Below are 50,687 nucleotides of genomic sequence, written 5' to 3'. Positions count from 1 at the left end.
CCCCCCCCCCCCCCCCGCCCCCCCCCGCCCCCCCCCCCCCCCCCCCAACCCCCCACCCCCCCCCGGCCCCCCCCCCCCGGCCGACCCGCCGTCAGCCCCGCTCGTCCGCCGCGGCCGACCCGGGCCACTCCTCCGAGGTCAGCGCGAACCGCTCGTGGTCCCGCCAGGCCCCCTGGAGGAACAGCATCCGCGGTGTGAACCCCTCGTGCCGGAAGCCCAGCCGCTTGGCGAGCGCGATCGACCGCCCGTTGTCCGGCTGGACGTTGATCTCCAGCCGGTGCAGCCCCAGCCCGCCCTCCGGGTGCCCGGCGAAGCAGGTGTCCAGCACCAGCCGCAGCCCCTCGGTCATCCGCCCGGTGCCGGCGAACGGCAGGAACGAGTCGTAGCCCAGCGAGCCGTTGCAGAAGCGGCCCATCACGATGTTGGCCACATTGACCTTGCCGACCAGTCCGCCGGTCTCCAGGTCGACGATCAGGAAGGTCCGCAGGCCCGGCCCCTGGCGCTCCAGCAGGTCCGGCAGCGCGTCCGGCTCGACCGGGTTCCACCGGCCGATGTGCTCGGCGGACCGCCGGACCGCCTCGGCGTACGCCACCTCGTCCCCGGCCCGCGGGGCCCTGATCGTTACTCGCATCGGACCATCATCTCGGATGACCATCAGGCATGCGAACGGCCCACCGCCCGGGATACCGGGGCGGCGGGCCGTTCGTCCCGGGACCCGCAGCAGCGGGGACCGGGCAGGACCGGGGCAGGACTACAGCAGGTCCTTGAACTCCTTGGGCAGCTCGAAGTCGGCCGGGCCCTTGCCCGCGCCGAGGCCGAAGGCGCCGCCCTGGGCGGGGGCCTGGTCGGCACCGGGGCCGAGTGCGCGGCGCTCGGCGGCCGCGGCCTCCTCCTGCGCCCGCTTCAGCGGGTTGCCGCTCTTGCGCTTGCCCTTGGCGGCCGGAGCCTTCTTGGTGCTCTTCTTGCCGCCGCCACCCATGCCCGGGATACCCGGCATGCCCGGCATGCCCTTGCCGGAGGCCATCGCCGACATCATCTTGCGGGCCTCGAAGAACCGCTCGACCAGGTTCTTCACCTCGCCGACCTGGACGCCCGAACCCTTGGCGATGCGGGCCCGGCGCGAGCCGTTGATCAGCTCCGGCTCGGCCCGCTCGGTCGGGGTCATCGACTTGATGATGGCGCCGACGCGGTTGACGTCCTTGTCGTCGATGTTGTTGATCTGGTCGCGGATCTGGCCCATCCCGGGCAGCATGCCCAGCAGCTTGGAGATCGAGCCCATCTTCTGGACCTGCTCCAGCTGCGACAGGAAGTCGTCCAGCGTGAAGGCCTTCGGGCCGCCGCGCAGCTTGGCGGCGATCTTCTCGGCCTCGGCCTGCGAGAAGGTCTGCTCGGCCTTCTCGATCAGCGAGAGGACGTCACCCATGCCCAGGATGCGCGAGGCCATCCGGTCCGGGTGGAACGCGTCGAAGTCGTCGACCTTCTCGCCGTTGGAGGCGAACATGATCTGGCGGCCGGTGACGTGCGCGACCGAGAGCGCGGCACCGCCGCGGGCGTCGCCGTCGAGCTTGGAGAGCACCACGCCGGTGAAGTCGACACCGTCGAGGAAGGCCTGCGCGGTGGTGACCGCGTCCTGGCCGATCATGGCGTCGACGACGAACAGGACCTCGTCCGGGTTCACCGCGGCCCGGATGTCGGCGGCCTGCTGCATCAGCTCGGCATCGATGCCGAGGCGGCCGGCGGTGTCGACGATGACGACGTCGTACTGCTTCTGCTTGGCGTACTCGATCGAGTCCCGGGCCACCTGGACCGGGTCACCGACGCCGTTGCCCGGCTGCGGCCCGTAGAACGCGACGCCCGCGCGGTCGGCGACGACCTGCAGCTGGTTGACGGCGTTGGGGCGCTGGAGGTCGCAGGCGACCAGCAGCGGGGTGTGCTTCTGCTGCTTCAGCCAGTGGCCGAGCTTGCCCGCGAGGGTGGTCTTACCGGCACCCTGGAGGCCCGCGAGCATGATCACCGTCGGGCCGCTCTTGGCGAAGCGCACCCGGCGGGTCTCGCCGCCGAGAATGGCGACGAGCTCCTCGTTGACGATCTTGATGATCTGCTGGGCCGGGTTCAGCGCACCGGAGACCTCGGAGCCGAGCGCGCGCTCCTTCACCCGCTTGATGAAGGCCCGGACGACCGGCAGCGCGACATCCGCCTCCAGCAGCGCGATGCGGATCTCGCGGGTGGTGGCGTCGATGTCCGCCTCGCTCAGGCGGCCCTTGCCCCGGAGGTTCTTGAACGTCGCTGCGAGGCGATCGGAAAGGGTGTCGAACACGTCGTCGCGGGTCCTCTACGGCATCGGTCTGAGTACGGTCGTCGCCCCCAAGGGTATCCGGCCGGTCCACGGACGGTCTCCACCCGGGTTCGGAGGAACTCCGGCAGCCCCGGAGGAGCCGCTCAGCCCAGGGCCGCGCGCACCGCCGCCGCCACCTCCGCGGCCCGCCCGGCGGACAGCGGACGGCCCGCCGGGTCGGTCAGGTAGAAGGCGTCGACGACGTCCGCGCCCAGGGTGGAGACGTGCGCCGTCCGCACCCGCACCCCCGCGCCGTCCAGGGCCCGGCCGATCCGGTGCAGCAGCCCGGGGGCGTCGTGGGCGCGCACCTCCAGCACCGTGGCGGTCGCCGAGGCGACCGGGGGCGCCACCGCGACCACCGGCGGCGGGGTCGGGATCCCCCGCCGGCGCGGGGCCGCCGCGTCCCGCTCGGCCAGCCGGCGCGCGACGTCCAGCGAGCCGTCCAGGGCCCGGCGCAGGTCGGCCCGCAGCCGCGCCGCCTCCGGCAGCTCCCCGAACTCCGCCGCCACCGTCCAGGACAGCAGCAGCACCGGCCCCGCGCCGATCGGGTCCAGCTCCCGCAGCCCCGCCGAGCGGACCGCCAGCCGGTGCAGGGCCAGCACCCCGGCGACGGTGCCGAGCAGCCCCGGCCGGTCCGGGACGGCCAGCAGCAGCCGCACACCCATCGGCTCGGTACCGGCCGGGTCAGCCTCGGCCTGGGCCAGCAGGGAGAGCGCCGGTTCGCCGGTCCTGGCCGCCTCCACCGCGAGCCGCTCCTGCTCGGCGGTCGGCGCGGCGGCCGGCTCCGGGCCCGCGGCGGCGTCCCCGGCCAGCCGGGCGGCGGCCCGCGCGGCCAGGCCGTCCACCAGCGAGGCCCGCCAGCCGCTCCACGCGGCCGGGCCGGTGGCCAGCGCGTCCGCCTCGGTCAGCGCCCGCAGCAGCTCCAGCCGGGGCAGCGTGGTGACCACCTTGGTGACGGCCTCCACGGTGGCCGGGTCGTCCGGATCGCGCCGGGTCGCGGTGTCCACCAGGGTCAGGTGGTGGCGGACCAGCACGGCCAGGGTCTCCACCGACTCCGGGTCGAAGCCCATCCGGGCGGCCACGTCGCGGACGATCACCTCACCCGCCTCGCTGTGGTCACCGGGCCAGCCCTTGCCGAGGTCGTGCAGCAGCGCGGCGACCAGCAGCAGGTCCGGCCGGGCCACCCGGCGGGTCATCGCGGCGGCCCGCACCGCGGTCTCCACCAGGTGCCGGTCCACCGTCCAGCGGTGCACCGCGTTGCGCTGCGGCCGGCAGCGGACCCGCTCCCAGTCGGGCAGCAGCCGGGTGATCAGCCCCTCCGCCTCCAGCGCCTCCCAGACCGGCAGACAGGCCTCGCCCGCGCCGAGCAGGGTGACCAGCTGCTCGCGCGCCTCGTCCGGCCAGGGCACCGGCAGCGGACGGCACTCGGCGGCCAGCCGGCGCACCGTCGCGTGGGAGACGGTGAGCCCGTTCTGGGCGGCCGCCGCGGCGGCGCGCAGCGGCAGCACCGGGTCCGCGGCCGGGCGCGCGCCCTGGGCGAGCACCGCCTCGCCGTCCTGCTCGACGACGCCCTCGGCGAGCGGCCGACGCTCCACCGCACCCCGGGCCACCGCGCCCGCGCCGCGCCTGGCGGCACCGGACGTGCCGCCGAACGGACCGGTGAACGGGAACCCGCGCCGGTGCGGACGCCGGCCCCGGCCCGAGCGGGCGACCAGCACCCGGTCCACCGCCCGCCAGGTGACGTCCGCGGCGTAGGCGACGGTCCTGGCCGCCTCGTAGACCTGCCGCAGCAGGGTGTCCGCGTCCAGCACGCCGAGCCGCTCGGCGACCTGGTCCTGGTCCTGCAGGGCGAGCCGTTCGGTGGCCCGGCCGGTGACCAGGTGGAGCGCGTCGCGGACGTCGGCCAGCCGGAGCGCGGCCGCGTCCAGGCCCTCCCGGGGCGCGTCGGCCAGCCAGCTGGCGGCGATCGCGTCCAGCGCGACCACGTCCCGCAGACCGCCCTTGGCCTCCTTGAGGTCGGGCTCCAGCAGGAAGGACAGTTCGCCGTGCCGCTCGGCCCGCTCCCGGCCCAGCTCGCGCAGCTCCGGCAGCCGCCGCGCCGCGCCCGCCCGCCAGTCGGCGAGCACGGTGGAGCGCAGCGCGGCGGTGAGCGCCGGGTCGCCCGCCACGTGCCGGGCGTCCAGCAGGCCGAGCTGGGCCTTGAGGTCGGCGGCCGCCACCGCCCGGGCCTCGGCCGGGGTGCGGACGGCGTGGTCCAGGGCGGCACCGGAGTCCCAGACCGGGTACCAGAGCCGCTCGGGCAGGGCCGGGTCCAACCGGCCCTCGTGCAGCAGCAGCACATCGAGGTCGCTGCGCGGAGAGAGCTCGCCGCGCCCGTAGCCGCCGACCGCGACCACGGCGGTCCCGGCGGGGGCGCCGGCCGAGGCGAACAGGGCGGCCAGCCAGTCGTCGGTGCGTGCGGACAGTTCGGCGCGGCGGGCCCGGCCGCCGGGCCCGGGGGCGGTGAGCAGCCGGGCCCGGGCCGCGGCGGGGTCGGCCGGACCGGCCGGGCCCGGGTGGGTGTCGTCGGTGTGGGAAGCCATGTGAAGTCCCCGTCCGTGGTCGTGCGGGTCGGTCGAACGGGCGCCGGAACGCCGTCGGCGGACCTGCGACCGTGGGGGGGTCGCAGGCCCGCGGGGAGGGGCTGCTGGTCAGGGCGCCGGAAGGGGGCCCTACAGGGCGTCGGGGCCGCGTTCGCCGGTACGGACCCGGACGGCGGTGTCGACCGGGATGGTCCACACCTTGCCGTCGCCGATCTTCCCGGTCCTGGCCGCCTCGACCAGGACGTCGATCAGCTGCTCGGCGTCCTCGTCCTCGGCCAGGACCTCGACTCTGACCTTGGGCACCAGGTCCACGGTGTACTCCGCGCCCCGGTAGACCTCGGTGTGGCCGCGCTGGCGGCCGTAGCCGCTCGCCTCGGAGACGGTCAGGCCGTGCACGCCGAAGGACTGCAGGGCGGCCTTCACCTCGTCCAGACGGTGGGGCTTGATGACGGCGGTGATGAGCTTCATCGGGCGTCCACCTCGGTCTTCTCGGTGCTCTTCGCCACGGCGGTGACGGCAGTGGCGGCGGGTGCGGCGGTCGCGGGCGTCGGCGCCGGGGCGGCCGAGGACCGGCCCAGGCCCGAGCCGAGGGCGCTGAAGTCGTACGCGGACTCGGCGTGCTCGGCCTGGTCGATACCGGCCACCTCGACCTCCTCGGAGACCCGGAACCCGATCGTCCTGTCGATCGCCTTGGCCAGCAGCCAGGAGAGCACGAAGGAGTAGACGGCGACGACCGCCACGCCCATCGCCTGCTTGCCCAACTGCTCGAACCCGCCGCCGTAGAAGAGCCCCTTGGCGGTCTGGCCGACCGTCCCGGTGGCGAACAGGCCGACCAGCAGCGAGCCGATCGCCCCGCCGACCGCGTGCACGCCGACCACGTCGAGCGAGTCGTCGAAGCCGAAGCGGTACTTGAGGCTGATCGCGGCCGCGCAGGCGGCTCCGGCGACCAGGCCGATCGCCACCGCGCCGAGCGGGGAGACCGAGCCGCAGGCCGGGGTGACGGCCACCAGGCCGGCCACCGCGCCGGAGGCGGCGCCCAGGGTGGTGAAGGCGCCGTGCCGCAGCTTCTCGTAGATCAGCCAGCCGATCAGCGCGGCACCGGTGGCGACCTGGGTGTTGATCAGGGCCATCGCCGCGACGCCGTTGGCGGCCAGCGCCGAGCCGGCGTTGAAGCCGAACCAGCCGAACCAGAGCAGCCCGGAGCCGAGCATCACCAGCGGCAGCGAGTGCGGGCGCATCGGGTCCTTGCGGAAGCCGATCCGTCGGCCGAGCACCAGGCACAGCGCCAGGCCCGCGACACCGGCGTTGATGTGGACGGCCGTCCCGCCGGCGAAGTCGATCACGCCGTTGCGGTCGCCGAGCCAGCCGCCGTTGCCGCCGTCGAAGAAGAACACCCAGTGCGCGACCGGGAAGTAGACCACGGTGACCCAGAGCGCCACGAACAGGCCCCAGGCGGTGAACTTGGCGCGGTCCGCGATCGCCCCGCTGATCAGGGCCGGGGTGATGATGGCGAACATCAGCTGGAAGGCGGAGAAGGCCGTCACCGGGATCGTCCCGGCGAGGTCGTTGAGGCCGATTCCGTTCATCCCCAGGAAGTCCAGGTTTCCGATCAGACCGGCGCCCGCGTCGGGCCCGAAGCTGAGCGAGTACCCGTAGAGGACCCACAGCACGCTGACGATGCCCAGCGAGAGGAAGCTCATCGCCAGCATGTTCAGTGTGCTCTTGGCCCGGACCATCCCCCCGTAGAAGAAGGCCAGCCCCGGGGTCATCACCATGACCAGGGCCGCACTGACGAGTACGAAGGCGGTGTCACCCGCGCTGAAGCCGTCCGGCATCGGCGTACCTCCTGACTGGAAGCCGATCCGCACCCGGGTTCCTGTCCCGTGCACCGGGGCGTCGGCGATGAGGAGGAGCGTGCCGAAGGCCGGTTTCGGCCGATGTTGCCGGTTGTTTCGCCGCCGTGACGAGGGCGACGGCGGGGTTACACCCGCGTGAACCCCGGCCGTGTCACGGGGCCGGAGGGGTTACCGTACGGCCGCCCCGCACGGGGTGTGCCCGGAGCGGCACGGAACGGGACGGCAGGGAACAGCACCGGACGGCACGGAACGGCACCGAACGACACCGACCGTGCCGTCGGCGGACGGCACGGTCGGCGGGTCGGCGCCGGATCGAGGCCGGACCGGGGGCGAGGGCGGGGCCGGATCGGGGCGGCTCAGACCACCGAGACGTACTCCGGGATGTCCTGCACCACCCGCTCCTTGAGCCGGCTGACCGCGTCCACGCCCCGGTAGCGGGACGAGGCGGCCTCGGTGGTCTTGCGCACCCGGGAGTTGAGCCGCTCGGAACGGACCTTGGTGGCGATGTCCACCGCCTGCTCGGCGAAGACCGCCGCCTGCTCCGGCTCGTTCTGGAGCAGGTGCACGCTGGCCATGCCGACCAGGTTGAAGGCGTACGAGCGGACGTGGTCGCCGTCCTGCCGGAACAGGTCGACCGCGCGCTCCATCACCGGCGCGGACATCGAGGCGTAGAGCGCACCGTTGTCGGAGTGGTAGGCGAGGTCGCGGAAGGAGTGCGCGTTCTCGGCGTTCAGCTCGGCCGGCGAGAAGAACTTCAGCCAGTCCGGGTCGGCGTCGCCCTCGCGGATGTCGGTGAAGGTGTCCTCGGCCAGCCGGACCGCCCGGGCGCACCGGTTCACCTCGCCGATGGTGGCGTAGGCGCGCGCCTCCATCGCGTACAGCAGGGACTGCTGGCGCGGGGTGGCGGTGTCCCGGCTGCCGTACTGGGCGAGGTGGATCAGCTCCAGCGCGTCCTCGCCCCGGTTGAGGTGGATCATCTGCCGGCTCATGTCGGTGAGGATCAGGGCGCCGAACGGGCGGTCCCCGGCCTCCTTGGCGGCGTGCAGCGCCAGCACGTAGTACTTCTGCGCGCTCGGGTGCATGCCGACGTCGTAGGACATCCAGCCCGCCAGGTGGGCGAGCTCGGCGGTGAGCCGGAACAGCCGCCGGGTGGTCTGCTCCGGGTAGGTCTCCTGGAGCAGGTCGGTGACCTCGTGCAACTGGCCGACCACGGCCTTGCGGCGCAGGCCGCCGCCGTTCTGCGCGTCCCACTGGCGGAACATGACCGTGGTCTGCTCCAGCAGTTCCAGCTCGGGCTCGGAGAGCCGGCCGGTGAACGGCTCGCCGCCGTTGGCCGCGGCCAGGATCGGCGTGGGGGCGCCGTTCGGGCCGGGGGCCAGCCAGCGCTGCATCGGCTCGATCAGGGCGGCGCCGGCGGTCAGCGCGAGCGAGGTGCCCAGGAAGCCGCGCCGGTTGAGCATGAGGTCGCTGCGGGAGTAGTCACTGATCAACTGGACGGTCTGCGGGGCGCTCCACGGCAGGTCGACGCCGCCGCCCACGGTGGAGACCGGAACGGCGGCGCGCAGGCCGAGGTCCTCGATCGAGACCACCGAGCCGAACCGCTCGGAGAACAGCTCCGACATGATCTTGGGGATGGGTTCCCTGGGCTGCTCGCCGTCCAGCCAGCGGCGCACCCGCGAGGTGTCGGTGGAGACGTGGTGGGCACCGATCTGCCTGGCCCGGCGGTTGACCTGGCGGGCCAACTCCCCCTTGGACCAGCCGCTGCGGGCGAACCACGTGGTCAGCTTCTCGTTGGGTTGCTTCTCTGCCATGGGTCCCCATCCCGCCCGGCCCCCGCGGGGCCCCGATCGTGACCGCCCGACGGTTGCGGGCTCTTGCCAGCCGTGCCGTTGCCGAACTGCGGCGCTGCCGTCGCAGACGAACCGTCAGTTCCCCAACTCCCGGCTCCCCAGGGCCCGGAGCGGCCTCCTGACGAGGTCCGTGTGCTGAACGTAACGCCCCGCGTACTGCGCCGGGGAGCGGCCCTGGCGAAACGCCACCTTTCGCCACCCCCAGGAGTGAACCGAAGGCTGTCGACAGACGGTTCACTAGGAAGTCCCGACGGTCCGGCATATGCGGGCCGCCAAGTCCCCACGGATATCCGGCCCTTCGGGCGAACCGCCACCGCCACAGGGGATTTCGCCACCCGCACCGATCACCGGCCGCCCCGCGCACAAGACGATCCGGCATCCGTACCGCCCGCCACAAGGCGGCGCCCGAGGCACATCACCGCAACTGGCGCACACCGGGCGCTGCGCGCCGTCACCGCACAACGCACCACGCAACGGACAATCAACACAAAGTCACCGTCCCGTAACCATCGGCAACCAGAACCTGTTGGGGGAGGCATGGACAACCTGTTCGGCGAACTTCGACTGGGGAGCCTGCGGCTGGCACCGCTGGGCGCGCGCCGTCGCACCCGCGTCACCACGAGCCAGGCGGCCGCGGAGTACACCGGCCGGTGGGGCTGGGCCGTCGTCGTCGGCGAGTCGGCCCGCGCCGCCGGCACCCCGGAGCGCTGCCACTGCGGCACCCCGCGCTGCGCCGCCCCCGGTCTGCACCCCGTCCCCGGAACCGGCCCGGCCGCCGGCCCCGGACCGGACGCCTCGGTACTGTTCCCCACCGGCCGCGCCTTCGACGTCCTGGACGTCCCCGAGCAGGCCGGCCTCCAGGCGCTGGTCCGGCTGGAGCGGATGGGCACCCAGGTCGGACCGGTGCTCGCCGCACCCACCGGGCGGCTGCAGTTCCTGGTCGCGGCCGGTACTGCGCGACGGCTGCCGGACCTGCTCTACCGGATGGGCTGGGACGACGCCGCGCTCGACCTCGCCTGCCACGGCGAGGGCAGCTTCGTCGCCGCGCCGCCCACCGTGCTGGCCGGCCTCGGCCCGGTCCGCTGGCTGCGCCGGCCGACCCGGGACAACGCGGGCTGCCCGCCCGAGGCCCGGCTGCTGCTGGGCACCCTCGCCTACGCCTGCCACCGCGGCCGGGAGCGCACCCCCGAACCGGCCTGGATCGCCTGAGCTGCGTTTTCGCCCGCTCGCCTCCGGGGCGAAGGGGCGGCAGGCCCTCGGCCCCGCCGCCCCGGTCCGGGAACGCCGAAGGGCCCGCCCCCACGGGAGCGGACCCTTCATCGGTGGACCGGCGGTCCTCAGTCCCCGATCAGCGCGTCCACGAACGCACCCGGCTCGAACGGCGCCAGGTCGTCGGCGCCCTCGCCCAGACCGATCAGCTTGACCGGCACGCCCAGCTCCCGCTGGACCGCGATCACGATGCCGCCCTTGGCGGTGCCGTCCAGCTTGGTCAGCACGATGCCGGTGATGTCGACCACCTCGGCGAAGACCCGGGCCTGGACCAGCCCGTTCTGACCGGTGGTGGCGTCCAGCACCAGCAGCACCTCGTCCACCGGGCCGTGCTTCTCGACGACCCGCTTGACCTTGCCCAGCTCGTCCATCAGGCCGGTCTTGGTGTGCAGTCGCCCGGCGGTGTCCACCAGCACGGTGTCCACACCCTCGGCGATGCCCTCCTTGACCGCGTCGAAGGCGACCGAGGCCGGGTCGCCGCCCTCGGGGCCGCGCACCGTGCGGGCGCCGACGCGCTCGCCCCAGGTCTGCAGCTGGTCGGCGGCGGCGGCACGGAAGGTGTCGGCCGCGCCGAGCACCACGCTGCGGCCGTCGGCGACCAGCACCCGGGCCAGCTTGCCGGTGGTGGTGGTCTTGCCGACGCCGTTGACGCCGACCACGAGGACGACCGCGGGGCCCTCCTCGTGCTTGGTGGAGCGGACGGTCCGGTCGGCGTCCTTGCCGATCAGCTCGACCAGTTCCTCGCGCAGCAGGGCGCGCAGCTCGTCCGGGGTGCGGGTGCCGAGCACCTTGACCCGGGTGCGCAGCCGCTCGACCAGCTCCTGGGTGGGGGCCACGCCGACGTCGGCGGTCAGCAGGGTGTCCTCGATCTCCTCCCAGGTGTCCTCGTCGAGGTGCTCGCGGGAGAGCAGCGAGAGCAGCCCCTTGCCCAGCGAGTTCTGCGAGCGGGAGAGCCGCGAGCGCAGCCGGACCAGGCGGCCGGCGGTGGGCTCGGGGACCTCGAGGGAGGGGGCCGCCGGTTCGGCGGGCGCCGCCGCCTCCTCCTCGGGGGCGGCCGGGAGCTCCACCTCCTCGACGGTGCGGCGCGGTTCCTCGGTGGGCGGCGCGGCCTCCTCGCCGACGGCGGGCTCGCGCGGGGTCGGGGGCGCCGTGATGACCGGCGCCTGCGACTTCGGGGGCAGCTGCTGGCGTCGTCTGCCGGAAACGACGAGTCCGGCGATCGCGCCGATGGCGACCACCGCGATGACTACGGCAAGAATCACGTATTCCATAACCCCCCCAGTATCCGTGACGCCGGTCCGCGCGGACCGCAGGCGGCGGACCGGATCAGGAACGGATCGGGAACGGACCGCCGCCGGACCGCCGCCCGATCACCGCCCGATCACCGCCGGCTCAGGACGGGACCGCCGCCGACTCCGCCGCCGGAGCGGGCACGGGCCGGGTCCGCCGCTCCTTCCGGTCGTCCCGCAGCCGCTGGCTGATCACCTGCGAGATGCCGTCGCCCTTCATGGTCACCCCGTACAGCGCGTCGGCGGACTCCATGGTCAGCTTCTGGTGGGTGATCACGATGAGCTGCGAACTCTCCCGCAGCTCCTCCATGATCCCGATCAGCCGGCGCAGGTTGGTCTCGTCCAGCGCCGCCTCGACCTCGTCCATCACGTAGAACGGGCTGGGCCTGGCCTTGAAGATCGAGACCAGCAGCGCCACCGCGGTGAGCGAGCGCTCCCCGCCGGAGAGCAGGGAGAGCCGCTTGACCTTCTTGCCGGGCGGGCGGGCCTCCACCTCGACCCCGGTGGTGAGCATGGAGTCCGGGTCGGTCAGCACCAGCCGTCCCTCGCCGCCCGGGAACAGCCGCGAGAACACACCCTCGAACTGCGCGGCAGTGTCGTGGTACGCGGAGGTGAACAGCTGCTCGACCCGCTGGTCGACGTCCTTGACGATGTCGAGCAGGTCGCGCCGCCCGCGCTTGAGGTCGTCCAGCTGCTCGCCGAGGAACCGGTGGCGCTCCTCCAGGGCGGAGAACTCCTCCAGCGCCAGCGGGTTGACCTTGCCCAGCTGCTGGTACGCCCGCTCGGCCGCGCGCAGCCGCTTCTCCTGCTCGGCCCGGACGTACGGACGGGGCTCCCCCGGCTCCTGCCCCTCCTCCGGGGTCGAGGGCGGGACCGGCCGGTCGGGGCCGTAGGAGTCCAGCAGTTCGCCGCCCTCGATGCCGAACTCCTCCAGCGCGCGGCCCTCCAACTGCTCGATCCGCAGCCGCTTCTCCGCCCGCAGCACCTCGTCGCGGTGCCCGGCGTCGACCAACTTGTCCAGCTCGTCCTTGAGTTCGCGGCCGTGCTCGCGGTGCTCCCACAGCTCCGCCTCGCGGGCCGCCCTGGCCTGCTCGATCGCGGCCCGTTCGGCGTCCGCGCGGGCCAGCGACACCTCCAGGCAGGCGAGCAACTGCCGGGCGCCCTCGGCGACCGCGACGGCGACGGCGGCGTCCTGCTCGGCCCGCCGGCGGCGTTCGGCGGCCCGGGCCCGTGCCTCGCGCTCGGCGCGGGCGGCCCGGTCCAACTGGTCGGCCCGCCCGGCCAGGGCGCGGACCCGCTCCTCGTGGGTGCGCACCGCGAGCCGGGCCTCCAGTTCGGTCGCCCGGGCCGAGGTGGCGGCCCCGGCCAGCCGCTGCTGCTCGGCGGCGTCCGGCTCGTCCTCGCCGTCGGCGGCCGTCTCCTCCGCCACCGCCAGCCGTTCGGCCAGCTCCTCGGCGGTGGTGAGCAGCCGGTCCAGACCCTCCTCGGCGCGGCCGGCGGCGGCGGTCAGCCGTTCGGCCTCGCCGGCGGCGGCCCTGGACTGTCCGCCGAGCCGGCCGAGGGTGCCGGCCACCTCGGCCCGCTCGCGTTCCAGCTGCCGCCGCCGGACGGCGAGTTGCTCCACGGCGGCGGCCGACTCTCGGCGCTGCTCGGTGAGTTCGGCCAGCCGTTCGGCCGACTCGGCGCAGCGGACGTCGAGTTCGGCGATCGTCCGGGCGGCCTCGTCCACCGCCGCCCGGGTCTCCAGCAGACTCGGCGCGGCGCCGGAGCCACCGTGGGCGAAGGCGGCGCCGAGCCGGTCGCCCTCGGCGGTGACGGCGCTCAGCCCGGGGTCCGCGGCGACCAGCCGGAGCGCCCGGTCGAGCGTGTCCACCACGGCGATCCCGGCCAGCAGCCGGCCGACGGCGGGCAGCAGCGCGGGCGGCCCGTCGACCAGTTCCACGGCCCAGCGGGCGCCCGGCGGCAACTCCCCCGCCGGGGCCTCGGGGCGGGGGGCACCGGCGACCAGCAGTGCGGCCCGGCCGGCGTCCTGCTCGCGCAGCAGCCGCAGCGCCTCGGCGGCGGCGCCGGGCGAGTCGACGGCCACCGCGTCGGCGGCGGCGCCGAGGGCGGCCGCGACGGCGGTCTCGTGGCCCGGGGTGATCCTCAGCAGTCCGGCGGCCGACCCGAGCAGTCCGGTGAGCCGGTCCCCGGCGGCGAGCAGCGCGCCGCTGCCGTCCTTGCGGCGCAGGCCGAGCGCGAGCGCGTCGTGCCGGGCGGTCAGCGCGGCCCGCTCGCGCTCGGCGACGGCCGCCGCCTCGCGGGCCGCGGTGAGCTCCCGTTCGACGGCGGCGAGCAGTGCCCTGGCGTCCTCGTGCGCGGTGTCGGCCCGTTCGCCGTCCTCGGCCTCGGCGTCCACCCTGGCCTTCAGTTCCTCGTACTCCTCCCGGGCCGCCCCGGCGCGTTGCAGCGCCTCGTCCCGGGCCTCGGCGAGCCGGCCGATCTCGGCCTCGGCGGCGGCGGCCTTGGAGCGGGCGGCGGCGGCCTGCCCCTGGAGCCGGGCCAGCCCCTCGCGGCGGTCGGCGATGGCCCGGGCGGCGTCCTTGAGCCGGCGTTCCTCGGCGGCGAGGGCGCGCTCCAGTCCGGCCTTCGTGTCGATCGCCTCGTCCAGCGCCTCCTGGGCCTGTTCCAGGGCCTCGGCCAGCGCGGCCTCCTCCTCCCTGACCCGCTCGGCCTCGCGCTCCAGCTCCTCCGGGTCCCGGCCGCGCCGCTCCTCGGACTGCCCGTCGGCGGCCGCGTGCCGGGCCTTGGCCCCGGCCAGTCCGACGGTGCCGCGGGTGCGTTCGGCGAGGGCGGAGAGCCGGTACCAGGTCTGCCGGGCCGCCTCCAGGCCGGGGCCGAGCTGCTGGACCTGCGCCTCCAGCACGGCCTCGCGCTGGATCGCCCGGCCGAGTTCCTGCTCGACGGTGGAACGGCGCAGCCGCAGGGCCAGTTCGTCGGCGATCTCCGCCTCGACGGCCCGGCGCAGGGCGAGCAGGTCGTCGGCGAGCAGCCGCAGCCTGGCGTCCCGCAGGTCGGCCTGGATCCCGGCGGCCCGGCGGGCGATCCGGGCCTGTCGGCCGAGCGGGCCGAGCTGGCGCCGGAGTTCGGCCACCAGGTCCTGGACCCGGTTGAGGTTGACCTGCATCGCGTCGAGCTTCCGCAGCGCCTTCTCCTTGCGCTTGCGGTGCTTGAGGACGCCGGCCGCCTCCTCGATGAAGGCGCGCCGGCCCATCGGGTCGGCCTGCAGGACGGAGTCGAGCCGGCCCTGCCCGACGATGACGTGCATCTCGCGGCCGATGCCGGAGTCGGAGAGCAGTTCCTGGATGTCCAGCAGCCGGCAGGTGTCGCCGTTGAGCGCGTACTCGCTGCCGCCGTTGCGGAACATCGTCCGGGTGATGGTCACTTCGGCGTACTCGATCGGCAGGGCGCCGTCGGTGTTGTCGATGGTGAGGCTGACCTCGGCCCGGCCGAGCGGGGCGCGCCCGCTGGTACCGGCGAAGATGACGTCCTCCATCTTGCCGCCGCGCAGCGACTTGGCGCCCTGCTCGCCCATCACCCAGGAGAGCGCGTCGACGACGTTGGACTTGCCGGAGCCGTTCGGCCCGACCACGCAGGTGATGCCGAGCTCGAAGCGCAGGGTGGTGGCGGAGGCGAAGGACTTGAACCCGCGCAGCGTCAGACTCTTCAGGTGCACGCGCCGCTCTCCTCGCCCCTCGCTCGCCGGGCCCTGGCCGGGGCCCTGCGGCGACTGTATCCGCCCGCCCCGCCGGGACCTGCGGCGATCGCGGCCGGACACGACGAAGGGACGCCACACGGGGCGTCCCTCGCAAGCTGCGTCCCTTTCGGGGCGGCTCAGTGCACAGCGGCGTCGATCGGGGATCGGGCGGAACTCAGGTGAGAGCCGGCTCCCGCTGATCCAGATCGATGCTGTTGAGCAACGAGTGCTCGTCGGCGACAGCGGTGAGTGCGTCGTTCACAGCCTGCATCCTGATGAGCTCGGCTTCGAGATCCTGGACGCGCTGCTGCAGCCGTCGCATCTCGGAGAGCATTCGCGGGTCGGGGCCGCCGACGTACCCGAGAAGCGCCTTTGCCATGATGAATGGTCCTCCACGCTGAGTGACCGAACCGGAACGGTAACGGTCTAGGGGGAAGGGGGACGCACGCGCGGCGTGCACCGGCAGTGCTGGCTGGGCACTACGGCACAACCACCGTGAGCTGGGCTCACGGGGGCATGCACCTACCGGAATAACGCGGTCGTGTGCGCGGGTTTCCAGCGTCTCACCAAAGACGGTACGGGTCAACACGATCACCGCACGCTACCGCGCCCCTGTCACCTGCCTGGCGGTGTCGTCACGCCCGGCGGCTACGAAGGGGGGTCCACCACATGCTCGTGGATCATCGTTCGATGCGGAGTCAACCACGAGTCTGCCCGGATGGCAACCGTACGACACCGCCGGTTGACGATCGTTTTCGATCGACCGGCCCGGGCCCTCGCCGACGGGGGTTCTCAGCGGATCTCGAAGGTCCCGTACCCGGGCCCGACGGCGGTCCAGATCTCGGTCACCCCGCTGACCCGGCCGGGCGTGTCCGGGCCCCTGAGCAGCGTGAGCAGCTGCTCGCACTCCGGGGCGAGCCCCTCGGCCACCACTTGCACCCGGCCGTCGCCGAGGTTGCTCGCGTAGCCGGTCAGTCCGATCTCCAGCGCCCGCGCCCTGGTCCACCAGCGGAAGCCGACCTGCTGCACCTTGCCGCGTACCCAGGCGGTGACGCGGACCGGCTCGTCACTGTGGGCGTCGCGACCGTGCATGCCCCGACCCTATCCGCCGCGACGGCGGCCCGCGTCACGGAGCAGCCGGTACGACGACGCCGCCCCGGCCGGTCGTGGGACCGGCCGGGGCGGCGGGATCGGGCAGGGCGGGGCGGCCGGGTCAGAAGCCCCCGCCGAAGTCCCCGCCGCCACCGAAGTCCCCGCCACCGCCGCCGTCGAAGCCACCGCCGAAGTCGGAGGAGTCGAAGTCGGCACCGGACTGGTCCCCGCCCTCGTAACCGGCGCCGGCGTCCGCCGGGCCGTACGCGTACGCCGGGGTGGCCATCATCGAGCCGAGCATGGTGCCGACCAGCAGGCCCGGCAGCAGACCGCCGCCGCCGAAGCCGCCGAAGTAGCCGCCGGCCCAGGGGCCGTACGCCGGGCCCGCGTTCCAGTACGGCTGCGGGCCGTGCTCGGTCGGCACGGTCCGGATGTCCGGGTCCTGCCCGGCCGCCAGCCGGTCCGCGTCGGCCCGGCAGACCGGGACGGCGCGGGCGGCGCCGCCCGCCGGGGCCCAGTCGGCGTCCTTCACCGACGGGCCGTGCCGGGGGTCGAAGAAGCAGGGGGGACGCCGCTCGGGCAGCGGGTGCCCGTCCCGCCGGGCGGCCAGGGTGGCCAGCGCGAACCGGCCGTCCTCCAGCGCCTCGGCGACCGGCTTGACGTCCTCCGGCCCCTTGGCCTCGTCCATCAGCCGCTTGGCCCGCTCGTAGGAGTCCAGGGCGTGGGTGTAGTCGCCGCGCTGCACATCGTCGGCGTCCGGCGCGGAGGGGACGAAGTCCAGCCGGTCCAGCTCCTCGCCGTAGGCGGTGATGTCCTCGTCCACCACCCGGCGGACCTGGGCCAGTTCGGCCCGGCGCTGATCCTCCTTGCGCCGCTTGGACCGGCGGAACAGCAGGAACACCCCGGTGCCGGCCAGCGCCAGCAGGGCCAGCGGGACGGCGATCGCGGCCGCCGATGCTCCACCCGCCGTGCTGTTCACACCGTGCCCCTTGACCTGCGGGGCGGCGGTGTCCACGAAGTCGTTGAGGGTGGCGTCGATGTCACCGGGGTGTGCGCGGAAGGACGCGCCGGCGATCCGCTGGGCGCTCGCGCTGGGCAGCGCACCCTTGTCCGAGCGGGCCTGGAACTGGTCGCCGCGCCAGATCGCGTAGGTACCGGTGATGCCGACCTTGGTGCGCAGATCGTCGAAGACGGTCGAGGCTCCGTAGGGGTCGGCCGCCGGAACCACCGCCACGAAGATCGGCTTGTCCGCCTTGCGGATCTTCTCGGTCAGCGCGTCGGCCTGGCCCTGGCTGAACCGGCCCGCCATCGCCGGGTCGACGTACACCCGGCCCTGCTTGAGCGCGGCGGCCGCGTCGTCGAGCCCGCCCGCCGCCGAGGCGGTCGGCGCCAGCAGGAGCAGCAGCCCGAGCAGCGCCGCCACCAGGGCCAGCGGCCCGGCGCCCCGGGAACGTCGTCGAGCAAGGGTTCTCATGCCACCGACGCTACCGCGACCGGTCCCCCGACCGGGCATACCGGCCGGGTACGGGGCGGACCGGCACCCCCACCGTCCGCCGGGGTGGGTCCCCTTCCACGGGATGATCTTTACTCCGGCCGCCCCGGACCGTGATCCGAGCGGGAACCCGGCCACCGGCCCGGTCGTACCACCGGCGTGTCCCGGCGGGCGCGGAGCCCGTCCCGGGGCGTCCCGACCGTGCCGCGCGACCAGGCATAGTGGTGGCCGAACGGTCACCCCACAGCCACCTCCCGACCGTCCTGCCCCATCCCTCCTGATCGGAGCACGTGTGATCATCGGCCTCGTCACCGCTGTGGCGGCCTCCGCCTGCTACGGCACCGGTTCGGTCCTCCAGGCCGTGGGATCCCGGCGCTCCGCCCGCGAGGAGGCCGCCAAGGGCGGCGACTCCACCGGCACCACCGCGCACGGCGGGCCGAGCCTCTCCTCCACCGCCAAGGCCGCCGTGACCTGGGAGTTCATCCTCGGCACGGTGCTGGACTTCATCGGCTTCGGACTCGGCGCGCTGGCCGCCCGGCTGCTGCCGCTGTTCCTCTCCCAGACCATCATCAGCGCCAACCTGGTGATCACCGCGGTGCTGTCGATCAAGCTGCTCGGAATCCGGCTCAAGCAGTTGGAGTGGGCCTCGATCGGCGTGCTCTGCTCGGCGCTCGTCCTGCTCGCCGTCTCGGCCGGACCGGAGGGCGGGCACCACGCCGAGATGTCCTTCCACTGGTGGCTGCTGGTGATCACCACCGTGCTGCTGGTGGGCGGCGGCCTGCTGGTGCGCCGGATGGGAGCCAACGGCGCGATCGTCGCCGGTCTGCTCTCCGGCCTCGGCTTCGGTGCACTCGGCGTCGGCGTGCGGATCCTGAACGGCGTCGAGCCCTTCGACCTCGGCAGCCTGCTCTCCGACCCGGCGCTGTACGCGATCCTGGTCGGCGGCATCGGCGGCATGTACGTGCACACCGTGGCCCTGCAGATCGGCTCGGTGAACGGCGCCACGGCCGCCCTGGTGGTCGGTGAGACGGTGCTGCCGGGCGCGGTCGGCGTGCTGTGGCTCGGCGACTCCTCCAAGGCCGGGCTGGGCTGGCTCGGCGTGGCCGGCTTCGCGCTGGCGGTGGTCGCGGCGGTCGGTGTCGCCTACTTCGGCCAGGACACCCACGGCGGCCTCCCCGACGGCGAACCGGTCCGGCCCGAACTCGCCGAGCGCTGACACCGGGGGCGGCGGCGCCATCGCCCCGCCGCCCCTTCAGCCCCCTTCGCGCACCCGCGGAACGCGCTGGCAGCGGGGGCAGAAGTAGCTGGACCGGTTCATCCAGGCGGCCCGCCGGATCGCGGTGCCGCAGCGGCGGCAGGGCTCGTCCTCCCGGCCGTAGGCGTCCAGGTCCCGGGAGAAGTAGCCGCTCTCGCCGTTCACATTGACGTACAGGCTGTCGAAGCTGGTGCCGCCGACCGCCAGCGCCGCCGTCATGACCTCGCGGGCGTTCGCCAGCAGCAGCGCCGCCTGCGGCCGGGTGAGCGTCGCGGACGGCCGGTCGTAGTGCAGCCGGGAGCGCCACAGCGCCTCGTCGGCGTAGATGTTGCCGACCCCGCTGATCAGCGTCTGGTCCAGCAGCGCCCGCTTGACCGTGGTGCGCCGGGCGCGCAGCGCCGCGACGAAGACGGCGTCGTCGAACCGGGCGTCGAGCGGGTCGCGGGCGATGTGCGCGATGGAGACCGGGGTGCCCTCGGGGTCGCCGTCCTCGGCCTCCTCGACCGCCAGCCCGCCGAAGGTCCGCTGGTCGACGAAGCGCAGCTCGCGCCCGCCGTCGGTGAACCGCAGCCGGACCCGCAGGTGCTTCTCGTCCGGCACGGTCGGGTCCTGGACGAGCAGTTGGCCGCTCATACCGAGGTGGCCGATCATCGAGAAGCCTCCCCCGGCCTCCGGCCTCCCCGGGCCGGCCAGCGGCACCCAGAGGTACTTGCCGCGGCGCTGCGCGGCGCCCAACGTGGCGCCGGTGAGCCGGGCCGCGAAGTCCGCCGCACCGGCCGGCTGACGGCGGACCGCGCGCGGGTGCAGGACGTCGACACCGGCTACCGTCCGCCCGGCGACCCAGTTCGCCAGACCTCGGCGGACGACCTCGACCTCGGGAAGTTCGGGCACGGGAACACGCCTCCTGCGGAACGGACTCGGCTCTGCAGGAGGAAGGCTACTGCGTGCTCAGGCGCCGCTCGGCAGCCGGTCCGCGTGCTTCTCCTTGATCGCGCGCCAGGCGCTCTCGGCGGCCTTCTGCTCGGCTTCCTTCTTCGAGCGGCCGACACCGCTGCCGAAGTCCTCGCCGGCCACCCGGGCCGCCGCGGTGAAAGTCTTCTCGTGGTCCGGACCGGACTCCTCGACCACGTACTCGGGCACTCCGATGCCCACCGAGGCGGTGAGCTCCTGGAGGCTGGTCTTCCAGTCCAGGCCCGCGCCCAGCTGAGAGGACTCCTCGATCAGCGGGTCGAACAGGCGGTGGACGAACTCGGTGGCGGCGTCCAGGCCCTGGTCCAGGTAGACCGCGCCGATGACCGCCTCGACCGTGTCGGCGAGGATCGACGACTTGTCGCGGCCGCCGGTGCCCTCCTCGCCCTTGCCGAGCCGGATGAACACACCGAGGTCCAGACCCCGGCCGACATCGGCGAGCGCGCGCGAATTGACCACCGCGGCGCGAAGCTTGGCGAGCGTGCCCTCGGGGACGTCCGGGTGGACGCGGTAGAGGGTGTCGGTCACCACCAGGCCCAGCACCGAGTCGCCGAGGAACTCCAGGCGCTCGTTGGTGGGCAGGCCACCGTTCTCGTACGCGTACGAGCGGTGGGTCAGGGCACGCACCAGAAGGGCGCGCTCGAGCGTGTACCCGAGGCGCCCTTCCAGGACGTCGTATTCGGTCGAAGCCGGCCCGCCGGCCCTACCACCGCCCGAAGGGGTCTTCGGTGCGCTGGTCGCCTTGCGGGAAGAGTTACCGTCCGACATCGATCCGTACACCCCGCCGATCAGACCGAGAGGACCTGGCGACGGTTGTACGTGCCGCAGCTGGGGCACGCGATGTGGCCCAGCTTCGGCTCGTGGCAGCGGTCGCACGCCACGAGGGCCGGGACAACGGCCTTCCAGTTGGAACGGCGGTGGCGCGTGTTGCTGCGCGACATCTTCCGCTTCGGAACAGCCACGGCTACTTCTCCTGGTTCTCGGCGAGACCCTCACGGGTACCGCTGTTCTTGGTTCCGTCACCCTCGTCGCCGGGGGCGGCGGAGAGTCCCTGCAGAGCCGCCCACCGGGGGTCGGCGGCATCGTGGTGGTGCGCCGGGTCGTCGCTCAGGCGCGCCCCGCATTCGGAGCACAGGCCCAGGCAGTCTTCCTGGCACACCGGCTGCAGCGGCAGTGCGAGCACCACCGCGTCACGCAGCACCGGCTGGAGGTCGAAGAAATCGCCCTCCAGGCGGTAAGTCTCGTCTTCCGAGTCCTCGTCGAGGTCCTCGGCCCCGGAGGTCCGGGCGCGGTGGCGCTCGTCGGACTCCGGGTAGTAGTACAGCTCCTGGAAGTCCACGTCGAGGTCGAACTCGACGGGCTCCAGGCACCGGACGCACTCGCCCTCGACCACGGTCCCGGCGGTGCCGGTGACCAGCACGCCCTCGACCACGGACTCCAGGCGGAGCTCCAGCTCGATCTCGCTCTTCTCCGGAACGCCGATCACATCGATGATCCCCAGGCCCTCGGGGGCCTCCAGGGTGCGGGACACCTTGCGCAGCGCACCCGGACGACGGCCCAGCTCGTGCGTGTCGAACACGAGGGGGTCGCGGTGGTCGAGGCGGTTCAAGATGTCCTGACTTCCTGAGGGGGATCCGATTGCGCGGCGCTGCTCGTCGGGCGGTTCGCGGGCAGACCTGCGGCCCGACACGGAGAGGCCGGAGTGGTCAGACTACCCGAGTCTCCCGTCAGGCCCAACTTCGCTCCCGGCCGCGGGGCCGGGAGCGAGGAGCGCAGCCGTGCTACCGGCCGCCGAGCTCCCGCAGCCGGGTCATGTCGATCATGCTGGTGTCGAAGAAGCTGGTCTCGTCCAGTCCGGCCTGGTTCTGCTGCGGCACCGGCGCCGGCGGGTTGGCCGGCTGCTGCGGGTAGTCGTAGCCGCCCCCGCCGTACTGCTGCTGCTCGTAGCCCTGCTGCTGGGCCGGGTAGCCGTAGCCGGCCTGCTGGCCGTCGGGGTAGCCCTGGTGCTGCTGCTGGTACCCGCCGGCCTCCTGGCCCTGGTGGCCCCACTGGCCGCCGTACGGGTCCGTGCCCTGGCCGGTGGCCGGGTCGAAGCCGCCGCCGTACACCTCGGCGTACTGGGCGCCGCCCTGCTGGGCCACCGCGTACTGGTCCGCGCCGGGCGCCTGCCAGCCGGCCGCGGCCGGGGTCTGCTCCGGCCAGGTCTGCTGCTGCGGCACCTCCTCGCGGTACCAGGCCAGCTCGTTGCCCTCCGAGTCCCCGGCGAAGCCGGCCGCGACCGCCTCGGCGCGCTCCTTGGCCTGCTGCGCCTCGTCGGCGGCGGCCAGGTAGGCGCCCAGCTCGTCGATCGGCCGCTTGCCGAGCAGCTTGTCGCGGCCCTTGCCGACCGCCTCCAGGGTCGCGCTGAGCACGTTCTCCAGAGTGGCGAGCTTCACGTCGACGTACTCGTCGACCTCGGGGCTCGGGCTGATCCGCTGCGGCCGGAACTCCTCGCCGTCGGTCTCGGCCTCGTACTCGACCTCGAAGACGCTGCCGTCGCCGCGCAGCTTGGTGCGGCCGCGGCCGACCGCGCCGAGTGTCTTGGTGAGCACGACCTCGAAGTTGGCCAGCTTGCTGTCCACGTAGTCGTCGGCCTCGGTGCGCTTGGTGTCGACCTCGGCGCGGGCCTCGGCGAGGATCCGGTCGGCCTCGGCCTGGGCGCGCCGGACCACCTCGGTGTCGGAGATCAGCGAACCGCGCTCGGCGTGCGCGCCCTGGATGATCCGATCGGCCTCGGCGTGGGCGCCGGCGACCATCGAGTCGTGGTCGGCCACCACCGACCGGGCCTGGGCCAGCTCCGCCGGCAGGGCCGACCTGAGGTCCTGGAGCAGGCTGATCAGCTCGGCACGGTTCACCACGCAGGAGGCCGACATGGGCATCGAGCGGGCGTTCTCGACGGCCGCCACGATCTCGTCGACCTTGTTCTGCACGTCCACGGGGATTCGTCTTTCCGTGTGCCGCCGAGGTCCGGCGGAGGCAGCGCCCGGCGCGGTGGACGTCACCGCAGGGCAGGAATACAGACTGTACGGCCAGCGCCGGGCGAGCTCACAACGCCCGGACCGGGCCGCCCCACCACCTGCTGGGCATACCGTGACGAACCGGCAGAAACGGACGGGCGGTCACCGTCGTCCGGTCACCGCCCGTCCTCTCCGGACCGCTCCCTACTGCTGGGCGCGCCGCTCGGCGATCCGCTCGACCAGCCGGCGGTGCGCGGTCTCCGGCAGCAGGTGCGAGACGTCGCCGCCGTAGGAGGCGACCTCCTTCACCAGGGTCGAGGAGAGGAAGCTGTACGTCGGCGAGGTCGGCACGAAGAGCGTCTCGACGCCGGTCAGGCCGTGGTTCATCTGGGCCATCTGCAGCTCGTAGTCGAAGTCGCTGACCGCGCGCAGGCCCTTGATGATGGCCGGGATGTCCCGCTCCCGGCAGAAGTCCACCAGCAGGCCGAGGTGCGACTCGACCACCACGTTCCCGTACTGGGCGGTGGTCTCCTCGATCAGCGCGATCCGCTCCTCGACGCTGAACATGCCCTGCTTGCTGCGGTTGATCATCACCGCGACGTGCACCACGTCGTACAGCTTCGAGGCCCGCTCGATGATGTCGAGGTGACCGTTGGTGATCGGGTCGAAGGACCCGGGGCAGACGGCGCGGCGCATGGCGTGTGTGCTCCCTCGTGGGGTGACGTGAATGCTGCGGGCCCCGGGCCCGCTAGGGGTGGTCGCGGGTCTCGTCGGCGGCGCGACCGTACCAGAGCGTGCCCTCGCCGTAGCGACGGGAGCGCAGCTCCTCGAAACCCTCCGGCCAGCCGAACGCACCACCGCGGGTGCTGCGCTCCACGGTGACGAGTACGTCCTCCGCGAGCCAGCCCCCGGCCGACAGTGTGATCAGCATCTCCCGGACCTCGTCGTCGGTCACCACGTAGGGCGGATCGAGGAAGACCAGGTCGTACGGCTCCTCCGGGGCGGGCCCGGCGACGACCTTCTCGGCCCTGGCCGCCTGCACCAGCGCGCCCGGCAGGCCGACCGTCCGGACGTTCTCCCGGATCACCCGGGCCGCCTGGGCGTCCGCCTCGACCAGCAGCACGTGCGCCGCCCCGCGCGAGAGCGCCTCCAGGCCGACCGCGCCCGATCCGCCGAACAGGTCCAGCATCCGGGCACCGTGCAGGGTGCCGCGCAGCGCCTCCAGGGTGGAGAACATCGCCTCGCGGGCCTTGTCGGAGGTCGGTCGGGTGCCCCGGCCGGGCGGTACGGCCAGTCGGCGGCCGCCGGCCGCCCCGGCGATCACGCGGGTCATGGTGGTGGAGGGTCCTTTCGTCGCTGCCCGACCACGCTATCCCGATCACCGCCCTCCGCTCACGCCGAAGGGGCGCCCGCACGGGACGCCCCTCCGGTACTCCCCCCGGTCGGGTCAGCTCGCCTCGGAGCCGGCCGCCCGGTCCGGGGCGGCCGCGCCGAGCAGCGACGGCGAGGCGTAACGGGACCAGGACAGGCAGCCGTCGGGCGGGCAGTACTCGGGACGGCGCGGGTCGTGGCCGAGCTCGCGGAGCTTGGTGCGGACGGAGTCGGGCGTGCGGCCGAAGCGGGCGGCGATCCGGGCGACGGTCTCGTTCTCGTGGAAGCGCCGGACCAGCTCCTCCTCGTGCTGCGGCACCCAGGGGGCGCCGTGGCCGGGGTAGAGCTCGCGCAGCACGTCGCGGTCGGGGATGGGCTCGGAGACGTCGGCGACGATCGCCAGGGCCCGGAGCGCGCGGTTGAGCGCGATCCGCAGCGAGGCGACGTCCTCGACCGGGAGCCGCAGCTTGCCGGAGGCGAGCGGGGTGGCGGCGGCCCCCTCGCGCCAGCCGGCCAGGGTGAGGGTGACCTCGCGGTCGTCGTCGCTGGCGAGTTCGATCCGGAAGACCTTGTCGCCCAGCGGGAGCTCGTTGAGATGACGGAATGCCATTGGCTAAACCCCCAAGTGTCGTGTCGGGAACGCACCTTGGGGGTGCGCCCCGAACACCTTCATTCTCTCCCGGGGGTCTGACAATCGGGCCCGGCCGAAGGCCCGGCGGGCGGGCCGGTCAGCCCTTCCCCGAGCCGGTCAGCCCTTCTCCATGTAGGCCGCGCGGTCCTCGTCCAGCAGGCTGGCCAGGGCCGTGCGCAGGTCCGGATGGGCGGTGAGGTCCGGGTCCTCGGCGACCAGCCGGGTGGCCTCGGCCCGGGCGGTCACGATGACCTCCTCGTCCTCCAGCACCGAGAGCACCTTGAGCGAGGACTTCACCCCGGACTGCGCCTGGCCCAGCACATCGCCCTCGCGACGCTGTTCGAGGTCGATCCGGGACAGCCGGAAGCCGTCCAGGGTGTCCGCCACCGCGTCCAGCCGGGCCCGGGCGGGACTGGCCGCCGGCATGTCGGTGACCAGCAGGCAGAGCCCGGGGGCGGAGCCGCGGCCGACCCGGCCGCGCAGCTGGTGCAGCTGGGAGACGCCGAACCGGTCCGCGTCCATGATCACCATCGCGGTGGAGTTCGGCACGTTCACCCCGACCTCGATCACCGTCGTGGCGACCAGGACGTCCACCTCGCCGGCGGCGAACCGGCGCATCACCTCGTCCTTGGCCTCCGGCGCCAGGCGGCCGTGCAGGATCTCCACCCGCAGCCCGGCCAGCGGGCCCGCCACCAGCTTCGCGGTGGTCTCCACCACGGACAGCGGGGGCCGCCGGTCGCCGTCGGCCGCCGCGCCCTCGTCCGGCGCGTCGTCGAGCAGCTCCTCGAGGTCCTCCGCCGGCCGCCGCTTGCGCTTCGCGCCCTTCGCCGGCTCCGGCTCCTCGTCGCCGATCCGGGGGCAGACCACGTACGCCTGGTGGCCCTTGGCCACCTCCTCGCGGACCCGCTCCCAGGCCCGGGTCAGGAAGTTCGGCTTCTCCACGGCCGGCACCACATGGGTGGAGATGGGCGAGCGCCCGGCCGGCAGCTGGTCCAGGACCGAGGTCTCCAAGTCCCCGAAGACGGTCATCGCGACCGTGCGCGGGATCGGGGTGGCCGTCATCACCAGCAGGTGCGGCGGCTGCTCGCCCTTGGCCCGCAGCGCGTCCCGCTGCTCGACGCCGAACCGGTGCTGCTCGTCGACCACGACCAGGCCGAGGTCCTGGAACTGCACCTTGTCCTCGATCAGGGCATGGGTGCCGATCGCGATGCCGGCGTCCCCGCAGGCCATGTCGAGCAGCACCTGCCGCCGGGCCGGCACGCCCATCGACCCGGTGAGCAGCGCCACCCGGGTGCCCAGGTCGGAGCCGCCGAGCAGGCCGCCCTCGGCGAGGTCGCCCATCATCTCGACGATCGACCGGTGGTGCTGCTGGGCCAGCACCTCGGTGGGCGCGAGCAGCACCGCCTGCCCGCCCGCGTCGACCACGGCCAGCATGGCCCGCAGCGCCACCAGGGTCTTCCCGGAACCGACCTCGCCCTGGAGCAGCCGGTGCATGGGGTGCTCGCTCGCCAGGTCGGCGGCGATCTCGGCGGAGACCTTCTGCTGGCCCTCGGTGAGGGTGAACGGCAGCCGGGCGTCGAAGGCGTCCAGCAGGCCGCCGGGGCGGGCCGCGCGCGGCTTGGCGGGCAGGGCGGAGTCGGCGGCCCGGCGCCGGGCGAGGGCGACCTGGAGGACGAAGGCCTCGTCCCAGCGGAGCCGGTCCTGGGCGCGCTCGCGGTCGGCCTGGCTCCGCGGGCGGTGGATCAGTTCGAGCGCCTCGGGCAGCGCGATCAGGCCGTGCCGGTCGCGGAGTTCGGCGGGCAGCGGCTCGCCGACGTCGGACACGTGCTTGGTGAGCGCCGTCTCCACGCAGAGCGCGAGCTTCCAGCTGGGCATCTGGGCGCTGGCCGGGTAGACCGGGATCAGCCGGCCGGCGAACCGGGCGGCGGCGCCGTCGCCGTCCGTGTCGTCGAGCAGCTGGTAGTCGGGGGAGGCCAGCTGGCGGGCCCGGTTGAACACCCCGACCTTGCCCGCGAACAGGCCCTGGGTGCCCGGTCGCAGCTCCTTCTGCCGCCAGCCCTGGTTGAAGAAGACCAGCGTGAGGCGGCTGCGGCCGTCGGTGACCACCACCTCCAGCCGGTCGCCCTTGCGGCCGCGGAACGGGATCAGGGTGACCTTGTCGATCCGGGCCAGCACGGTGACGTGCTCGTCGACCTCCAGCTCGTCCAGACTGGTGAGCTGGCCCCGCTCGACGTAGCGGCGCGGATAGTGGTGCAGCAGGTCCCCGACCGTGCGCAGCTTGAGACTGTCGGCGAGCACCTTGGCGGTCCGGTCGCCGACGAGCTTGGTCAGTGGTTCATCGAGAGCGCCCATCAGGCCCCTGTCTACACCACCGGACCGACAGTGCGGCCCGTCCCCGGCCCGGTCACCCGACCCTCGTGGCTCACCCGACCCGCGCGGCTCACCCGACTCACTCGACGCCGATGAGCAGCGGCGCCGACTCCTGGCCGCCGTGGAAGACCACCGCGTCCACCTCCGGGCGGCTGTGCCGGGCGTGGGCGGCCAGTTGTTCGGCGAGGCCCTCGGGGGCGCCCTCGCCGAGGATCAGGGTGACCAGTTCGCCGCCGCCGCCGAGCATCCGGTCCAGCACGCTCGCGCCGACCTCGGCCAGCCCGGCGCCGATCACCGCGACGTCCCCGTCGATCAGCCCCAGCACGTCGCCGGCCTGGCAGACCCCGGCCATGGTCCAGGACTCGCCCTCGGCGACGGCCAGTTCGGCGTACCGGGTGGCACCGGCCGCCGAGGTCATCGCGACCACGTCCTCGTCGAAGCGCCGGCCCCCCTCGTGCACCGCGAGCGCGGCCAGCCCCTGGACCGGCGAGCGGGTGGGCAGCACCGCGATCCGCACCCCCTCCTCGCGCAGCTGGTCGGCGGCGGCCCCGGCGGCGGCCCGCAGCTCGGGGTCGTTGAGCAGCAGCACCACCTCGCGGGCGGCGGCCCGGCGCACGGCGGCGGTGAGTTCGGCGCTGGCCGGCGGACGGCCGGGCTCGGCGTGCAGCACGACCGCGCCGGCCTGTTCGCAGAGTTCGGCGAGGCCCGCGCCGGAGACCACCGAGAGCACCGCGCGGGCCCGCCGCTCGGGCTCGTCCCGGCCGGCGGCGGCGCCGGAGCGGGCGGCGGCCTCGGCGAAATGGGTGATCCGGATCTGGTGCGGGCGCCCGGCCCCGACCCCGGCCTCGACGGCGGCGCCCGCGTCGTCCACGTGGACGTGCACGTTCCACAGGCCGTCGCCGCCGCCGACCACCAGCGAGTCCCCGAGCCCGGCGAGCCGTTCGCGCAGCGCGGGCAGCGCCTCGTCGGGCGCGTCCAGCAGGTAGATCACCTCGAAGGCGGGGTGGCCGGGCCCGGGCGGGCGCACATGGAGCCGGCAGCTCTCCACCGGCCGCAGGTCGTCGCGCAGCGCGACCGGGCCCATCGGCTGGTGACCGGCGACCGCGTCGGCGAGCGCCCCGAGGACGGCGACCAGACCCCGGCCGCCGGCGTCCACCACGCCGTTCTCGGCCAGCACGGGAAGCTGCTCGGGGGTGTGCCGCAGGGCCTCCCTGGCGGCCCGGTGGGCGGCCTCGGCGACCTGGCCGAGACCGTCGCCGGCCCGGGCGGCCTCCCCGGCGGCGATCCGGGCGACGGTCAGCAGGGTGCCCTCGACCGGTTCGGCGACCGCCTGGTAGGCGGAGTCGGCGGCCCGCTGGAGGGCGGCCCGCAACTGGTCGGCGCCGCCGCCCCCGGCGAGGGTCTCGGCGGTGCCGCGCAGCCACTGGGCGAGGATCACCCCGGAGTTGCCGCGGGCGCCGACGAGCGCGCCGCGGGCCATCGCCCGGACGGTCTCGGCCAGGCCGGGCACCGGACCGGCGCCCGGGTCGGCGAAGCGGCTCTCGACGGCGGCGGCGGCCGACTCCACGGTCAGGTACAGATTGGTGCCGGTGTCGCCGTCCGGGACGGGGTAGACGTTGAGTGCGTCGATCTCCTCGCGGGCCTGGCCGAGCGCCCGCAGCGCCAGTTGGCACCAGCTGCGCACGGCCGGGGCGTCGAGCGTGTGCAGCACCAGGTCTCCTCCGGAGTGGGACGCCGTGATGGCCTGAGGGTGAACGGCGAGGGGTGGTACGGGCAGGTTATCGGGGCCCGGACGGCGGCGGCGGACACGGCGGCCGGAGCGATCACCCTGCCGGTCATGGTAGTTTCGTCGAACGGAAGCAAGCGTTGTATGCTCTTCCGGTTGCCTGGAACAATTCCGGGCTCTCCCCTTGGTCCGGTTCGGTTCACGTGAGTGCTCCGCTGGTCCGGCGGGTTGTCTCACGTAAATGATCTGAAGTCTTGGAGTGACTCCTGTGGCTGCCAACTGCGACGTCTGCGGCAAGGGGCCGGGCTTCGGCAACAGCATCTCCCACTCGCACCGCCGTACCCCCCGTCGCTGGAACCCCAACATCCAGACGGTGCGCGCTGTGGTTGGGCGGACGCCGAAGCGGCTCAACGTCTGCACCTCGTGCATCAAGGCCGGTAAGGTCTCGCGCTGACGCGCAGACCGGTATGCCGGTCCTCCAGTGAGTCGGTTCATCCCCGGATGAACCGGCTTTCTGTTGTTCCGGTATCCGACCGACCTGTTGTGGGCGGGCCCTCGGGCCCGCCCACAGACATGTCCGGGGGCAGTGTCTAGCGCCACCGCCAGGCGTGGTCCACCGGGCCGATGCCGGCGCCGAGCGCGAAGCCGCCGGCGATCGCGCCGGTGATGTACTCCTTGGCCGAGGCCACCGCCGCCGGCAGCTCCTCGCCCTTGGCCAGGCCCGAGGCGATCGCGCTGGCCAGGGTGCAGCCGGTGCCGTGGGTGTGCCGGTTGTCGTAGCGCGGAGCCCGGTACCAGTACTCCTCCCCCGCGCCCCCGTACAGCAGGTCGGCCGCTTCTCCGGCCAGGTGCCCGCCCTTGACCAGCACCCAGCGCGGCCCGAGGTCGAGCAGCGCCTTGGCGGCGTCCAGCATCTCGCCCTCGGCCTCGACCGTCCGGCCGGTGAGCTGCGTCACCTCGTGCAGGTTGGGTGTGGCGAGGGTGGCGACCGGCAGCAGCCGCTCCCGGACGGTGGCGACGGCCTCGGCGGCGAGCAGCGCGTCGCCGTGCTTGGAGACGCCCACCGGGTCCACCACGACCGGGGCGCCGACGCCGGTCAGCAGTTCGGAGACGGTCTCGACCAGCTCGATCGAGGCGAGCATGCCGGTCTTCACGGCCTGGACGCCGATGTCGTCGACCACACTGCGGAACTGGGCCCGGACGGCCTCGGCCGGGAGCTCCCAGTAGCCCTGGACGCCGAGCGAGTTCTGCGCGGTGACGGCGGTGACGACGCTCATGCCGTGGACGCCGAGGGCGAGCATCGCCTTGAGGTCGGCCTGGATGCCGGCGCCGCCGCCGGAGTCGGAGCCGGCGACGGTGAGCACGCGAGGGGGTGCGGTGGAGGACATGGCCCCCAACCTACGCGGTCAGAGCACGGCCTCCGACTCCGCCTACGCGGTCAGAGCACGGCCTCCGACTCCGCCCAGCGGTCCTCGGGAACGGTCTTGAGCCGGGTCACCGCGTCGGCGATCGGCACCAGCCGGATGTCGCTCCGGCGCAGCGCGGTGAAGTGGCCGAAGGCGCCCTGGTGGACGGCCTCCACGGCGTGCCAGCCGAAGCGGGTGGCGAGGACGCGGTCGCGGGCGGTCGGGGTGCCGCCGCGCTGGACGTGGCCGAGGATGACCGGGCGGGCCTCCTTGCCGAGCAGGTTCTCCAGCTCGTGGGCGAGGCGGTTGCCGATCCCGCCGAAGGTGCGGTGCCCGAACCGGTCGACCTCGCCGTGGTCGAAGCGCATGGTGCCGGGCATCGGGGAGGCCCCCTCGGCGACCGCGATGATGGCGAACTTCTTGCCCCGGCCGAAGCGGTCCTCGACCATCCGGGCCACGCCTTCGATGTCGAACGGCTTCTCGGGGATCAGGATTCCGTGCGCACCGCCCGCCATGCCGGCGGTGAGGGTGATCCAGCCGGTGTGGCGTCCCATCAGCTCGACGACCATCACCCGCTGGTGCGATTCGGCGGTGGTCTTGAGCCGGTCGATCGCCTCGGTCGCGACGTGCACGGCGGTGTCGAAGCCGAAGGTGACGTCGGTGGCGTCGATGTCGTTGTCGATGGTCTTCGGGACGCCGACCACCGGCAGTCCGGCCTCGCTGAACAGCCGGGCGGCGGTGAGGGTGCCCTCGCCGCCGATCGCGATCAGCGCGTCGATGCCGATGTCCCGGGCGAGGGTCTTGGCGTTCTCCACCGCCCAGGCGATCCGCTCGCGCTGCACCCGGGCCGAGCCGAGGACGGTGCCGCCGAGGGTGAGCAGGCCGGTGACGTCGTCGTGCGAGACCGGGCGGGCGCGGCCCTCGATCAGTCCGAGGAAGCCGTCCTCGATGCCGATGATCTCGTCGCCGTGCACATCGGTGCCGCGGTGCACCACGGAGCGGATCACCGCGTTCAGGCCGGGGCAGTCGCCGCCGCTGGTCAGGACTCCGATGCGCATGCCGACGCCTCCCCGCTCCAAGTGGTTCAGACCACAGTGGTCCAGACCACTCATCGAGGACGGGTGGCCGGGCTGTGGCTCAAGCCTACGCACACACCCCGCCGGGGACCGGTTCGCGCGAGCGCCCGGGAGCGTCGCGCGCCCCCTCGTACGCCCTCGCCCGACCCCCGTCGTACGCCCTGACCCGGCCCCCGCGGCACCCCGGCCGGGCGCCAACCGCCGGCCCCCGCCTCCCCGTTGCCGCTCCCCCGGCGTCGGGCCGGTCACTCCGAGAAGTGGTCCCAGCCGCCGACCCGGTCCCAGGCCTCGCCGTCCACCGTCACCCGGCCGCCCCTGGCCGCCCGCGAGCGGCCGACGACCTCGCCCACCACCCGCCACCGGGCGGGCAGTTGGACCCCGCGCGGGAAGGTCGCCACGATCGCGTGGTCCTCTCCCCCGGACAGCACCCACACCATCGGGTCGACCCCGACCGCCTGGCCGATGTCCGCCATCTGCGCGGGCACGTCGAAGTCGGCCGCCCGCAGGTCGATGTCCACCCCGCTCGCCAGCGCCACGTGCCCGAGGTCGGCCACCAGCCCGTCGCTCACGTCGATCATCGCGGTGGCGCCGAGCTCCGCGCCGGACGGCCCCGCGTGGTACGGCGGCTCGGGACGGCGGTGGGCCTCGACGAAGGCCCGCGGCGAGCGGAAGCCGCGCTGCAGCACCGTCAGGCCCGCCGCCGACCAGCCGAGCCAGCCGGTGACCGCGACCACGTCGCCCACCTGGGCACCAGCGCGCGTCACCGGCGCGCGCCCCTGAAGGTCCCCGAGCGCCGTGATGGCCAGCGTGATGGTGTCCCCGCGCACCACGTCACCGCCGACCACCGTCGCGCCGGCCACCTGGCACTCGTCGCGCAGCCCGTCCATCAGCTCGGTGGCCCAGGTGGTCGGCAGGTCCGCCGGCGCGACCAGGCCGAGCAGGATCGCGGTCGGCACCGCGCCCATCGCGGCCACGTCGGCGAGGTTCTGCGCGGCCGCCTTGCGGCCCACGTCGTACGCGGTGGACCAGTCCCGGCGGAAGTGCCGGTTCTCGATGAGCACATCGGTGGTCGCCACCACCCGGCCGTCCGGGGCCTTCACCACGGCGGCGTCGTCGCCCGGGCCGAGGTCGACCGCGTCGGTGAGCGGCACCCGGGCGGTCAGCTCCCTGATGAGTCCGAACTCGCCGAGCTCGCCCACGGTCCCCTGCATCTGCCGTCCTCCCGGTCGCGCCCGGCCGGGCGCCTACGTCCTGCGGCCACGCCGCCTCGCGCGCAGCGTACGCCCTCCGACGGTGCCGAGGTCTCCCCTCCCCGGCCCACCGGGGGGTAGCGTGGTGATCAGTCTGCCGTGAACCCGTTCGCCACCCGACATCCGACCGGGCGAGCACGGCCGTGATCCCCGTACCCAGCCGCCCGGAGGTCCCCGTGGTACAGGCCTACATCCTGATTCAGACCGAGGTCGGCAAGGCCAGCGCCGTCGCCGAGTCCATCGCCAAGATCCCCGGCGTCCTCCAGGCCGAGGACGTCACCGGACCGTACGACGTGATCGTCCGGGCCGAGGCCGACACCGTGGACGACCTCGGCCGTCTGGTCGTCGCCAAGGTCCAGCAGGTCGAGGGCATCACCCGCACCCTGACCTGTCCCGTGGTCCACCTGTAGGACCCGCATACCATCGGCGGGTGACCCGAGAACTCCGCGCCCCCCGCTTCCTGGCGGCACTGCCGGCCCCCGTCCGGTGGCTGGCGGTGCCGACCGCGCTCACCTGCACCGTCGTGGTGCTGGTCGGCAGCTGGAGCACGCCCGAGAAGATCGAGACGCCGAACCCGGCCCCCAAGGCCGCCGGCTACTGCCGGGCCCTCGCCGAGGCGCTCCCCCAGGAGCTGTTCGGCCGTCCGCGCAAGGACCCCACCCCCGCCTCGCCGTTCGTGGCCGCCTGGGCCAGCTCGCCGAAGGTGGTGCTGCGCTGCGGCGTGGACCGGCCGGAGGCCCTGAACGGACCGGCCGCCGCGGACACCTCGCCGATGATCGACGACGTGACCTGGTGGCCGCAGGAGCTGGGGGACGGCGGCTACCGCTACACCACCACGATGCGCAAGGCCTACGTGGAGCTCACCGTGCCCAAGGGCTCGTTCGCCAACCCGATGGACGTGGTCGCCGTGCTCTCCCCCGTGGTCGCCGCCAACATCCCCTGACCGGACAGGACCGGACCGGCACGCACAGGGGCGGCCCCGGAACCCCGGGACCGCCCCGTCACACCGTCGGCGCGGGTCAGCGCAGGCCGGTCGAGCGGCGCAGCGCCGCCTGCAGCAGCCGGTCCACCAGCTCCGGGTACGACATCCCGCTGGCCTCCCACATCTTCGGGTAGGCCGAGATCGGGGTGAAGCCGGGCATGGTGTTGACCTCGTTGACCATCCAGCTGCCGTCGTCCAGCAGGAAGAAGTCCACCCGGGCCAGGCCCTCGCAGCCGAGCGCCTCGAAGGCCTCGATCGCCTGGCGGCGGATCTCGGCGGTCTCCCCGGCGGTGAGCTCGGCCGGGATCCGGACCTCGGAGGAGTCGATGTACTTGGCCTCGAAGTCGTAGAACTCGTAGCCGCCGCCGACCAGGACCTCGGCCGGGACGCTCGCCCGCGGGCCGTCCTCGAACTCCAGCACCGCGCACTCCAGCTCGCGGCCGGAGACACCCGCCTCGATGATCAGCTTGGGGTCGTGGCGGCGCGCCTCCTCGATCGCGGCATCGAGGTCGGAGAGGTCCTTGACCTTGCTGATGCCGATGCTGGAGCCGGCCCGGCAGGGCTTCACGAACAGCGGCAGGCCGAGGCCGGCGACGCGCTCGCGGACCGCGGCCCGGCCCTCCTCGGTCTCCCACTCGCGCGGCCGGACCACGGTGTACCGCCCGACGCCGAGGCCGTGCGAGGCCAGCAGGCGCTTGGTGAACTCCTTGTCCATGCCCGCCGCGCTGGCCAGCACGCCGTTGCCGACGTACGGCACACCGGAGAGCTCCAGCAGGCCCTGCAGCGTGCCGTCCTCGCCCCACGGGCCGTGCAGCAGCGGGAAGACCACGTCCACCTCGCCGAGCGCCTTGGGGGCGGCACCGGGCTCGCTCCAGACCACCTCTCGGGTGCCGGGGTCGACCGGCAGCGCGACCCGGCCCTCGGTGGACTCGGCGACGTGCTCGACGTCCGGCAGCCGGCCGTCGGTGATCGCCATCCGGGCCGGCTCGTCGCTGGCCAGCGCCCAGCGGCCCTCGTGGGTGATGCCGATCGGCAGCACCTCGTACTTGTCGCGGTCGATCGCCCTCAGCACGCTGCCCGCGGTGGAGACCGAGATGGCGTGCTCGGAGCTGCGGCCGCCGAACACGACGGCGACCCGCGGCTTCGCGGACGGGTTCTGGGAGGTCTGTTCGATGCTCATATCGCGACAGAGGGTACCCCGAGGCGGGTTTCGGGACAGTGACCGACCCGACCGGCCCGACCGGCCCGGACCGCCGCCGGTGCCCGGCCGGGCCGTCAGCGCCGTTCGGGCTTGGCCGAGCGGGACATCAGCGCCCGCAGCGCCTCCTGGGTGGGCCGCCCGTTGTGCACGACGTCCACCACCGCCTCGACGATCGGCATGTCGACGCCGTTGCGCCGGGCCAGGTCGAGCACCGATTCGCAGGACTTGACGCCCTCCGCGGTCTGCCGGGTGGCCGCGATGGTCTCGGCCAGCGACATGCCCCGGCCCAGGTTGGTGCCGAAGGTGTGGTTGCGCGAGAGCGGCGAGGAGCAGGTGGCCACCAGGTCGCCCATGCCGGCCAGGCCCGCGAAGGTGTACGGGTCGGCGCCGAGCGCCAGCCCGAGCCGGGTGGTCTCGGCGAGCCCCCGGGTGATCAGGGTCGCCTTGGTGTTGTCGCCGAGCCCCATGCCGTCGGCCATGCCGACCGCCAGGCCGATCACGTTCTTGACCGCCCCGCCCAGCTCGCAGCCGATCACGTCGGTGTTGGTGTACGGCCGGAAGTACGGCGTGTGGCAGGCCGACTGGAGCCGCTTGGCGACCGCCTCGTCGGTGCAGGCGACCACGCTGGCGGCGGGCTGCCGGTTGGCGATCTCCCGGGCCAGGTTGGGCCCGCTGACCACGGCGATCCGCTCCTGGCCGACCGCGGCGACCTCGGCGACGACCTCGCTCATCCGCTTCGCGGTGCCGAGCTCGATGCCCTTCATCAGGCTGACCAGGACGGTCTGCGGCTCCAGCAGCGGCGCCCAGGCGGCGAGGTTCTCGCGCAGCGTCTGCGAAGGCACCACCAGCACCGCGAAGTCCGCGCCGGCCAGCGCCTCGGCAGGGTCGGTGGTGGCCCGGACGGTGTCCGGCAGCCGGACCCCGGGCAGGTAGTCCGGGTTGGTGTGGGTGGCGTTGACGGCGTCCGCCAGCTCCCGGCGGCGGCCCCAGAGGGCCACCTCGCAGCCGGCGTCGGCGAGCACCATCGCGAACGCGGTACCCCAGGAACCGGTGCCGAACACGGCGCAGCGGGTCACTTGGCTTCCTCCCCTGCCTCGTCGGTGCCACGGCCGCCGCCCTCGCGGCGGGCCGCGGCGGCGGCCCGCAGCCGGGCCGCTTCCCGCATGTCGTACCGCTCCGCGGGCGGTTCCTCGCCCCGGATGTCGGCCAGCACGGCGGTGATCGCCGTCATGATGTCCTCGGTCGCGTCCCTGAGCACCTGGGCGGTCAGCTCCTGGCCCTGGTACTTGCTCAGGTCGACGGCCGGTCCGGCCGCCACGACCACCCGGTGGCGCGGGAACAGGTTGAACCTGCTCTTCCCCCCACCGCCCCGGCCGTACGGCGGGATGATCTCGTGCGCGCCCCAGTGGGCCACCGGGATGACCGGCGCACCGGTCATCAGCGCCACCCGGGCGACCCCGCTCTTGCCGGTCATCGGCCACAGGTCCGGATCCCGGGTGAGCGTTCCCTCCGGGTAGAACTGCACGCACTGACCGCTGTTGACCGCGTCGATGGCGGACCGGAAGGCCTGCGCCGCGTCGGTCGACTCGCGGAACACCGGGATCTGGCCGGTCTTGCGGAGCATGAACCCGATGAACGGGATCGAGAACAGCGAGGACTTGCCGAGGATCCGGGGCGGCCGCCCGCTGTTGTACTGCCAGTGCGCGTACACCACCGGGTCGATGATCGAGTTGTGGTTGACCGCGGCGATGAAACCGCCCCGCTCCGGCAGGTGCTCCCAGCCCCGCCAGTCGGGCTTGACCAGCGCGGTGTTCACCGGCTTCACCAGCACGGCCGCAAAGCGGTACCAGAAGCCGTAGTCGGCGTTGCCGAAGCTGGCGTACGAGCGGCGGGCCACCCCAGGTCCTCCTCATTCGTGCGGCACGTGGGGTGCCGCGGTCGATCTCGCTTCCGCCGCCCTCTCGGGGCGCGGGCGCGGAACAGTGTCGCCCGACCGCTCGCCGGCTGTCGAGCAACCCCGCCCGGACGTCCGGCGGGCGTGATCAAACGCACGTCCGCACAGCTCGGACGGCCTGGCGAGGGCTCCGGGACCGGCGTCACAATGACGCCGATGACCCAGGACACCGTACGCCCCGGCAGGCCCGTCGCGCCCGCCGCACCCGCCGCCGACTGGTCGCTGGTAGTGCCGCTCAAGCGGCTCGCCGGGGCCAAGTCCCGGCTGGCCCCGTTCGCCGGCCCGCACCGCCCCGACCTCGCACTCTCGTTCGCCCTGGACACCGTCGCGGCCGCGCTGGCCGCACCGGGGACCGGCCGGGTGCTGGTGGTCACCCGGGACGCCGGGGCCGGGGCACGGCTGGCCGCGCTCGGCGCCCTGGTGGTCGACGACGAGCCCGGCGGCGGCCTCAACGAGGCCCTGGCGCACGGCGCGGCGGCCGCGCTGGCCCTCGCGCCCCACGCGCCGCTGGCCGCCCTCTCGGCGGACCTGCCGGCCCTGCGTCCGGCCGAGCTGGGCCGGGTGCTGGCCGCCGTCCCGGCGACCGGCCGGGCCTTCCTGCCGGACGCGCCCGGGCTGGGCACCACCCTGCTGGCCTGCGCCCCGGGCAGTCCGCTCGACCCCGCGTTCGGGGACGGCTCGTGCGCCCGGCACGCGGCCGGCGGCGCCCGCGAACTGCGGCTGTCCGGCGTGGAGTCGGTCCGCCGGGACGTCGACACCGGCGAGGACCTGGCCGAGGCGCTGGCGCTCGGTGTCGGACCGCACACCCACGCCCTGGCCGCCCGGCTCGGCTACCTGCCGCGGCAGGGGCCGTCCGGCGCACCGCTGCCCGGCTGAGACGCCACCGGGGACTGTCGGTGCCCCTCGCTATGCTGCTGGCATGCAGGCCACCGCGTTCACCTTCGACCCCGCCACCCGGGCCGGCTCCGTGCTGCTCGACGACGGGACCCCGGTGCCGTTCGACGCGGCCGCCTTCGACGCCGGCGGGCTGCGGCTGCTGCGCCCGGGCCAGCGGGTGCGGATCCGCACCGAGGGCGCCGGTGACGCCCGGCGGGTGGTCTTCCTGACGCTGCAGACCTTCCCGGACCCGGCCACGGACTGACCGGGGCGGCGCCCTCAGCAACCGCGGAGCCACCGGGAGCCGCGGCCGCGGGGGGAAATCCCGGAAAAGCGATAAGCCGTGGCACCACCCTGCCGGGAATTCCCGGAGGAGGGCGGCGCCACGGCTCGCGAAGGCCGTCCGACGACGACGCGCACCGACTACTTGGCGGTGGTCTTGCGCGCGGTGGTCTTGCGGGTGGTGGTCTTCTTCGCCGGCGCGGTCTTCTTGGCCGTGGCGGTCGCCTTCTTGGCGGTCGCGGTGGTCTTCTTGGCGGCGGCGGTGGTGGTCGCCTTCTTGGCGGCGGCGGCCGTCTTCTTGGTCGCGGTCGCGGTGGTCTTCTTCGCGGCGGCGGTGGTGGTCGCCTTCTTGACGGCGGCCGTCTTCTTGCTCGCGGCCGTCTTGGTGGCGGCGGCCTTGGTCGCGGTCGCCTTGGTGGCGGTCGCCTTGGTGGCCGTCTTCTTGGCAGCGGCCTTCTTCGCCGGGGTGGCGGCAGCGGCGGCGGCAGCGGCCGTGGCGGCGCGCTTGGTGGCGGCACGCTTGGCGGCCGGGGTGGCGGCGACACCGCTCTTGCCCGGGGTGAGGGAGCCCTTGGGCGCCTTCTTCACCGAGGGGCCTTCCTTCGGCAGCTTCTTGGCGCCGCTGACCAGGTCCTTGAAGCCCTGGCCCGGACGGAAGCGGGGCACCGAGGTCTTCTTGACCTTGACCTTCTCGCCGGTCTGCGGGTTGCGGGCGAAGCGCGCGGAGCGCTCCACCTTCTCAAAGGTGCCGAAACCGGTGACCGAAACACGGTCGCCGGCCACGACGGCGCGCACCATGGTGTCGAGCACTGCGTCGACGGCCTCTGCGGCAGCCTTGCGACCGCCCAGCTGCTCGGCCACCGCTTCGACAAGCTGAGCCTTGTTCACGTCTTCCCCTTCAGAAACGGGCGCCGGATGATTCCATCCGTTCATTTCGCACGTTAGGTATGTATCTGCGGACTTTCAATTACCAAACGCGCGAATCACCCTAGTGTCGCAATGGATTTGCGCGTCGGCGACCTCAGACGACGGGCGGGCGCCCCTCGTCGAGGTCCTGCACAAAGCGACTCAACCGCCGCGCCGCCTCCGGAAGATCGCGCTTGGCGGCCTCGGTGACGATGAGCAGTTGACGGGTGAGAGCGGTCTTTGCATCGGCAGACACGTTCAGCGCATGCACGCGGTCGTGAGCTTGCTTCAACCGCTCGGCCACAAGCGCGAAGAGCGCTGCGACTTCCGGGTCGTCCGGCCCCTCAGCAGCTGAGGTGGCGGCGTCCGGCCGATCGTCAATTCGGCGTTCGGATCCCCGGCCCGTGGACTCCGGTGACGCGGGTTCGCCGCCCGCGTACGGAGGTTCATGGTGCCGGTGCATGCACTGATTGTGCCATCTACGCGCAGTTGTGCATGCGCGGGGCCCTCCGCGGCAAAACCGAATCGTCAATCCGGGGCCCGCGGACGGGCACAACTCCCGCCCCGGAACGGCGGATGGCCCGCCCCCCCGAGGGGGGAGGCGGGCCATCCGGCGGTTCGTCAGAATGCTTGTTCAGAACGGGTGATCAGGCCGCCGGCAGGGTGCGCGGCTTGAACGAGGGCCGGCCCGCTTCGAAGGCCGCGATGTCGGCCTCGTTCCGCAGCGTGATGCTGATGTCGTCCAGGCCGTTGAGCAGCCGCCAACGGAGGTTGTCGTCCAGTTCGAACGGCGCGGTGATGCCCTCGGCCCGCACCTCGCGGGCCTCCAGGTCGACGGTGACGGGGGCGGTCGGGTCCGCCTCGGTCAACGCCCAGAGCCGTTCCACGGTCTCCTGCGGGAGGACCACGGTGAGCAGGCCGTTCTTCAGCGAGTTGCCGCGGAAGATGTCGGCGAAGCGCGAGGAGATCACGGCGTGGAAGCCGTAGTTCTGCAGGGCCCAGACGGCGTGCTCGCGGGAGGAGCCGGTGCCGAACTCGGGGCCGGCCACCAGGACGGTGGCGCCCTGCCGCTCGGGCCGGTTGAGGATGAACGACTCGTCCCGGCGCCAGGCCTCGAAAAGGCCGTCCTCGAAACCGGAACGGGTGACTTTCTTCAGCCAATGGGCGGGGATGATCTGGTCCGTGTCGACGTTGCTGCGGCGCAGCGGCACGGCCCGCCCGGTGTGGGTGGTGAACTTCTCCATGCTGCTCAGACCTCCACGGCGGCGGGGGACGCCAGATCGGCGGGGGCCGCGAGGCGGCCCAGGACAGCGGTCGCGGCGGCGACCTGGGGCGAGACCAGGTGGGTGCGGCCGCCCTTGCCCTGGCGGCCCTCGAAGTTGCGGTTCGAGGTCGAGGCGCAGCGCTCGCCGGGGGCGAGCTGGTCCGGGTTCATGCCCAGGCACATCGAGCAGCCCGCGTGCCGCCATTCGGCGCCGGCCGCGGTGAACACCTTGTCCAGGCCCTCCTCGACGGCCTGGAGGGCGACCCGGACGGAGCCCGGGACGACCAGCATCCGCACGCCGTCGGCGATCCGGCGGCCGCGCAGCAGGTCGGCGGCGGCACGCAGGTCCTCGATCCGGCCGTTGGTGCAGGAGCCGACGAAGACCGCGTCGACCGCGACCTCGCGCAGCGGGGTGCCGGCCTCCAGCCCCATGTAGGCGAGGGCGTTCTCGGCGGCGGTCCGCTCCTGCGGGTCGGCGAAGGAGGCCGGGTCCGGCACCGAGGCACCGAGCGGGGCGCCCTGGCCGGGGTTGGTGCCCCAGGTGACGAAGGGGGTCAGCTCGGCGGCGTCGATGAAGATCTCGTGGTCGAAGACCGCGTCCTCGTCGGTGCCCAGGGTCCGCCAGTACTCGACCGCGGCGTCCCAGTCCTCGCCCTGCGGGGCGTGCGGGCGGCCCTTCAGGTAGGCGAAGGTGGTCTCGTCCGGGGCGATCATGCCGGCCCGGGCGCCCGCCTCGATGGACATGTTGCAGATGGTCATCCGGGCCTCCATGGAGAGGCCGCGGATCGCCGAACCCCGGTACTCCAGGACGTAGCCCTGGCCGCCGCCGGTGCCGATCCGGGTGATGATCGCCAGGATGAGGTCCTTGGCGGTGACGCCCTCGGGCAGTTCGCCCTCGACGGTGATCGCCATGGTCCGGAACGGGGCCAGCGGCAGCGTCTGGGTGGCGAGCACGTGCTCGACCTGGCTGGTGCCGATGCCGAACGCCAGCGCGCCGAACGCGCCGTGGGTGGAGGTGTGGGAATCGCCACAGACCACGGTCGTACCGGGCTGGGTGAGGCCCAGCTGGGGGCCGACGACGTGCACGACGCCCTGCTCGATGTCGCCGAGGGAGTGGATCCGGACGCCGAACTCGGCCGCGTTCTTGCGCAGGGTCTCCAACTGGACCCTGGAGACCGGGTCGGCGATCGGCTTGTCGATGTCCAGGGTCGGGGTGTTGTGGTCCTCGGTGGCGATCGTGAGATCGGTGCGGCGGACCGTGCGCCCGGCCAGCCGGAGACCGTCGAAGGCCTGCGGGCTGGTCACCTCGTGGAGCAGGTGCAGGTCGATGAAGAGCAGGTCGGGCTCGCCCTCCGCGCGCCGCACGACGTGGTCGTCCCAGACCTTCTCTGCGAGTGTCCGTCCCATCGGATTCCCTCCAGCCGGCCGCGTTGCCGGCCTTCTCGTGTCGTCGAGGTCAAAGCTGTCGCGGCCCGGTGCGGCATGCGACGAGCGACCTGCACACCGGATCGGTGTCCACGATGCGGACACCTCGGCGGGGTCGCATCCTGGATGTCTCCCGGGCTGCTGCATCCAGAGTGGCGCTTTTCGCAGAAGATTGAACTTGCGTCTCGCGGAATGAGACTGCAGTCTTAGCGCATGGACAACTCTAGCGGCGTCGGCGTGCTCGACAAGGCCGCTCTGGTGCTGAGCGCACTGGAGTCGGGCCCCGCCACGTTGGCGGGGCTGGTCGCCGCCACCGGTCTGGCGCGCCCCACGGCCCACAGACTCGCCGTCGCACTCGAACACCACCGTCTGGTCACCAGGGACATGCAGGGCCGGTTCATCCTCGGCCCGCGCCTGTCCGAACTCTCCGCCGCGGCGGGCGAGGACCGGCTGCTCGCCACCGCGGGCCCGGTCCTGACCCACCTGCGCGACGTCACCGGCGAGAGCGCACAGCTCTACCGCCGGCAGGGCGAGATGCGGATCTGTGTCGCGGCCGCCGAGCGGCTCTCCGGTCTGCGGGACACCGTCCCGGTCGGCAGCACCCTGCCGATGAAGGCCGGCTCGGCCGCCCAGGTCCTGCTGGCCTGGGAGGAGCCCGAGCGGCTGCACCGCGGCCTCCAGGGCGCCCGGTTCACCGCCACCGCGCTGAGCGGTGTCCGGCGGCGCGGCTGGGCGCAGTCGATCGGCGAGCGGGAGCCGGGCGTCGCCTCCGTCTCCGCGCCGGTCCGCGGCCCCTCCAACCGGGTCGTGGCCGCCGTCTCGGTCTCCGGGCCGATCGAGCGCCTGACCCGCCACCCCGGGCGGCTGCACGCCCAGGCCATCATCGAGGCCGCCAACCGCCTCACCGAGGCCCTGCGCCGCAGCTGACCCGCCCGTCCCCCACCCGCCCCCACGCCTCCCCCGCACTCTCCCCCACCGAAAAACCGTGAAGGGCCCCGCTCGCTGTCGAGCGGGGCCCTTCGGGCGGGGTTCCCACGGTTTCCCGATGGCTTCCCGATGCTTTTCCCAGTGACTTCCCGGCGGCTTCCCGGCGGTCCGGGAAATCAAAAAAGACCCCGGGGACCGGGGCCTTTCTTTTCTGGCTGGGGTACCAGGACTCGAACCTAGACTAAATGAACCAGAATCACTCGTGCTGCCAATTACACCATACCCCAACACAAAGCAATCAGCCGATGAGCAACCCCATCGGCTTCCTGCTTCAGTACCCCCGACCGGATTCGAACCGGCGCTACTGCCGTGAGAGGGCAGCGTGCTAGGCCGCTACACAACGGGGGCATCCTGGCGATTCCTTGCGGAATCAGTACCCCCGACCGGATTCGAACCGGCGCTACTGCCGTGAGAGGGCAGCGTGCTAGGCCGCTACACAACGGGGGCTTTCCAGGCGGTCCCTTGCGGGACCAGTACCCCCGACCGGATTCGAACCGGCGCTACTGCCGTGAGAGGGCAGCGTGCTAGGCCGCTACACAACGGGGGCTTGTCTTCACTTGTCGCGGTGTGGACCGCGGGTACTGCGCTGGGGTACCAGGACTCGAACCTAGACTAAATGAACCAGAATCACTCGTGCTGCCAATTACACCATACCCCACCAGAGTTGAACCCCTGTCGGGGATCCTCTCGGGCTTGCGCCTCCCGCTCGGCTCCGGCGGGGGCTTTGACTCCCTCGTCGTTGCCCTCCCGGGCGGCGCAGAAAGAACATTACCCGACGTCCGCCCCGGCTCCAAAATCGATAACCCCAGGCAGCGGGAAGGGGGCCGTCCGGTGACCTCCGGGGGCGCCGCGAGCCCGGCGCCGAGGCCGGGCCCGCGGGGGCGCCGCCGGTGTCCGGCGGCCGGTCGCAGCGGTGCCGCGGTCAGGCGCCGGGCAGGCCCGCCAGGGCCGCGTTCAGCCTGCGCAGCGTCTCGGCGCGGCCGAGCAGCTCCATCGACTCGAAGAGCGGCGGGGAGATCCGGCGGCCGCTCACGGCCACCCGCAGCGGGGTGAAGGCGAACTTGGGCTTGATGCCCAGCCCCTCTACCAGCGCCTCGCGCAGCGCGGCCTGGATCGGCTCGGCGGTGAACCCGTCGAGCGCCTCCAGGGCCCGGACGCCGGCCTCCAGCACCGGACGGGTGTCCGCGGTGAGCACCTTGGCGGCGTCGTCCGGGTCGAGCGCGAAGTCCTCCGGCGCGACGAACAGGAAGCCGGCCATCGCCACGATCTCGCCGAGTACGACCATGCGCTCCTGGGTGAGCGGCGCCACCTCGGCCAGCAGCCGCAACTGCTCGGCGCTCGGCCCGGCCGGCAGCAGGCCCGCCTCCTGGAGGTGTGGCACCAGTCGGCGGACGAAGTCCTCCGGGGCCAGCCGGCGCACGTGCTCGGCGTTGACCGCCTCGCACTTCTTCAGGTCGAAGCGGGCCGGGTTGGCGTTCACCCTGGTGACGTCGAAGGCCGCCACCAGCTCGTCCACGGTGAAGACGTCGCGGTCCTCGGCCAGCGACCAGCCCAGCAGCGAGAGGTAGTTGAGCAGCCCCTCGGGGATGAAGCCGCGCTCCCGGTAGAGGTTGAGCGAGGCCTGCGGGTCCCGCTTGGAGAGCTTCTTGTTCCCCTCGCCCATGACGTAGGGCAGGTGGCCGAACCTCGGGGTGCCGCCGTCGCCCACGCCGATGTCGGCGAGCGCGGCGTAGAGCGCGATCTGGCGCGGGGTGGAGGAGAGCAGGTCCTCGCCGCGCAGCACGTGGGTGATGCCCATCAGGGCGTCGTCCACCGGGTTGACCAGGGTGTAGAGCGGCGCCCCGTTGGCCCGGACGATGCCGTAGTCGGGCACGTTCTCGGGCTCGAAGGAGAGGGTGCCGCGGACCAGGTCGTCGAAGGCGATCGTGGTGTCCGGCATCCGGAAGCGCAGGATCGGCTCCCGCCGCTCCAGCCGGTACACGGCCACCTGGTCGTCGGTCAGCTCCCGGCAGTGGCCGTCGTAGCCGGACGGCTTCCCGGCCGCGCGGGCGGCCTCGCGGCGGGCGTCCAACTCCTCGGTGGAGCAGTAGCAGTGGTACGCGTGGCCCGCCTCGTGCAGCCTGCGGGCGACGTCGGCGTAGATCTCCATCCGCTGCGACTGCCGGTACGGCGCGTGCGGGCCGCCGACCTCCGGGCCCTCGTCCCAGTCCAGGCCGAGCCAGCGCATCGCGTCGAGCAGCTGCCCGTAGGACTCCTCGGAGTCGCGGGCGGCGTCGGTGTCCTCGATCCGGAAGACCAGGGTGCCGCCGTGGTGGCGGGCGAAGGCCCAGTTGAACAGGGCGGTGCGGACCAGGCCCACATGCGGGTTGCCGGTCGGGGAGGGGCAGAAGCGCACCCGGACGGGCGGTCCGGCGGGCTCGCTAGCCACGCTTGACCACCTTGTTGGCGAGGGTGCCGATGCCCTCGACGGTGACCGCGACCTCGTCGCCGACCTGGATCGGGCCCACCCCGGCGGGGGTGCCGGTGAGGACGACGTCGCCGGGCAGCAGCGTCATGGCCTCGGAGATGTGGACGATCAGCTCGGCGACCGAGCGGACCATCAGCGAGGTGCGGCCGGTCTGCCGGAGCTCGCCGTTGACCGTGCAGGTGACGGCGAGGTCGGAGGGGTCGAGGTCGGTCTCGATCCAGGGGCCGAGCGGGCAGGCGGTGTCGAAGCCCTTGGCGCGGGCCCACTGCCCCTCGCGCTGCTGGACGTCGCGGGCGGTGACGTCGTTGGCGCAGGTGTAGCCGAGGATCACCTCGGGGACCCGCTCCAGCGGCACCTCGCGGCACATCCGGCCGATCACCACGGCCAGTTCCGCCTCGTGCTGGACGTCCGAGGAGAACGGCGGGTAGGCGATGCTCTCGGTCGGGCCGATCACCGAGGTGGAGGGCTTGAAGAAGGTGAGCGGGACGTCCGGGACGGCGTTGCCCAGCTCGGCGGCGTGCGCGGCGTAGTTGCGGCCGACCGCGACGATCTTGTTGGGCAGGATCGGGCTCAGCAGCCGGACGTCCTGGAAGCGGTAGCTCTCACCGGTCGGCCGGGGCTGGCCGAACGGGTGGCCCGCCAGTGCGTGGACCACCAGCGACTCGGGCCGCGCCGGGTCCCCCTCGACCACACCGAAGGAGACGCTGCCGGCGGCAGGACTCCCTTCCCGGACGGAAAACCTGGCAATGCGCACGGCTCGGGCACCCCTCGCGTCGTCGGCCGCCCGGGGCGCGCCCGGGCGCTGGTGGAGGCCGGTCCCGCTTCGGGCCCGGCCCCGCTCAATCGCCGCCAGGCTATCGCGCGGGCCCCGGACCGGCCGCTCCACCGGCCCGGGTGTCCGGAGGCCGGCGGGGGTGCCCGGGTACGCGAAGGGCCCCGCCACCGGGGTGGCGGGGCCCTTCAGGGCGTATGCGGAACGCTTCAGTCCTGCGGAACGTTCACCACCGGAGCGACCATCAGCCGGGTGCGGCGCGGGTTGGCGGTGGAGGTCGGCAGGTCGGTCGGGTAGGTCACGGCGGCCTCGGGCCTGCGGGCGCCGGGGATCTGGCCGAAGTCCTCGACCGAGGCCAGCGTCGTCCGGCGCGGGTTCGCGGTGGAATTGGCGGACAGCGTGGACTCGGCGGCCTTCTTCGCCTGGGACATCTCGTCAGCACCTCAAGGTCGTGGCCGGGCGACCGACCGCGATCGGCCCCGGCCTGAGTGATTCGGGAGGATTCTGGGCAGGCTGATTCGGGGCCGTGCTCCGGATACCGCAAGGTTACGGATCTCTTTCCACAGGCACCGTGACCAAAGCTACACATTCATCTGTGATTTTCGTCACAAATCATGGAACATAACGCCGATATCCGACATGTCGCTGCATCAGTTTTTACCGGCATATCGGATATATCGGTCATACCCGAAGCGCCGTGCATCAGGTTGATCTCGGGTCTGCTTGGCATGTATCTGACGAGTGTCCGAAAAAGGCGGTATTCAGGTCCGGTTGCCGTACAGACCGTGAGATTCCGCGCGCGTTCGGTAGTGCCGCCCGATGTGCCCCGCTCGCCCTTGTTGGGATTCCCCGGCTGTGCTGGAATGCCACGGACCGTGGGTAGGGAGTACTCCACCCCGGTGACCCGCTCTCCCGGACCGGCCGGGGTGCGGATGGAAACTCCACACCGTCCAGGCTGCGGCGACGCGGCGGGACGCCCGGTCCAGAGGTTGCGACGCCAGTGCAGGGACGTTTCAAAAGGGGTAGCGGCGGCGCGGGTGACCCTGAGTCGCGTGAGCCGGTGGCAGCCCCCCAGCCGGCGGCGGCCCCCGGCGGTCCGGCCGAACCGACGCCCGACGTGATCGGACGACCCGAGGAGGAGGGCGCGGAGCGGAAGTCGGCCCGGGGCAAGCTCCGGTCCACCCTGACCCGCCGCCGGGCCAAGGGCATGAGCCGGCTCGCCATGCGCAACTGGCGGATCCGCAGCAAGCTGATCGCCCTGCTCGCGCTCCCGGTCATGGTCGCGCTGGTCCTCGGTGGCCTGCGCATCCAGACCTCGCTCGAGACCTCGCAGCAGCTGGCCCAGATGGCCAACCTCTCCGACCTGGCCAAGAAGGCGACCGACCTCGCCAACGCCCTGCAGAACGAGCGGGACGTCAGCGCGGGGCCGATGACCAACAAGCCCAACGCGCCGCTGGACGACGACATCGTCGCCGCGCGCAAGGTCACCGACGACCTCAGCCGCACCTTCACCGCGTCCGCGGACAAGTTCGAGAACCTCGAACTCTCCGGCGGCAAGGCCCTGCTCTTCCAGATCCGCAAGGACCTGAACTCGGTCTCCGACGCGCGTGGCAACCCGTACCAGAACAACCAGAACATCCAGGCGACGATCACCGCCTACGACGTGATCATCCGCGACCTGCTGTCGATCACCCAGGACATCGCGCTCGCGTCCAACAACCGCGAGCTGGTCCGCGCGACCCGTGCCCTGCAGCAGTTCTCGCTCGCCAAGAACTCCACCTCGCAGCAGCGCGCGCTGATCAGCGCCGCGCTCGCCAACCCGGGCGGCCCGGACCTCAGCCTGAGCGACGAGTCCTTCGGCATCCGGTTGAAGTCGTCCTACGACAACGCGCTGACCGGCTTCAACAACATCTACACCTCGCACGACCTGGACAACCTGCGCGGCCAGCTGAGCTACAACTCGGTCGTCGCCGCGGCCGACCGATACGCGCGCTCGATCCTGCAGCAGAGCGGTATCCACCAGAGCGAGGTCGTCAGCTACAAGGACTGGTACGAGCAGTCCACCGCCAAGATCGCCGCCGAGCGCCGGATCGAGTCCAAGCTCATCGAGGACCTCGACGGAAAGGCCCAGGAGCTCCAGTCCCAGGCCGACACCGAGGCCCTGATCATCGGTGCCGCCGTCGCGCTGGTGCTGCTCGTCGCCCTCGGTGGCGCCGGTCTGATCGCCCGCTCGATGGTGCGCTCGCTGACCCGGCTCCAGGCCGCGGCCGAGGACGTCGCCGAGCGGCGACTGCCCGAGCTGGTCAAGACGCTCTCCGAGACCGACCCGCACGACGTCGACGTCGCCGTCGAACCGGTCGGCGTCGACTCCGCGGACGAGATCGGCCACGTGGCCCACGCCTTCGACATGGTGCACAGCGAGGCCGTCCGCCTCGCCGCCGAGCAGGCCCTCCTCCGCGGCAACATCAACGCGATGTTCACCAACCTCTCGCGCCGCAGCCAGGGCCTCATCCAGCGCCAGCTGTCGCTCATCTCCGAGCTGGAGAGCCGCGAGGCGGACCCGGACCAGCTGGCCAACCTCTTCAAGCTGGACCACCTCGCGACCCGTATGCGCCGCAACGGCGAAAACCTCCTCGTCCTCGCCGGTGAGGACCCGGGCCGCCGTTGGACCCGCCCCGTCCCGCTGGTCGACGTGCTCCGCGCCGCCGCCTCCGAGGTGGAGCAGTACGAGCGCATCGAACTCGCCGCCGTGCCGTCGGCCGAGGTCGCCGGCCGCGTCGTCAACGACCTCGTCCACCTGCTCGCCGAGCTGCTGGAGAACGCGACCTCGTTCTCCAGCCCGCAGACCCGCGTCCGGGTCACCGGCCACGCCCTGCCGGACGGCCGGGTGCTGGTCGAGATCCACGACACCGGTATCGGTCTGAGCCCGGACGACCTCGCCGAGATCAACGAGCGCCTCGCCAACCCGCCGACGGTGGACGTCTCCGTCTCCCGCCGCATGGGCCTCTTCGTGGTCGGCCGCCTGTCCCTGCGACACGGCATCCGCATCCAGCTGCGCCCCAGCGACTCCGGTGGCACCACCGCGCTGGTCATGCTCCCGGTGGACGTCACCAACTCCGCCGACCGTCGCGGCGCCGGTCGCCCCGGCGGCGGCCAGCAGCCCAAGCAGCAGCGCGGGGTCGCCCCGACACCGCGCCAGCAGCGCCAGATGCCGGCCGGCCAGGGCGGCCGCGCCGGCGACCGGGCCGCGCTCGGCCAGGCCCCGGCGGGCGGTGCCCCGCAGGGCCGGCCGCAGCTCGGCCAGGGCGGCCCCGGCCCGTCCGGCGGCCAGGGTGCCCCGGGCGCCCCCGTCGGCGGTCTGCCGACCCGCCAGGCCGGCCAGTCGCTGCGGGAGAACCCGCCGCAGGCCGGTCGTCCGGGTACGCCGAACCAGCAGGCCCCCGGCCAGCAGGCGCCGAACCAGCAGGGCGGCCAGGGCCGACCGGCTCCGGGCCGGCAGGCCCCGCCGCAGCAGGGTGCCCCGAACCAGCAGGGCGGCCTCCCGCAGCGCTCCCCGGGCCGACAGGGGCCGCCGCAGGGCGCCCCCGCCGGTCTGCCCCGGCGCGACCGGCAGCCCGGCGGCCCCCAGGGTCCGCAGCAGGGCGGTCCCCAGCAGAACGCGCAGCAGAGCGGTCCGGGGGCACGCCGCCCCGGCCAGGAGCGTCCGCAGGGCGCAGGCGCCCCCGCCGCCCGCGGCGGCGAGCAGCCGCAGCACGGCTGGGCCGACCAGGCGGGCCGCCCCGGCGCGCCGGCACCGCAGGGTGCCCGCCCGGGCGAGCGTCCGCAGGACGGGCTGCCGCAGCGCCAGCGCCCCGGCCAGGGCCGTCCCGGTCCGCAGGGCCGATCGCCGCAGGGTCCCCAGGGCCCGCAGCAGGGTCAGGGCGGCCGTCCGCAGCAGCCCGCCCAGGGCAACCGTCCGCAGCCGGGCCAGCAGCAGCCGCTGCCGCAGGCCCCGCAGCCCCAGCCGCTGCCGGCGGCCGACGCCTCCTCGATGGAGAGCACCCAGCAGATGGCCCGGCCGCGGTTCGAGGCCAGTGACATCGACCCGCGCGACCCGCTGGGCCTCGGCCTGGTGGAGCCGGTGCTGCCGAGCGTGCCGAACCCGGGCCGTCCGGAGCGGAACATCCAGCAGCCGCAGCAGCAGGTTCAGCAGCCGCAGGCCCAGCAGCCGCCCGTGCGGCAGGAGCCGATGGCGCTGCCGTCCGGTCCGTCCGAGGGCGGGGCGCCGGCCGAGCAGGGCTGGTACCGCGAGGAGGGTCGCCCGGGCGAGCAGGCGTACCAGCCGCGCCGTCCCGGCACCACGGCCCCGGGCTTCCCGGCGCAGGACGGTCAGCGGCAGGCTCCCCAGGGCCGGCCGCAGCGACCGCAGGGCCCGCAGCAGCAGGCACCGCAGCAGCGGCAGCCGCAGGCCCAGCAGCCGCAGGCCCAGCGGCAGGCACCGCAGCAGCAGGCCCCGCAGTCGCGGCCCGAGCAGCAGGCGCCCCCGCAGCAGGCCCAGCAGCAGGCCCCGGGCCAGCAGCAGCCCGGCGAGGCCCCGTGGCGCCCGTCCGCCAACGACGAGCGCTGGCGCCGGGCCGAGCAGGTCCGCGAGCCCTCGACCAGCGGGGTCACCATGTCGGGTCTCCCTCGGCGCACCCCGCAGGCCAACCTGGTCTCCGGTACCGCCGAGTCGTCCCCGCTGACGGGTCCGCAGGTGTCCCGCGCGCCCGAGGAGGTCCGCGGCCGCCTGACCAACCTGCGCCGCGGCATCCAGCAGGGCCGCCGGGCCGGTGCCGAGCAGGCCGCGGGCCAGCCGCCGGCCAATCCGGCCGGATCCCACCATGGTGCCCAGCAGCCCGGGTTCGATAGCTTCGGGGCCCGCAACGACGGCAACGCCGCAGATCACCAGGAGCGTTGAGTTGAGTCAGATGAGCCAGGCCGCACAGAACCTGAACTGGCTGATCACCAATTTCGTGGACAACACCCCTGGGGTGTCGCACAC

43 protein-coding genes, 5 tRNA genes and 1 pseudogene are annotated in these 50,687 nt (G+C 73.5%); 10 read left to right on the top strand and 39 right to left on the bottom strand.

The features are described 5' to 3' along the window. Positions 1-91: 91 nt before the first annotated feature. The 6 genes from ADK60_RS28490 to nsdA all read right to left on the bottom strand — a co-directional run bounded on the left by ADK60_RS28490 (position 92) and on the right by nsdA (position 8,584). Positions 92-631 (bottom strand): GNAT family N-acetyltransferase, encoded by a 540-nt coding sequence (locus tag ADK60_RS28490; RefSeq protein WP_053649738.1) that lies wholly within the window; start codon positions 629-631, stop codon positions 92-94. A 120-nt stretch (positions 632-751) separates the two neighbouring features. Further along, positions 752-2,317 (bottom strand): signal recognition particle protein, encoded by a 1,566-nt coding sequence (ffh, locus tag ADK60_RS28485; protein ID WP_053649736.1) that lies wholly within the window; start codon positions 2,315-2,317, stop codon positions 752-754. Between the two features lie 122 nt (positions 2,318-2,439). Further along, on the bottom strand, positions 2,440-4,917 hold the full coding sequence (locus tag ADK60_RS28480) for a [protein-PII] uridylyltransferase (RefSeq protein WP_053649734.1): 2,478 nt from the start codon (positions 4,915-4,917) through the stop codon (positions 2,440-2,442). A gap of 129 nt (positions 4,918-5,046) precedes the next feature. Then, positions 5,047-5,385: a P-II family nitrogen regulator gene (locus ADK60_RS28475; protein ID WP_045941269.1), complete on the bottom strand. Its 339-nt coding sequence runs from the start codon at positions 5,383-5,385 to the stop codon at positions 5,047-5,049. After that, positions 5,382-6,752 carry an ammonium transporter gene (locus ADK60_RS28470; protein WP_053649732.1) on the bottom strand — a complete coding sequence of 457 codons (1,371 nt, stop codon included), beginning with the start codon at positions 6,750-6,752 and terminating at the stop codon, positions 5,382-5,384. Before ADK60_RS28470 ends, ADK60_RS28475 begins: the two co-directional genes overlap by 4 nt. 377 nt (positions 6,753-7,129) lie before the next feature. Then, entirely contained in the window at positions 7,130-8,584 is a 1,455-nt protein-coding gene (gene nsdA / locus ADK60_RS28465) for a transcriptional repressor NsdA (RefSeq protein WP_030396728.1), read from the bottom strand. A 576-nt stretch (positions 8,585-9,160) separates the two neighbouring features. On the opposite strand from nsdA, the gene ADK60_RS28460 reads away from it, so the two are divergent. Beyond that, positions 9,161-9,832 carry a bifunctional DNA primase/polymerase gene (locus tag ADK60_RS28460; protein WP_045941267.1) on the top strand — a complete coding sequence of 224 codons (672 nt, stop codon included), beginning with the start codon at positions 9,161-9,163 and terminating at the stop codon, positions 9,830-9,832. A gap of 128 nt (positions 9,833-9,960) precedes the next feature. Here ADK60_RS28460 and ftsY read toward each other — a convergent pair whose 3' ends face one another. From ftsY to ADK60_RS28435, 5 genes are all read right to left on the bottom strand, one after another. Continuing rightward, a complete protein-coding gene (gene ftsY / locus ADK60_RS28455; RefSeq protein WP_045941266.1) occupies positions 9,961-11,163 on the bottom strand; it encodes a signal recognition particle-docking protein FtsY in 1,203 nt (400 codons plus the stop codon). 121 nt (positions 11,164-11,284) lie between these two features. Further along, complete coding sequence (gene smc, locus ADK60_RS28450; protein ID WP_053649731.1) at positions 11,285-14,896, bottom strand: chromosome segregation protein SMC; 3,612 nt, start codon at positions 14,894-14,896, stop codon at positions 11,285-11,287. 196 nt (positions 14,897-15,092) lie between these two features. After that, positions 15,093-15,296: a hypothetical protein gene (locus ADK60_RS28445; protein WP_030396724.1), complete on the bottom strand. Its 204-nt coding sequence runs from the start codon at positions 15,294-15,296 to the stop codon at positions 15,093-15,095. A 413-nt stretch (positions 15,297-15,709) separates the two neighbouring features. After that, positions 15,710-16,009, bottom strand: a complete 300-nt coding sequence (locus ADK60_RS28440; protein WP_045941263.1) for an acylphosphatase — start codon at positions 16,007-16,009, stop codon at positions 15,710-15,712. A gap of 121 nt (positions 16,010-16,130) precedes the next feature. Continuing rightward, complete coding sequence (locus tag ADK60_RS28435; RefSeq protein WP_053649729.1) at positions 16,131-17,483, bottom strand: hypothetical protein; 1,353 nt, start codon at positions 17,481-17,483, stop codon at positions 16,131-16,133. A gap of 310 nt (positions 17,484-17,793) precedes the next feature. Here ADK60_RS28435 and ADK60_RS28430 point away from each other — a divergent pair, with 310 nt between their 5' ends. Continuing rightward, entirely contained in the window at positions 17,794-18,717 is a 924-nt protein-coding gene (locus ADK60_RS28430) for a DMT family protein (RefSeq protein WP_053649727.1), read from the top strand. A gap of 36 nt (positions 18,718-18,753) precedes the next feature. Here ADK60_RS28430 and mutM read toward each other — a convergent pair whose 3' ends face one another. The 10 genes from mutM to ADK60_RS28380 form a co-directional block, all read right to left on the bottom strand. Continuing rightward, entirely contained in the window at positions 18,754-19,647 is an 894-nt protein-coding gene (mutM, locus tag ADK60_RS28425; RefSeq protein ID WP_053649725.1) for a bifunctional DNA-formamidopyrimidine glycosylase/DNA-(apurinic or apyrimidinic site) lyase, read from the bottom strand. A gap of 57 nt (positions 19,648-19,704) precedes the next feature. Continuing rightward, positions 19,705-20,493, bottom strand: a complete 789-nt coding sequence (gene rnc / locus ADK60_RS28420; protein WP_063783283.1) for a ribonuclease III — start codon at positions 20,491-20,493, stop codon at positions 19,705-19,707. Positions 20,494-20,513: 20 nt separating this feature from the next. Continuing rightward, entirely contained in the window at positions 20,514-20,687 is a 174-nt protein-coding gene (gene rpmF / locus ADK60_RS28415) for a 50S ribosomal protein L32 (protein ID WP_030056747.1), read from the bottom strand. A 2-nt stretch (positions 20,688-20,689) separates the two neighbouring features. After that, positions 20,690-21,334, bottom strand: coding sequence for a YceD family protein (locus ADK60_RS28410; protein WP_030396718.1), 645 nt, complete (start codon positions 21,332-21,334; stop codon positions 20,690-20,692). Between the two features lie 172 nt (positions 21,335-21,506). Next, positions 21,507-22,700 carry a hypothetical protein gene (locus tag ADK60_RS28405; RefSeq protein ID WP_053649723.1) on the bottom strand — a complete coding sequence of 398 codons (1,194 nt, stop codon included), beginning with the start codon at positions 22,698-22,700 and terminating at the stop codon, positions 21,507-21,509. Positions 22,701-22,925: 225 nt separating this feature from the next. Then, positions 22,926-23,417 carry a pantetheine-phosphate adenylyltransferase gene (coaD, locus tag ADK60_RS28400; protein ID WP_045941254.1) on the bottom strand — a complete coding sequence of 164 codons (492 nt, stop codon included), beginning with the start codon at positions 23,415-23,417 and terminating at the stop codon, positions 22,926-22,928. Between the two features lie 52 nt (positions 23,418-23,469). After that, positions 23,470-24,054, bottom strand: a complete 585-nt coding sequence (gene rsmD, locus ADK60_RS28395) for a 16S rRNA (guanine(966)-N(2))-methyltransferase RsmD (protein WP_045941253.1) — start codon at positions 24,052-24,054, stop codon at positions 23,470-23,472. A 114-nt stretch (positions 24,055-24,168) separates the two neighbouring features. Further along, on the bottom strand, positions 24,169-24,702 hold the full coding sequence (locus ADK60_RS28390) for a hypothetical protein (RefSeq protein WP_045941252.1): 534 nt from the start codon (positions 24,700-24,702) through the stop codon (positions 24,169-24,171). A gap of 138 nt (positions 24,703-24,840) precedes the next feature. Then, positions 24,841-27,075 (bottom strand): ATP-dependent DNA helicase RecG, encoded by a 2,235-nt coding sequence (recG, locus tag ADK60_RS28385; protein WP_045941251.1) that lies wholly within the window; start codon positions 27,073-27,075, stop codon positions 24,841-24,843. 97 nt (positions 27,076-27,172) lie between these two features. Next, positions 27,173-28,804, bottom strand: a complete 1,632-nt coding sequence (locus ADK60_RS28380; protein ID WP_053649721.1) for a DAK2 domain-containing protein — start codon at positions 28,802-28,804, stop codon at positions 27,173-27,175. 283 nt (positions 28,805-29,087) lie between these two features. Here ADK60_RS28380 and rpmB point away from each other — a divergent pair, with 283 nt between their 5' ends. Then, positions 29,088-29,273, top strand: a complete 186-nt coding sequence (gene rpmB / locus ADK60_RS42410; protein ID WP_073813963.1) for a 50S ribosomal protein L28 — start codon at positions 29,088-29,090, stop codon at positions 29,271-29,273. A 136-nt stretch (positions 29,274-29,409) separates the two neighbouring features. On the opposite strand, the gene thiD is transcribed toward rpmB, so the two are convergent. The 3 genes from thiD to ADK60_RS28365 form a co-directional block, all read right to left on the bottom strand. After that, entirely contained in the window at positions 29,410-30,207 is a 798-nt protein-coding gene (gene thiD / locus ADK60_RS28375) for a bifunctional hydroxymethylpyrimidine kinase/phosphomethylpyrimidine kinase (RefSeq protein ID WP_053649719.1), read from the bottom strand. A 50-nt stretch (positions 30,208-30,257) separates the two neighbouring features. Continuing rightward, complete coding sequence (locus ADK60_RS28370) at positions 30,258-31,283, bottom strand: ATP-dependent 6-phosphofructokinase (protein ID WP_045941248.1); 1,026 nt, start codon at positions 31,281-31,283, stop codon at positions 30,258-30,260. A 263-nt stretch (positions 31,284-31,546) separates the two neighbouring features. Beyond that, complete coding sequence (locus tag ADK60_RS28365) at positions 31,547-32,512, bottom strand: thiamine-phosphate kinase (RefSeq protein ID WP_030396709.1); 966 nt, start codon at positions 32,510-32,512, stop codon at positions 31,547-31,549. A 215-nt stretch (positions 32,513-32,727) separates the two neighbouring features. On the opposite strand from ADK60_RS28365, the gene ADK60_RS28360 reads away from it, so the two are divergent. Together ADK60_RS28360 and ADK60_RS28355 are read left to right on the top strand one after the other, a co-directional pair. After that, on the top strand, positions 32,728-32,961 hold the full coding sequence (locus ADK60_RS28360) for an Lrp/AsnC family transcriptional regulator (RefSeq protein WP_030396708.1): 234 nt from the start codon (positions 32,728-32,730) through the stop codon (positions 32,959-32,961). Positions 32,962-32,981: 20 nt separating this feature from the next. Then, positions 32,982-33,494, top strand: a complete 513-nt coding sequence (locus ADK60_RS28355) for a DUF3515 domain-containing protein (protein ID WP_052709232.1) — start codon at positions 32,982-32,984, stop codon at positions 33,492-33,494. A gap of 76 nt (positions 33,495-33,570) precedes the next feature. Here the strand turns inward: ADK60_RS28355 and ADK60_RS28350 are convergent, their stop codons facing one another. From ADK60_RS28350 to ADK60_RS28340, 3 genes are all read right to left on the bottom strand, one after another. Further along, entirely contained in the window at positions 33,571-34,713 is a 1,143-nt protein-coding gene (locus ADK60_RS28350; protein WP_053649718.1) for a D-alanine--D-alanine ligase family protein, read from the bottom strand. A 95-nt stretch (positions 34,714-34,808) separates the two neighbouring features. After that, positions 34,809-35,810 (bottom strand): NAD(P)H-dependent glycerol-3-phosphate dehydrogenase, encoded by a 1,002-nt coding sequence (locus ADK60_RS28345; protein WP_079008746.1) that lies wholly within the window; start codon positions 35,808-35,810, stop codon positions 34,809-34,811. After that, positions 35,807-36,631 (bottom strand): lysophospholipid acyltransferase family protein, encoded by an 825-nt coding sequence (locus ADK60_RS28340; RefSeq protein WP_045941246.1) that lies wholly within the window; start codon positions 36,629-36,631, stop codon positions 35,807-35,809. Before ADK60_RS28340 ends, ADK60_RS28345 begins: the two co-directional genes overlap by 4 nt. A 213-nt stretch (positions 36,632-36,844) precedes the next feature. On the opposite strand from ADK60_RS28340, the gene cofC reads away from it, so the two are divergent. Further along, a complete protein-coding gene (gene cofC, locus ADK60_RS28335) occupies positions 36,845-37,564 on the top strand; it encodes a 2-phospho-L-lactate guanylyltransferase (protein WP_053649740.1) in 720 nt (239 codons plus the stop codon). A 43-nt stretch (positions 37,565-37,607) separates the two neighbouring features. Then, positions 37,608-37,829, top strand: coding sequence for a hypothetical protein (locus ADK60_RS45930; protein WP_053649716.1), 222 nt, complete (start codon positions 37,608-37,610; stop codon positions 37,827-37,829). A gap of 158 nt (positions 37,830-37,987) precedes the next feature. On the opposite strand, the gene ADK60_RS28325 is transcribed toward ADK60_RS45930, so the two are convergent. From ADK60_RS28325 to leuC, 4 genes are all read right to left on the bottom strand, one after another. Beyond that, positions 37,988-38,734, bottom strand: coding sequence for an HU family DNA-binding protein (locus tag ADK60_RS28325; RefSeq protein WP_045941243.1), 747 nt, complete (start codon positions 38,732-38,734; stop codon positions 37,988-37,990). Between the two features lie 133 nt (positions 38,735-38,867). Then, positions 38,868-39,215: an SCO5555 family protein gene (locus tag ADK60_RS48515; protein WP_400753583.1), complete on the bottom strand. Its 348-nt coding sequence runs from the start codon at positions 39,213-39,215 to the stop codon at positions 38,868-38,870. A 184-nt stretch (positions 39,216-39,399) separates the two neighbouring features. Continuing rightward, a complete protein-coding gene (gene leuD, locus ADK60_RS28315; RefSeq protein WP_045941241.1) occupies positions 39,400-39,996 on the bottom strand; it encodes a 3-isopropylmalate dehydratase small subunit in 597 nt (198 codons plus the stop codon). A 5-nt stretch (positions 39,997-40,001) separates the two neighbouring features. Further along, entirely contained in the window at positions 40,002-41,423 is a 1,422-nt protein-coding gene (gene leuC, locus ADK60_RS28310; RefSeq protein ID WP_045941240.1) for a 3-isopropylmalate dehydratase large subunit, read from the bottom strand. A 231-nt stretch (positions 41,424-41,654) separates the two neighbouring features. Here leuC and ADK60_RS28305 point away from each other — a divergent pair, with 231 nt between their 5' ends. Next, positions 41,655-42,368, top strand: a complete 714-nt coding sequence (locus tag ADK60_RS28305) for an IclR family transcriptional regulator (RefSeq protein WP_030306825.1) — start codon at positions 41,655-41,657, stop codon at positions 42,366-42,368. A gap of 212 nt (positions 42,369-42,580) precedes the next feature. Here the strand turns inward: ADK60_RS28305 and ADK60_RS28300 are convergent. From ADK60_RS28300 to ADK60_RS28265, 8 genes are all read right to left on the bottom strand, one after another. Next, positions 42,581-42,655 (bottom strand) — tRNA-Gln (locus ADK60_RS28300). 48 nt (positions 42,656-42,703) lie between these two features. Then, positions 42,704-42,776: transfer RNA gene (locus ADK60_RS28295), tRNA-Glu, on the bottom strand. A 26-nt stretch (positions 42,777-42,802) separates the two neighbouring features. Further along, positions 42,803-42,875: transfer RNA gene (locus tag ADK60_RS28290), tRNA-Glu, on the bottom strand. A gap of 27 nt (positions 42,876-42,902) precedes the next feature. Then, positions 42,903-42,975: transfer RNA gene (locus ADK60_RS28285), tRNA-Glu, on the bottom strand. Between the two features lie 39 nt (positions 42,976-43,014). After that, positions 43,015-43,086 (bottom strand) — tRNA-Gln (locus ADK60_RS28280). A 264-nt stretch (positions 43,087-43,350) separates the two neighbouring features. After that, a complete protein-coding gene (gltX, locus tag ADK60_RS28275) occupies positions 43,351-44,856 on the bottom strand; it encodes a glutamate--tRNA ligase (RefSeq protein WP_053649714.1) in 1,506 nt (501 codons plus the stop codon). After that, positions 44,849-45,649 carry a fumarylacetoacetate hydrolase family protein gene (locus ADK60_RS28270; RefSeq protein WP_045944730.1) on the bottom strand — a complete coding sequence of 267 codons (801 nt, stop codon included), beginning with the start codon at positions 45,647-45,649 and terminating at the stop codon, positions 44,849-44,851. Before ADK60_RS28270 ends, gltX begins: the two co-directional genes overlap by 8 nt. A 227-nt stretch (positions 45,650-45,876) precedes the next feature. Then, entirely contained in the window at positions 45,877-46,098 is a 222-nt protein-coding gene (locus ADK60_RS28265; protein WP_045944731.1) for a hypothetical protein, read from the bottom strand. A gap of 629 nt (positions 46,099-46,727) precedes the next feature. Here ADK60_RS28265 and ADK60_RS47855 point away from each other — a divergent pair. Continuing rightward, positions 46,728-50,603, top strand: a complete 3,876-nt coding sequence (locus ADK60_RS47855) for a nitrate- and nitrite sensing domain-containing protein (protein WP_053649713.1) — start codon at positions 46,728-46,730, stop codon at positions 50,601-50,603. 10 nt (positions 50,604-50,613) lie between these two features. Further along, a pseudogene (locus tag ADK60_RS28255) lies at positions 50,614-50,687 on the top strand (roadblock/LC7 domain-containing protein); the annotation flags it as partial.

Source organism: Streptomyces sp. XY431 (assembly GCF_001279805.1).
Classification (GTDB): Bacteria; Actinomycetota; Actinomycetes; order Streptomycetales; family Streptomycetaceae; genus Kitasatospora; species Kitasatospora purpeofusca.
Note: the sequence above shows the minus strand (reverse complement) of the source record. Positions and strands in the feature narration are given on the sequence as shown.

Excerpts from the sequence above, each read along its gene's own strand:
- rsmD (WP_045941253.1), bottom strand. The coding sequence starts at position 24,054 with ATGACCCGCGTGATCGCCGGGGCGGCCGGCGGCCGCCGACTGGCCGTA.
- ADK60_RS28305 (WP_030306825.1), top strand. The coding sequence starts at position 41,655 with ATGGACAACTCTAGCGGCGTCGGCGTGCTCGACAAGGCCGCTCTGGTG.
- ADK60_RS28350 (WP_053649718.1), bottom strand. The coding sequence starts at position 34,713 with ATGAGCATCGAACAGACCTCCCAGAACCCGTCCGCGAAGCCGCGGGTC.
- ADK60_RS28440 (WP_045941263.1), bottom strand. The coding sequence starts at position 16,009 with ATGCACGGTCGCGACGCCCACAGTGACGAGCCGGTCCGCGTCACCGCC.
- recG (WP_045941251.1), bottom strand. The coding sequence starts at position 27,075 with ATGGGCGCTCTCGATGAACCACTGACCAAGCTCGTCGGCGACCGGACC.
- leuC (WP_045941240.1), bottom strand. The coding sequence starts at position 41,423 with ATGGGACGGACACTCGCAGAGAAGGTCTGGGACGACCACGTCGTGCGG.
- ADK60_RS48515 (WP_400753583.1), bottom strand. The coding sequence starts at position 39,215 with ATGCACCGGCACCATGAACCTCCGTACGCGGGCGGCGAACCCGCGTCA.
- ADK60_RS28475 (WP_045941269.1), bottom strand. The coding sequence starts at position 5,385 with ATGAAGCTCATCACCGCCGTCATCAAGCCCCACCGTCTGGACGAGGTG.
- ADK60_RS28265 (WP_045944731.1), bottom strand. The coding sequence starts at position 46,098 with ATGTCCCAGGCGAAGAAGGCCGCCGAGTCCACGCTGTCCGCCAATTCC.
- ADK60_RS45930 (WP_053649716.1), top strand. The coding sequence starts at position 37,608 with ATGCAGGCCACCGCGTTCACCTTCGACCCCGCCACCCGGGCCGGCTCC.
- ADK60_RS28370 (WP_045941248.1), bottom strand. The coding sequence starts at position 31,283 with ATGCGCATCGGAGTCCTGACCAGCGGCGGCGACTGCCCCGGCCTGAAC.
- ADK60_RS28490 (WP_053649738.1), bottom strand. The coding sequence starts at position 631 with ATGCGAGTAACGATCAGGGCCCCGCGGGCCGGGGACGAGGTGGCGTAC.
- nsdA (WP_030396728.1), bottom strand. The coding sequence starts at position 8,584 with ATGGCAGAGAAGCAACCCAACGAGAAGCTGACCACGTGGTTCGCCCGC.
- cofC (WP_053649740.1), top strand. The coding sequence starts at position 36,845 with ATGACCCAGGACACCGTACGCCCCGGCAGGCCCGTCGCGCCCGCCGCA.
- rnc (WP_063783283.1), bottom strand. The coding sequence starts at position 20,493 with ATGTCGGACGGTAACTCTTCCCGCAAGGCGACCAGCGCACCGAAGACC.
- ADK60_RS28470 (WP_053649732.1), bottom strand. The coding sequence starts at position 6,752 with ATGCCGGACGGCTTCAGCGCGGGTGACACCGCCTTCGTACTCGTCAGT.
- ADK60_RS28480 (WP_053649734.1), bottom strand. The coding sequence starts at position 4,917 with ATGGCTTCCCACACCGACGACACCCACCCGGGCCCGGCCGGTCCGGCC.
- leuD (WP_045941241.1), bottom strand. The coding sequence starts at position 39,996 with ATGGAGAAGTTCACCACCCACACCGGGCGGGCCGTGCCGCTGCGCCGC.
- ADK60_RS28435 (WP_053649729.1), bottom strand. The coding sequence starts at position 17,483 with ATGAGAACCCTTGCTCGACGACGTTCCCGGGGCGCCGGGCCGCTGGCC.
- thiD (WP_053649719.1), bottom strand. The coding sequence starts at position 30,207 with ATGTCCTCCACCGCACCCCCTCGCGTGCTCACCGTCGCCGGCTCCGAC.
- ADK60_RS28445 (WP_030396724.1), bottom strand. The coding sequence starts at position 15,296 with ATGGCAAAGGCGCTTCTCGGGTACGTCGGCGGCCCCGACCCGCGAATG.
- ADK60_RS28365 (WP_030396709.1), bottom strand. The coding sequence starts at position 32,512 with ATGCAGGGGACCGTGGGCGAGCTCGGCGAGTTCGGACTCATCAGGGAG.
- coaD (WP_045941254.1), bottom strand. The coding sequence starts at position 23,417 with ATGCGCCGCGCCGTCTGCCCCGGGTCCTTCGACCCGATCACCAACGGT.
- ftsY (WP_045941266.1), bottom strand. The coding sequence starts at position 11,163 with ATGGAATACGTGATTCTTGCCGTAGTCATCGCGGTGGTCGCCATCGGC.
- ADK60_RS28460 (WP_045941267.1), top strand. The coding sequence starts at position 9,161 with ATGGACAACCTGTTCGGCGAACTTCGACTGGGGAGCCTGCGGCTGGCA.
- ADK60_RS28390 (WP_045941252.1), bottom strand. The coding sequence starts at position 24,702 with ATGGCATTCCGTCATCTCAACGAGCTCCCGCTGGGCGACAAGGTCTTC.